This is a genomic window from Streptomyces cyaneochromogenes (assembly GCF_003963535.1).
GTDB classification, from domain to species: Bacteria; Actinomycetota; Actinomycetes; order Streptomycetales; family Streptomycetaceae; genus Streptomyces; species Streptomyces shaanxiensis.
Map to the genome: position 1 here is coordinate 4,903,888 of NZ_CP034539.1, position 55,091 is coordinate 4,958,978.

Here is a 55,091-nt window from a genome sequence, read left to right on the forward strand (position 1 = left end):
GGAGGGCCCTGCACGGGTCGGACGGTTCGCTCTCGTACTGGGCTGTTTCGGGGCGATCTACGGGGGCGTGCGGCTGTTCTTCCCCGACGAGGCGAAGGACGAGGCGAACATGTCGTGAGTACGCGTACTCAGGTCCCGCCCGTGGAACTACCCATCCGGGCGCTCGACCCGGGTGACAGACTCCCGGCATGACCCCCTCAACTTCCGTCCGTCGTAGCCCTGTTGCCGGTGTCGGGCTCCTCCTGGCCGCCGGACTGGCGCTCACCGCCTGCGGTCAGGTGCGGGCGTCGGATCCGGCGGCCGGGGCCACGCCCGGCACATCGGCCAGTGCGTCGGCGAGCGCTTCTGAGAGCGCCGCGCCGGGAGCCTCGCCGTATGTGGAGCCGGGGGCCGGAGACGGTGCTCCGCACTACAACGAGAACAACGCCCACCGGCAGCCCGGCGAGATGTCTCCCGCGCACGCGAAGGACGCCGAGCGGGAGGCCGAGCGCATCAGGCCGGTGCTCGAGCGGCTGTGGAAGCAGCGGAAGTGGGACCCGGCGACGGTGCGCGCGGCGCTGCTTCGGCTCGGGTACGAGGAGGAGCGGATCTCCGCGGACGGCAGGCGGCTCGGTGGGTCGCTCACCGTCCAGGAGATGGAGTCGCGCTACCGCGACGGCGGGTACGTCACCCCCGAAGGGGCGCGGGTCGGCCTGCGCGTCCATGCGGATGCCTGCGTCACGGCGTTCCTGCAGAAGTCCAACTTCGACGTGCGGGCCAACGGGCCGTACCTGGAAACGGGGTGCTTCGCGCCGCCGTTCGCCCACTGACGCGCACCCCGTCTCCCCCACGCCGGTTCCTCAGTCCCCGCGCGGCTCCCGCACCACCGCCACATCCCCCGCAGCGACGGCCACCGAGCCGTCCGCCGGCCTGCCGGTGAGGAGTTCCGTGGCGTGCGCGGAGACGGGGACCTCGGCGTCCCGGTCCGTGTGGTTGATCAGGAAGAGGTAGTCGGCGTCGGGGCCGCGGCGCAGGGCCGCCTCGACGCCCTGCGGCGTGGTCCGCACCGGTTCCACGGCCGCTTCCGTGCGGATACGGTCCAGCAGCGCGGCCAGCGTCGCCGGGTCCGGCTGCGTGGCGAGGTACCACGTGGTGCCCTCGCCGAGGGAGTTGCGCGTGACCGCCGGTGCGCCCGCCAGCGGGCCCGTGGTGTACGACTCCACCGGCTCGGCGCCGGCCAGGCGCACCCGCTCCGACCACAGGGCCCCGGTGCCGCCGCCGCTCAGACCCACCGTCTCCCCGGGCAGCAGCGGGAACAGCTCGTCGGTCCGCACCCCCAGCGCCTCCCGGAACGCGCCCGGGTAACCGCCCAGCCGGACATGGCAGTTCTCGTCCACCGCCCCGCTGTGGAAGCCCACCGCCAGCGTGCCTCCGCCCGCCGCGAAGGACACCAGGTTCGCCGCGCCCTCGTCGTCGACCAGGTACAGCGAGGGGGCCAGCACCACCCGGTAGGCCGACAGGTCCGCGTCCGGGCGTACGAAGTCCACCGCGACGCCAGCGCGCCACAGCGGCTCGTACCAGGCGCGGACCAGGTCCTGGAAGCGCAGCTCGGCGCTCGGCTGGGACGGCAGTTCCATCGCCCAGCGGGCGTCCCAGTCCCAGACGACGGCCACCTCGGCGGTGCCGACGCTGCCGCGTACCTCCGCGAGGGCCCGCAGGTCCGCGCCGAGCCGGACCACGTCCCGCCAGATCTGGCTGTCCGTGCCGGCGTGCGGGAGCATCGCCGAGTGCCACTGCTCTGCGCCCGCCTTCGCCGCCCGCCACTGGAAGTAGGCGATGCCGTCCGCGCCGCGGGCCACATGGGCGAGCGCGTTGCGCCGCAGCTCACCGGGCCCCTTGGCCCTGTTCACCGGCTGCCAGTTGACCGCGCCCGTGGAGTGCTCCATCAGCAGCCACGGGCCGCCGGCGAGGGAGCGGACCAGATCGCCGCTGAGCGCGACGTCGATCTGCGACTCGGGGTCGGCGGACTGGAGGTAGTGGTCGTTGGAGACGAGGTCCAGCTTCGGGGCCCAGCGCCAGTAGTCCAGCGCGTCGAAGTTGTACATCACCATGAAGTTGGTGGTGGCGGGGGTGGCGGGGGCCGCCTCCTGCAGCACCTCGCGCTCCGCCTCGTACAGCGACAGCAGTGCGTCACTGCAGAAGCGGCGCCAGTCCAGCTGGTGGGTGGGGTTCGGGACGGCGCCGGTGGGGCGGGGCGGGATGATCTCGTCCCAGTCGTAGTACCACTGGCTCCAGAAGGTGGTGCCCCAGGCGTCGTTGAGGGCGGCCAGGTCGTCGTCGTACTTCGCCCGCAGCCAGCGCCGGAAGGCCGCCGCGCTCTCGTCGCAATGGCACTCGGCGTTGTGGCAGCCGTACTCGTTGTGGATGTGCCACATCACCACCGCCGGGTGGTCGGCGTAGCGCCGGGCGAGTTCACCCGTGATGCGCAGGGCCGCCTCGCGGTAGGCGGGGCTCGACGGGCAGAACGTCTGGCGGCTGCCGTACGACAGTCCGCGCCCGTCCCGGTCCACCGGCAGCGCCTCGGGGTGGGCCCTGAAGAACCACGCCGGAGGCGCCGCCGTCGGGGTGGCCAGGTCGGCGGCGATATCGTTCTCGTGGAGCAGGGCGAGGATCCGGTCGAGGCGCGAGAAGTCGTACTCGCCCTCGCGCGGCTCCAGCAGCGCCCACGCGAAGATGTTGACGCTGACCATGTTCACGCCCGCCTCGCGCATGAGGCGTACGTCCTCGGCCCAGACCTCCTCGGGCCACTGCTCGGGGTTGTAGTCGCCGCCGTAGGCGATGCCCTCCACCGAAAGCTCGCGCGTCATCGGGCACCCCCCGACAGCAGCCGGCGGGTCGTCTCCACGCCCCACGTGTCCAGCGACAGCAGCCGGTCGCTGGACGCCATCAGGCCACCGGTCGCCTCGACGTGCGCGGCCCACCGCTCGCGGGTCTCCACCGCCGGGCGGGCCATCAGGCAGTCGGGGTCGTTGATCCAGAGGCGGCCGTGCTGCCACTGGCGGCCGACGCCGGTGAACTCCGCCGGGTCCTGGCCGGGCTGGCTGTAGTCGTCGGCCTCGGGGCGGCGGTGCGGTGCCGTGTCGGGGCTGACCCGCATCGCGTCGAACAGGCCGATGGAGGCGAGCAGGGGCGCCCCGCAGCCCAGCAGGTAGGCGTCCTCACCGATCGCCTCGCGGATCAGCCGGACACCGCAGCGGTACGCCGTCAGCGCGTCCGACTCCGAGTCGTGCCGTACGCCGTCCAGCGCGCCCGCGTATAGGAAGTCCACCTTGAAGTAGTCGTAGCCCTCGGCGCGCAGCGTACGGAAGACCTCCGTCAGATACGCCGCCGCCTCGGGGTGCGTGGTGTCCAGGACGCGCAGGTCGTGGCCCCAGTTGCGGCCGGCGTGCGCGAAGCCGCCGTCGGCGGTGCGCACCAGCCACTCGGGGTGCTCGGCGGCCAGGTCGCTCGCCGGGTCGACCAGGAAGGGTGCCGTCCAGATGCCGGCGCGGCGGCCGCGGGAGCGGATGGCGTCGGCGATGCCCGCGCGGGAGCGGAAGCGGCCGGAGAGGGTGAGCCAGTCGCCGAGGGCCTTCTGGTAGCCGTCGTCGATCTGGACGACGTCGATGGGCAGGTCGAGGGTGTCCATCACACGGAGGTTCTCGTGGATGTCGTCCTCTGTGACGGCGGTGAAGTACTCGTACCAGGAGCACCAGACCGTCGGGGCCGGGCGGGGGGCGGCGAGCCGGAGGCTGTCGGCCCAGTCGCCCAGCACCGACTGGACGGTGGCGCCCGTCCACTCCTTCACCGGGCCGTCGGCACTGACCTCCGCCACGCCGTCCGTCACGACCAGCCGGACGGAGGGGACCTCGGTCAGCGGGTCCGGCGCCGCCCACAGGCGGACCGGCGAGCCGTCGCCGGGGTCGAGCGCCAGCAGGCCCTCGCCCTGGAAGGCGCCCTCGGGGACGGTGACGCCGGGGCGGTAACAGACCGTCGCCCAGTTGTCGTTGGTCGGGCGGTACGGCTTCTCGCCGAGGGCGTAGGAGCCGCTGGGGCTCCAGGACTGCCAGCCCTCCTCGTGGACACGGGCACGGGCCGGGTCCACGGGCACGGAGGCGACGGGGGTGAAGGGGTGGTGCACGGGGGTCTCTTTCAAGAAAGGGGCCGATAGCCGTCGTCGTCGGGCGCGGTCAGCCCTTGTTGGCGCCCAGCGTCAGACCGCTCACGAACTGCCGCTGCAGCACGAAGTAGACGATCAGCGTCGGGATCGCGGTCAGCAACGCACCGGCCGCGACCAGGTTCGGGTCCGTGAAGTACGCGCCGGTGAGGTTGTTCAGCGCCGAGGTGATCGGCATGTTCTCGCCGGTCGAGATCAGGACCAGGGCCCAGAAGAAGTCGTTGTAGATCCAGATGGACAGCAACGTCGCCAGGGCCGCCATCGCCGGCTTGCACAGCGGCAGCACGATCTGCCAGTACTGCCGCCACACCGAGGCGCCGTCGACGAGCGCGGCCTCGGTCAGCTCGTGCGGCAGCGTGCGCATGTAGTTGCTGAGCACGAAGGCGCAGAAGCCCGACTGGAACGCGACGTGGATCAGGACCAGGCCGAGCGCGGAGTCGTAGAGCTTGCCGCTCATCGTGATGCCGGGCAGGTCGATCAGCAGGTACAGCCGGTACAGCGGGGTGATGATGACCTGCTGCGGGAGCAGGTTGCCCGCCGTGAAGACCAGCAGCAGCGCCAGGTTGAGGCGGAAGTCGAAGCGGCTGACGTAGAAGGCGACCATCGAGGACAGGAACAGCGTCAACAGCACCGCCGGGACGGCGATGATCATGGTGTTGACGAAGTAGTGGCTCATGTCCGACTGCGTGAACGCGTTCGTGAAGTTGTCGAAGTTCAGCGTGTCCGGCCAGGACACATAGCCCTTCTCACTGGTCTCCGCGTACGGCCGCATCGCCGAGTAGATCGCCCAGAGCAGCGGCGCGAGCCAGGCCAGCGCCGCCCCGGCGAGGAAGAGGTGCAGGAGGATCCGGGCGGGGCGGACGGGCGTACGGGGCTTGGTCATGGCGTTGCTGCTCATGCGCGCCGCTCCTTCCGGAAGGTGGCCACCAGGTAGGGGATGATCACGATCAGGGAGATCAGCAGCAGGACGACCGCGATGGCGGAGCCGTATCCGATGCGGCTGGACTCGCCGATGATGTTGTTGGTGACCAGGATCGAGAGCAGCTCGGTGCCCTCAGCGCCCTTGTTGAAGACGAAGACCAGGTCGAAGGCGCGCAGGGCCTCGATGATGGTGACGACCAGGACGACCGTGTTGGTGGGGCGCAGGGTCGGGAAGATGACGTTCTTGAACGTCTGCCACTCGCCTGCGCCGTCGAGCGCGGAGGCCTCCCGCAGCGAGGGGTCGACGCCCTTCAGACCGGCCAGGTACAGGATCATCATGTAGCCGGTGTGGCGCCAGGACGCGGCGATGAGGATCGCCCAGAGGTTGAGGTCCGGGTCGCCGATCCAGTCGATGTACTTGCCGGGCTCGTTGGCCCCGATGATGCTGTTGATCAGGCCCGTGTCGGGGTTGTAGATCAGCTGCCAGACGAAGCCGATGACGGCCATCGACAGCACGACCGGCAGGAAGAACGCGGTCTGGTACACCCTGCTGAACCGGATCTTCTTGTCCAGCTGCACGGCCAGGAACAGGCCGAGCGGGGTCGGGATCACGATCAGGACGACGAACCAGATGACGTTGTGCTCGACGGCGGGCCAGAACTGCGGGTTGTTGGTGAACAGTTCCTTGAAGTTCTCGAGCCCGACCCACTTGATGGAGTCGAAGCCGATGCCGTCCCAGGTGGTGAAGGCCAGCGCGATGGAGGCGAGGGCGGTCACCCAGACGAGGGCGATGTGCAGGACGGTCGGCAGACCCGCCATCAGACCGAGGGTGATCCGGTCGCGTCGGGTCAGCAGACGGCTGTGCCCGTGGGGCACCTTGTTGGCGGGGGCAGCGCCCGGAGGCGGCACAGTGGCCGCCTCCGGGATCTCCTTGGTGGTGTTCGTGGTCATGAGGAAGCGAAGATCGTCTTCTTCTGGCGCTCGATCGAGGACAGCACGCTGTCGACGCCCTTGGGGTCACGGACGAACTTCTGCAGCGCGGGCTGCATCACCGTGGAGGTGAAGTCGGGCCGGCTGTCGCGGTCCATGAACTGCGTCAGGGACTTGGCGCCGACGATCATGTCGTACGCCTTCTTCTGCAGGGCGGTGTACGACGACGTGTCGGCCTTGGTGGAGGCGTGCACCACGCTCGGGTCGGACTTGAGGTAGATGTCCTCGGCGTCCGAGGTGCCCAGGTACTGCAGGAGCTTGACGGCCTCGGTCTTGTTCTTCGGGCTCTTGCTCATCATGAAGCCGTCGGTGGGCGCCTCGACGGTGTCCTGGCCGTACGCCGGGTCGATCTCCGGGAAGGCGAAGAAGTCGAGGTCCTCCAGAGCGGCCTTGTCGGTGAACTGCTGGGCCACGAAGGTGCCGAGGAGGTACATGCCGGCCTTCTTGGAGGCCAGCGTCTGGGCCGCGTCCTGCCAGGTGCGGCCGGTGGCGCCCTCCTGGTGGTACGGGAGAATCTCGGTCCACAGGTCGAAGACCTTGCGCACCTTGGCGTCGGTCCAGGAGGCCTTGCCCGCCATCAGCTCGACGTGGAAGTCGTAGCCGTTCTGGCGGAAGTTGATCTGGTCGAAGGTGCCGAGCGCGGGCCAGGCGTCCTTGTCGCCGAAGGCGATGGGCACCAGCCCGTCCTTCTTCATCTGCTTGCACAGCGCGACGAAGTCGTCCCACGTGGTGGGGACTTCGTAGCCCTTCTCCTGGAAGACGCTCTTCCGGTAGAAGAGCGCCCACGGGTACGTGTACAGCGGCACGAAGTAGTACTTGCCGTCCTCGCCCTTGCTGAGCTTGTGCATCGCCTCGGGGAAGTTGCCCCCTATGGTCTTCCAGACGTCGTCGATCGGCGTGGCCAGTCCCTTGGCCGCGAAGAACTGCATCCGGTAGCCGGCGAACCAGGTGTACACGTCGTCCGGCGTGCCCTGCAGGTAGGAGTTGATCTGCTCCTGGAAGGTGTTCGAGTCCTTGGTGTTCACGTCGACCGTGATGCCGGACTTCTTCTTGTACGCCGCGTAGATGTCCGCGAACGCCTTCTTCGGCACCGGGTCGGACGCCTTGGAGCCGAGGGTGACGGTCTTCGGGTCGCTCGCCGTGCCACTGCCGCCACAGGCGCTGAGCAGCGGGATGCCCGCACCGAGTACGGCGGCGCCGCCGACGCCGCGCAGCAGGGTGCGGCGGCTGGGCGAGGGGAGGGAGAGACCGGAGGGAGAGAGGTCGTGCATCTACGGCTCCTGAGGGCAGGGTTCGATCATGAGGGTTGGGCTCGCCGAAGTCCGTCTTAACCGATCAGAAATCAACTTGACCGAACACGGTGGCGCAATAACAGCCGTATGTCAGGTCATGCGTCAAGAGGTGACGATCGACGTTTCGGAAACGTGACTGATATCTCGAACCGATCTTGAACCCTCGTACGCGCTCTCCCGTGAGACCGGGGTCAGCGCACGACCACCGTGCGGGTCTCACTCACCTGGTCGACCTCCGAGGTCCGCACGGTCACCTTCATCTCCCACTTCCCGGCGATGGGCAGGTTGAGGAAGCTGTTGCCCCAGTAGCCGCCCTTGTCGGTGAGCTCGGCGTCCAGGGGGCCGATGTCCTTGGCCGGGAGGGTGAAGGAGATCCGCAGCTCGGGGACGACGGAGACGCCGCCGTCGGGGCCGAAGACGAGGGCCTCGATGGAGTTGTCGCCGACCCGGCCCGGGTCGAGGGTGATCTGGACCTTGCCGCGGCCGCCGGCGGTGCCGACGTCGAACGGGACGTCGGTGACGGAGGCGCCGACCACGGCGGGCGACTGCGCCGCCGCCTCGGCCTGGGCCCGGCCGGGCAGCGTGCTGGTGAGGATCGTGGTGACCGCGAGCACGGCGGCGCCGACCGCGACCTCGGCGAGGACGGAGCGGCGCAGGGCACGGCGGTGCGTGAGGTGCCGCGCAGGCTCGTCGTCCACCGGTGCGGAGCCTTCCGGCCGGTCGCCCGACGCCTCCGGCAGGGGCGGCCCCCCGACCGCCTCGGGAACCTTCTCCCGTACGACCGTCTCCGCCTCCTCCTCCGCGTCCGCCGTCGCGAGCCGCGCCGTCCAGCGGCGGGACACGGCCGCCGCCCCGAGCAGCAGACCCACCGCGGCCAGCTTGAGGATCAGGAGCCTGCCGTACGTCGTGCCGGTGAGCGCGCCCCAGGAGCCGAGGCCGCGCCAGGACTGGTAGACGCCGGTGACGACCAGAACGGTCACGGAAGCGAACGCGAGGCGCGAGAAGCGGGTGACGGCGGCCGGCGTCAGGTGGGCCCGGTACAGCGTGACGAGCAGGGCCGTGAGGCCGCCCAGCCAGACCGCCGTGGCGAGCAGGTGCAGCGCCGAGGACGTCATCGCCGCCGGCACCTGGATCCCCGCGGAGGCGTGCTCGCCGGCGGCCCAGGTGACGGCGAGGCCCACGGCGAGGGCGGCGCCGGTCCAGCCGTAGGGCCGGCGGCGCCTGGACTGTCGTACGAGATGGACGGCGGCCACCAGCAGAAGGACGAGGCGGGCCAGCAGGACGACGCCGGGGCGGCTGGTCAGGGTGCGGGTGAGGGAGTCGGCGCTCAGGGCCCCCAGCGGGGCCTCACCCGCCTCGTACGGGCCGCGCAGCACCAGCAGGGCGAGGGTGGCGGCGAGCAGGGTCCACCAGCCCGTCCTCAGCAGTCCGGCGAGCACGGGGGCGTCCGGCGGGCGGCAGACCGCCATGAACGTCGCGGTGCCGATGAGCAGGGCCGCGGCGAGGTAGGCCAGATAGCGGGCGATGTTGTAGAGGCTCTTGGTCGCCGGGTCCTCGGTGGGGCCGGTGTCGACCGGGGCCAGGGCGAGGGACCGTTTGCCGACGGAGAAGGTGAACGCGCCGGAGACCGGGTGGCTGTCCGCCGACACCACCCGCCAGGCGACGGTGTACGTCCCCTGCGCCAGCTTCGCCGGCAGCGTCACCCGGGCGGTGTCACTGCTGTCCGGACTGTGCTCCGGCTCTCCCGTACGCAGCCGGCGCCCGTCCGGGTCCAGGACGCGGAAGGAGTCCTCCAACAGGCCGACGGACTCCGTGAAACTCAGGGTGAGGTGGCGGGGAGCCGACTTGAGGAGGCTTCCGTCTTCGGGGTCGGTGGAGCGGAGGGCAGCGTGGGCCGACGCGGGGCTTGTGCCGCCGAGGAGGAGCAGGACCAGCAGGGGGCCCAGCAGCACCAGCCGTTGAAGTCCCCGCCGCCGCCCGTTGACTCGGCACCGCGGTCGTCGTCGGTCATCGCACCCCACGTGTGTCACATCTCCGTCGTCGGACTTGAGGCCTCAGGGGGAGGTACGGATGGGAAGGCGTTCGGGCTCAGCGCCGGGCGGCGGTTTCGCTCACTGGATCGCGCAAGCCTCAAGTTCCCCTCAGAACCCGCGGAATCGCTTTCCATCGGTCGCACGCCCGGTCATGATCGCAACAGCTGCGAACGATGCGATCACCCGCGGCGCGGCATGCAAGCCCGGCCACTGGTATCACGCCACCTCTGGGGGAAATGAAATGTCTCGCCGAACTCTGGCCGCCCTGATCCTCCTCTCGGCTGTTGTGGTGTTTTCCGGAACTGCTTGCTCCGCGGACAACTCCCCAGCGGAGGAGCCCGCGAAGTCCTCCGCGCCCAGCAGGCCGGCGGAGACGGCGGCCACCCCGTCCGACGACCCCACGCAGCCGTCCGTCGCGCAGCCTCCAGAGTTGGACGCGACCGAGACCGTTGCCCTGCAGCAGGGTGAGACGCACGGCAATCGCAACCTCGAGTTCGGCAAGGGGAAGAAGGGCGACGCGCTCATCGTCGCCATGCGATGCCAGGGCGAAGGGACCCTCAACGTCACTGTGCGACCCACTGACGTCTCCTTTCCACTGGAATGCCGCGACAGCGAAGTGAGAACCATCCACAACCAGGTGGACGTCGCCGGTGCAGAGGACAAGGGGACCGTCTCCGTCGAGGCGCCGACGACCGTGCGCTGGTCCTTGACCATCGGACGCGGCGAGGCGGCAGCCGAGGAAACCCGTTAGCCGACGGACGTAGGCTTGTGCGCCGAACAAAGGAGCGCTGCGCATGAGCTATCACCTGAAGGCGATCACCCGCGATGAACATCTGGCCTTCGTCGCGGTCCGGCCCTCGGTGAGTCACATGCAGGTTCCCTCGTGGGGGGATGTGAAGCCGGACTGGCGGGCGGATAGCCTGGGCTGGTTCGACCAGGACGGCCGCCTCGTCGGTGTCGGACTGGCGTTGTTGCGGCCGTTGCCGAAGCTCAAGCGGTACCTCGCTTACCTGCCGGAAGGACCGGTCATCGACTGGGCGACGGCAGATCTCGAGCAATGGCTGGAGCCGATGCTCGCGTACTTGAAGGAGCAGGGCGCGTTCTCGGTGAAGATGGGACCTCCCGTCGTGGCCCGCCGCTGGAGTTCCGAGGCGGTCAAGGCCGCGATCGCCGACCCGCAGGCCCGGCGACTGCGGGACGTGGCGGCCACCGCGCACGAACCGCGGGCCTTCGACATCACCGACCGGCTGCGCCGGATGGGCTGGCAGCAGACCGAGCCCGGTGGCGAGGACGGCTTCGCCGCGGGTCAGCCGCGCTACGTGTTCCAGGTCCCCTTCGCCGGGCGGTCGTTGGAGGAGATCCAGCGTGACTTCAACCAGCAGTGGCGCCGCAACATCAAGAAGGCCGAGAAGGCCGGCGTCAAGGTCGTCCAGGGCGGCTACGAGGACCTGCCCGCCTTCTACGAGATCTACGTCGAGACCGCCGAGCGGGACCGGTTCATCCCGCGCCCGCTGGGCTACTTCCAGCGGATGTGGACCGCGCTGCAGGCCGAGGACGACGACCGGATGCGCCTCTACCTCGCCTATCACGAGGGCGAGGTACTCGCCGCCGCCACAATGCTGACCGTCGGCGAGCACGTCTGGTACTCCTACGGCGCTTCCACCAGCCGCAAGCGCGAGGTCCAGCCGAACAACGCCATCCAGTGGCGGATGATGTCCGACGCCCACGAACTCGGAGCGGCGGTCTACGACTTCCGCGGCATCACCGACACCCTGGAAGAGGACAACCACCTACTGGGACTGCTCCGGTTCAAGGCCGGGACCGGCGGCCAAGCCGTCGAATACCTCGGCGAGTGGGACTACCCGCTCAACAAGGTCCTGCACAGGGCCCTCGACCTCTACATGTCCCGCCGCTGAGGTTCAGCGGTCGCACCAAGCTTGATCTGAAACAGCTTTTCACTTCCCCGTCTCGAACCAGAGCAACTTCCCGGCACGACGGTCCAGGACGCCGTCCCTCAGGGACACACCGCCCCAGCAGTCGGCGTATTCCTGCACGAGGCGCAGCCCGCGACCGCTGTCGGCGTCGGGCGGGGCGAGCGGGACGTGGTCGTGGGGCGGGTGTCCGAAGGGTGCGGGGATGCGGGGGTGGCTGTCCCAGACTCCGACGCGCAGACGTCCGTCGGCGAGGGCGGTCAGGCGGAGTGATGAGGGGCCGTTGGTGTGCAGGTAGGTGTTCGTCACCATCTCGGAGGTCAACAACTCGACTGCATCGAAGACTTCGGTCCTGCCGTGACTGGCGAGCACCGACCGTACGGTCATGCGTGCGACTCGTGCCGCGCGGGGGTCGTGGGGGAGGCGGAGGGCGTACACCCAGGTGTCGGGCGGGGATACGGTGCGCATGGAGACCTCCGGACATCTCGCGGGAAGGGGTACTTGGGTCGCTCAACTGCCGTGCCCGGCGGTGGCATTGCCTGGATCGGTGCGCTTCCGGCTTATGAGCGCGGGGAGTTGAGCTGCCAGCTCGTGCAACGTAGCGTGGAGACTGGAAGGTATTCCATTGAATCCACGAAGACCTACCAATGACCACCCGTGTGGGTGACGCCGCACGCCCGCGCCGAGAAGAGAAACGGCTCGACATGCCTCCCGCCCCCATCACGACCCTGCGCCAGCAGCGCCTCGGCGCCGAGCTGCGCAAAATCCGCGAGCGCGCAGGCCTGACGTCTACCGCGGCCGCCGGGCTCCTGAGCGCCCCGCAGGCTCGGATCAGCAACATCGAGGCAGGGCGGTACGCCGTTAGCGCCGATCGCGTACGCACGCTGGCGCGCAACTACAGCTGCGCCGACGAGGCTTACGTCGACGCCCTCGCCGGCATGACGGGCGCCCGTACCCGGGGTTGGTGGGAGGAGTACCGCGACAACCTCCCGTCCGGACTCCTCGACCTGGCGGAACTCGAATTCCACGCCACGGCGCTCCGCGTAGCCGTCACCGTGCACATGCCGGGGCTGCTCCAGACCTCGGAGCACGCTCGCGCCACCATGCGGGAAGCCGTTCCGCCGCTGCGTCCGTACGAGATCGAGCACCGCGTCTCCTACCGCGTGAAGCGCCAGGCCGTCCTGTTCGAGGGCACCCCCACCCCCTACACGGCCATCGTCCATGAGGCAGCCCTGCGTATGGGCTTCGGCGGCGCGGACATCGCCCGCGCCCAACTGGGGCACCTACTGGAGATGAGCGAGCAGCCGACAGTCACCGTGCTGGTGCTGCCCTTCGGCCAGACCGGCTTCCCCGCATCGGGGCAACCCATCACGTGCGCGATCGGCCCTGTCCCGCAGCTCGACACTGTCGTCCTGGACACCGACCACGGATGCGAATTCCTGGACGCGGAGGCTCAGCTGAACCGGTACCACTCCGTACTGGACCGCATGGAGTCACGCGCTCTTTCCGAGCCCGAATCCCGAGACCTGATCCACCGCATCGTCACCGAACTCTGAGGAACCCCGCCATGCCCGAACTGACCTGGCAGAAGTCCACGTACAGCGCCGAAGCAGCCAACTGCGTCGAGATAGCCACCACCCCTACCACCATCCACATCCGCGACTCCAAGAACCCCGCGGGCCCCCGCCTCGCCCTCCAGCCCACCGCCTGGGCGGACTTCGTGTCGTACGCGGCGAAGTAAGGGTGCCGAGCACGAAAGCCCCGGTGATCCGCTTCTTGACTCACGCCCACCGCTCTATGCGACTTCGTGACTAAGGGCCCGGTCGGAGTGCCGCTGGTCGGGATCACCGAAACAGCTGGGATTGACGCCGATCGCCCACCCCAGGACGCTGATGGTCCGATGACAGGGCTATCGCGAGCCCCATGAAAGGTGACAGTGCGTGGGAAGTCTGTTGAAAGGCGTCTCTGGCGTCCGCTGGGGGACACTGCGCGACGCCCGACAGCTCCCCGCCGGGGACATCCCGCCGCTGCTCTCCCGGATCGCGTACGGAGGTGAGGACATTGCCCGCCTCGCGGTCGACGAACTAGGAGACCGCGTCTGCGCGTTGGGGTTCGTAGTCGGTGAGGCAACCGCTTCGACGGTCCCATTCCTCCTGGAACTCGCTGGGGCCCCGTACGTGCCCTGCAAGGCCGAGCTGTTGGATCTACTGGAGAGCATCTACCGGACCGATAATTGGCACTCTTCGGCCGCGGCGGCTGGCGGCCCGAAGCGCACGAGCTTCCGGGAGCAGCCTGCCTGGGAAGTAGCCGCCAGGGAAGCCGTGCACGCAGGCCGACTGGTCATCGAGGGCCTCGCCTCATCCATGCGGCCGGAAGAGGCCGAACCAGCACGGAAACTGCTGCTGACGATGGACGAGGCGCCACCGTTCCCGGACCTCTGAGGAAGGTCGCACGCCCCGGAACCGCACAGCCTCGTTGGCGGGAGAGCCCGGGGACGACGCTCAAAGATCATTGCGGGACAAGCCTTAGACAGAGGGCCGCCCTTGCAGCCCGGGTACAACGGTCCGTAACTTGCTCATGACTGGAAGCGGTCTCAGTGGACGGACTGAGGATCACCGCTGGTGGGCCATGCCGGAGCGGCAAAGACGACAAGCGCGGGAATGGGGACTGTCCGACCGTGTACGCCACGCCGTAGCCCGGCGTGTTGGCCGTCCAGGGCTACGACATGGCCCACCCGACGCCGGACGGCGAATCGGTCGTACTGATCTGAAGGAGGCGGCACGTGCCCGAGGTTGGCTCTGAACCCGTGTACTTGGATGGCGACGAATGGAAGGCGTACTTTCGCAATTTCAAGCGCTCCGCGTTCCGGCTCGAAGTGCACCAGACGTACACGATGCCCGGTGAGGCTGAGACCTTCCGCGCCTTCCTGTCCGGAGAGCCGATCCCAGAGGACTTCAATGGGTCCTGGCACCAGACCATCCGGGATCACGCGGCGGCGGGACGGACAATGACCCGCGCCAAGATCGTTCATCGGCCGCTCACGCCGTACAGCCGCTATCTCTTCGCGTGGGCCACCCCGGGAAATGTCGCAGCCGGGGAGGACTACCAAATCGTCGATTTGACCGAAGGACCGAATCCCGGACTGCCGGAACAGGACTTCTGGATGTTCGACGAGACGACCGTCGTGCACCTCAACTACCGCCCCGACGGAACGCAGATCAATCGAGAGCTGATCCAGGACCCGGAAATCGAAAAGTATCTCGCTTGGCGGGATCTCGCTCTGGAAAGAGCCATACCGTTCAGTGCCTATCGAACCTGAATCGCAAGGACTGGACCGGAAGGGCCTGGCGGAGAGCGACCCGGAGCGTCGGCCATGGCTGCGGCTCGTCGCCGACCTCATTGCCCGCGGAGTCGAGGTACGCAGGGCCCGGATCGTGTCGGAGCCCGTGTCGGACTACATCCGTTTCGAGCACCACCTGACCGGCCCCAACATCGAGGCAGGCGAGCAAGTGCGCTGGCTGCCGCGCCGTCACGCCTCCGCGCTGTCCCTGCCCGGCAACGACTTCTGGCTCTTCGACGACAGCTCCGTCGTCTTCAACCACTTCGCCGGTGATGGTGAACTCGCCCCGGACGACGAGGAGTTCACTGAGGATCCAGGCATCGTGAAGCTGTGCGCGGATGCCTTCGAGGCCGTCTGGGCCCTGGCAGTGCCACACGAGGACTACAGGCTCGCCTGATCCACAATCCCCGGCGGCAACCTCCCCGAACGGGCCGCCCGCCACGAGATCTTTTATGCCGGATCGGGAATATTTCAGAGTCGGCATGGACGACGGGCGACGCTCTTCATAGCGTCGTCGGGCAGGGGCCCCAACTGGGGCCGGACGAGAGGGGGCACCATGGCGCGCAGCGAACTGACGCGGCTTACGGGCAGCCTGAACGGGCCCAACTGTGACGATGACGACTGCCCGAACGTCTACCGCACGGCGAACGGCTCCATCGTGGTCCAAGGGGCCCTGTCCAGCGCCTTCCAGCCACCGGAGGGCGAAGCCCTGGTGGAGATCCCGGAAGCAGTACTAAGGGAGGCCGTACGTGCTCTTGGATGGTGACCTATGGCGGAGGACGTTCGACGCGTACGAACGTGAGGCGTGGCGCTTCGAGTCACAACCCGCCTACACCATGCCCAGGGAGGCTGAGAACGTCGCTCGCTTCCTTCGCGGAGAGCCGAAGCCGGCCGACCACAATGCGCGGTGGCATGAGCGCGTGCGCGGCTTTGTGGCGTCCGGGCGCACGATTGGGCGAGTACGGATCGTTCGGCAGCCGTTGACGGAATACCAGCGATACCAATTCGCCTGGGGAATTCCCGGCAACATCGAGGCCGGTGAAGACATTCGCATTCTGGACGTAACCCAGGATGACTACGGCCTCCCACTCTCGGGCACCGACTGGTGGATGTTTGATGCGTCGAGAATCGTCCACTTGAATTACCGGCCCGACGGAACGCAGATCAATCGAGAGTTGCTCACGGGTGACGTCACTCCTTACCTGGAGTGGAAGCGCATTGCCCTGACTCACTCCGTACCGTTCGCCGAGTACGTGAAAGATTCCGAGTGACATTCGAGCCTGAACAGCTCGGCCAGTCCAGGACCGACCTGGCGGAAAAGCTCCGCGAGCTGCGCAAGCGAGCCGGCCTCACCGGGGCCCGGCTCGCTTGGCGTTGCAACATGTCCCAGAGTCAGATCAGTAAGTTCGAGACAGGCAGGAAGACACCGAAGCTTGTGGATGTCGAGCGCATCCTTCAAGCCCTTGATGCCCCACCTGAAATAGTGGCCGAGATCACCGCTCTCGCGCGCATCGCTAATACCGAGTGGCAGGACAAGCGATCTTCCTGGCGTCGCGGCATGGAGAAGCGGCAGACGGAGCTGGCTTCGCTGGAGGCCGAAGCCACGGAACTCAGATACTTCCTACCGTCCATGATGACGGGGCTGCTGGCCACACCCGAATTCATTCGCGCCAGCCTGAGTCACACTCCGGGCGATCCCGCCAAGACGGTGGCCCGAAAACTGGAGCGTCAGGCGGTTCTCTACGACACGTCGAAGTCTTTTACCTTTCTCCTTACCGAACAGGCCGCAAGGTGGGCGATCGTTCCAGCTCCTGCTATGGCAATACAGATCGACCGTCTCATATCACTGTCTCATCTGCCGAACTTGCGCATCGGCGTCATACCAACAGGGGCCGTCACACCTCGCGGGCCTATGAACACCTTCACGATCTATGACCGCCGATTGGCCACAGTTGAGAACTTCACGGGCCGCATGGTCTTTCGGGACGCCCGAGACATCGCTGAGTATCTGGCCGTGTTCTCGCTGTTCGAAGACCGCGCCCACTTCGACGAAGACGCGCGGATTCTGCTTCGGCAATGGGCAGAGGCTTACCGGTGATCTTTAGCCCAGAACGGGAATAACGTTCGCCGGGACCCGTCAACCGGTAGACCATGGATAGGTCATGAAAGCCGGGGAGGATTGATGGCGGGTACGCAGAAGGCCCAAGGGTACGTACTGACGGATTTTCCCGCAGAGCCGAAGGCGGCACCAGGATGTAGCGGATGCCTGGGTATTTGTGTGAGCCGGGAGAACGCGCGATCCAGAGGTGACTACAGCGCGGTTTCTGATGCGAATGTGAAGCTGCGCCAGCACCAGTCAGAGGCGCACGAATCGTGAGTGGCAAAGCTTACGCGCAACTCTTCGTCGAACGGCCTTTGATGACGCTCCGGGTTTCGCGTGACTCCGGGCAGACCTGGCAGTCCGAGCGAGCCGTGTTCGCCACGGCTGATCTCCCGCCTCTGACCACGACCGCATGGCCTCCATGTCAGTGCTGGCGCTGTACCGGGCCCGGCAGGCACTCCAGCGGCTGAAGCGTGGCCCATTCCCTTGAACTCCCGCCCGCCCTGGGCGGCGGCGGTCAGCCATGGCCGCGACCAGATCAGTGAGCAGGAAGGCACAACGATGCAGAACGGAACCGACCTGTACACACTCGACATCACCGGGGCCTCCTTCGTGAAGGCATGCGGCGGCCCCTGCACCGAAGGGTGCGTGACCCTGGCCCGAATCGGCGACGGCACCTGGGCCCTCGGCGACAGCAAGCGGCCGGACGCGCAGCCGCTCCGCTTCACCACCGAGGAGCTGGACGCGGCCGGTATCGATCCGGCCCGCTTCGGCCTGACCTTCTGACCCACTCCCCCCACCGGTCGGGCCGGACCCACCCCCGCCCCTGGTTCCGGCCCGACCGGCACTGTTCGAACGGGAACGACAGGTGCACCACCACGCCTACCTATGGACCGGCCCCAAAGACCGCTTCGACAACGAAGCCCTACGGCGGCCCCCGCATCCTCAGCCCCCACCCCCACCGGCCCCCAACGACCCCACAGGGGAACGCCTGCTCCAGCGCTACCGGGAAGTGGCGGCAGAGTTCCCGACCTCCGATCTACCGCCGCTGGAGACGGCGAACTGGCTCGTCAAGCCGCGCTCGCTCGTTCGAGGCACCTGGGACGAGGCGAAGGAAGCGGCAGCCTGGCTAGGGGAGCGGCTGGCCGAGCACGCGTATCGGTTCGCGGACGGGCATGACCGGGACACCGGTCACCTATGCCGCCTGGTCGACTCCGCCGCTGTACGGCTCGCCACGGGAGCGGACGTGTCGTACGGCTTCTACCTCGAACGCCCCGCATACGTGTCCATGGCCTTGGTGACATGCTCCCCGAACCGCTCGATGCCCGGCCTGCCCTGCCCCCTCAGCTGACCGAGCCCTGCGGCAGCCCGTCTGCCTGCTCGTGCCCCCGCCCAGGTCTGCCGGAACAGCTCGCCCTCCCCCTGTCGGTAACGACGATTCGGTACGGAAGCAGCGCGGCGCCTTCCTCACATGGCCGCTCCCGATCAGCTGTGCGCCCGTGCCGTGAGATACGGGTCCCGGCGCAGGACCTCACGGCTGCCGAGGAGGGTGCCGACGGCCAGGCCGAGGGCGGGCAACAGCAGTGCCGCGGCAACCCAGCCCGGTCCAGGCAGGGCGTCCGTGAGCTTGATCGGCAGTCCGAGCACGTCGCTGAGCGGGCTGACCAGAGCCAAGGAGACACCGGTGCCGACTGCTACGCCGACCACACCCGCCACACCACCGGAGAGGACCGCCTCGCCGAGCAGGATCCGGCGCAGTTCGGGCCGGCCGGAGCCGAGGATCCGCAGAATGGCGAACTGGCCGATCCGCGCCCGCGTGCTGTCCGCTGCCCGGACAACCCCGAGTCCGATGGCGACCAAGGCCAGGATCAGAACGCCGACACGCATCGCGAGATCCGCCGCGCCGAACAGACCGGGCAGGTTGCGCACCCGGTCGGACACCGGGGACGCGGAGAACCCGTCGTCCTGCAGTGTCTTGGTGGCGGCCGCCACCTGCTTCTGGTGGTCGACCACGACGGTGGCGGACTGTGCCCCCTCCTTGTCCCGGAAGACTTCGGGTTCCTGGCCGGCACGTGCCGCAGCCAGGAGCGCGGCGGTGTCCTCCGAGAGATACGCGACGCCCGGTCCGTCTGCCTGCCAGGTCGGGTCGTACAGCGCAACGATCTTCAGTTTGATGACCGCGGTGGTGCCGGACGCGGCACCGGTCGCCTTGGTGTAGCCGAAAGCGACGGTCCGCCCGAGGAGCGGGGCGAAGTCGGTTCCCTGCGCGACGGCAGGGAGAACGACCTCGCTGCGGCCGAGCTCCGCCGGCACCTTGCCCTTGGTGACAGGGAGGTCGTCGCCCGGCGTCAGTGTGTGGCTGGTGAGGTCGTACGTCCCGTCTTCCTCGGCGTAGAGCCCGGAGGAGTAGTCGGCAACAACCTGACGGACACCCGGTGCGTTCTCCGCGTCCTGCAGTGCTGAGGTGGTCAGGGGGCGGACCGACTCTTCGCCCTCGAACGAGGAGAGCTCGATCTGGGTGAGCCCGCCTGAGCCCAGCACGTCACGTTCCACGGCTTCGGCTGCTCCGGCCGCCACGCCGGCGGAGGTGGTCAGCAGTGCGGCCAGGACGGTGAGGGTGGGCAGTGCCCTGCGCAGGGAGCGCCCGTCGCGCTTCCAGGTGTAGAGGCTCCAACGGCTCATGCCAGGTTCTCCTTGCGAGCGGTCTCCTTATGGGCGGTCGACAGCACGCCCTCGTCGAGCACGTAGCGCTGGTCGCATGCTCCGGCGACCGTGGAGTCGTGCGTGACGATCAGCACGGCCGATCCCCGTTCGGCGCAGGAACGCAGGGAGTTCATCACGGAGTTCGCGGTCTTGGGGTCGAGGCCCGAGGTCGGCTCGTCGGCCAGGATGAGCACCGGCTGCTTCACGGCCGCGCGGGCGACGGCGATACGTTGCCGCTGGCCACCGGAGAGTTCGGTGACCCGGGAGTCCGCCAGTTGCGCCATGCCAAGGTCGCCGAGCAGGTCGCGGGCTGCCGTGCGGTGCCGACCGAGACGGGGACCGAACGCGGCGGCGACGTTTTCCCAGGCGCTGAGGAACGGCAGGAGCCCCAGGTCCTGCAGGACAATGCCGATCGAGCGCTGACGCAGAAGGTCCCGTTCGGCCGGGGCCAGGGCGCCGGTGTCCGTGCCGGTGATGTGCAAGGAGCCGGCCGACGGCGAGAGGATCAGTCCGAGGAGGGCGAGCAGGGTGCTCTTGCCCGAGCCCGACGGGCCCTCGACGGCAGCCATCGCTCCTGCCTCAAGGGTGAGGTCCGCGCGGGTCAGACCACCGCCGGACGCGTAGCTGAAGGCCAGACCTTCAGCCGCGACGGCGGGTGGAGAGGCGGTGTTCATGTGAGGGGTTTCCTTCTTGCAGTGGGGGGACGGGGTGGGGCTCAGGCCAGGAGGTAGTAGGCGGCTCTGGTGGCGTCCGCGGATGCGGCAACACCCGGCGAGACGGCGTACAGGTCCGGGTACTTCGCGTCGCGGTAGCGCTCCAGCAGGCCGGGAATCTCGTCCCACAGCGACTGCGGAATGTTCTGGTCGGAGGCGAGGGCGGCCTGAACCGCGTCGGAGGCGGTCAGCACATTCCCCTCCCGCAGAGCCTTGCGGGCCTGAGCGACGAGATCGGTTCCCTCGGTGAGCCGTTGCGCCTGGGCCGCACACCCCGCGTCGGCGAGCACCACCACGATGTGGAGCGAGCGGGAGGACAGCGTGCTGTCCTCCTCCTTGGGCAACTCCACGGAAGTGCGCCGACAGCCCAGACGGAACTCCGCACGAGCTGCCATGGCGCCGTACCAGCTGCGCTGGTTCTCCGTGGTGAGGCGTGCCGGTGGCGTCAACGCGGCAGCCTCCTTGACGCCCTTGTCGGCCTGGGGCCCACAGGCCAGAGTCAGCCGGTGGCACGTCATGGCGAGCAGGACCCGATCGGACGGATCGAGTTCGGGGTCGGACCCCAACTGCTTCAGGCGCTTCGTCAGCCAGTCCGGCGCCTGCTCCTGCTGGGCACTGGCGGTCAGAGCCCGCGCGGCATTGTAGGTAGCGGTGAGTGTGCCCAGCTGGGCTGGGGACTTGGCGACAAGGCCGTCGGCCCGGATGCTGCCCACCGGGGCTGGAAGCGGCCCGGACGACTTGGCGGCGCCGAGAGTGAGAGCACGCCGGGCAACCCAGCGGGTCTGGGTGTCGGAGTCCTTGAGAGCAGGCAGCAGACAAGAGCGCGTGTGCTCCGCCACGCGGCCGCGCAGCAGAGCCAGGGCACCTCGCTGCATGGGGTCGAGCCGGGAACAGTCGGTCTTCAGGAGCTCATCGGCGTCCCTCAGAGCACGCGCGGCATGGGCGCGCACCCCGACCGACCGCAACGCATCGACGGCATAGAGCACTGGTACGGGTTCGGCGGCGCGCTCGGTGTCCGCTGCGAGACGGTCCAGGCCGGCGCGGGACACCTCGTCGTCGCGACCCAGGCAGGTAAGGGTCTGCAGGAAGGCGGCCCGCGTCGCGAGTGAGGTCAGCGCGTCGTCTTCTTTGTCCGGCGCGCGCAGATAGGCAAGCGCCTCGTTCTCGGCCTTCTCCCGGATACCGGCCCGTTGCAGAACCGTTGCCGCATCAGCTTTCCTGGCCCCGGTCAGCGACAGACACACGTAGTGCGCCCGCCAGGCAGGGGTGTCCAGGAGTTCGGTGCGAGCGAGATCCGCCAGCGCGCGCGGGCGGATCTGGGGTATCGGTTCGGCGGATCGGCTACTACTCGTGGGGAGCGCGGCCTCCAAACGCCCGTATGCGGTCGGGTAGAGCGCGGGGTCACGCCCGACGTCTTCAGTGGTGGCACGTACCAAGTCGTTCGCACCACGCAGGGCGTCGAGTTGCTCGGCCAGGTCGCCGCCGGGCCGGTCGGGCCGGTCCACCGTACCGCCACCGAACATCGAGACACCCAGGGCCGCTGCGGCTGCGGTCACCGCCACGGCCGCGAGCACACGGTTGCGACGCCCCGTACCGCCTTGGAGGAGGCTGTTCTTCATGCGGTTCCTCATGGCTGAGCGGGGCCACGCGCACGCGTGACCCCGCAGCCGGGTGGATCGGATCGTTGGTCAGTCGTTGGCGCAGGCCGAGGCGAACGCCTTGACACCGGCCGTGAAGGCACCGCCGTCGGAGCAGGTGGTGACGCTCGTGTTGAGAGAGCCACCCGGATCTGCGATACCGCTGATGTCGGAGATCCAGGTGTTCTTGTTGGTCCAGCTGACCTGGCGGGTGTTCTCACTCACCTGCGTGCCGCTCGGGCTCAGGGACAGCGTCGCCTGCCAGCCGTTGGCCTTCACGGTCGCGGTGTTGGTGATCTTGCTGACCTTGTACTTCGCGCTGCCCTTCAAAGCCTTGGTCGAGGTCTTGAAGGAGCACTTGTCAAAGTATGTGCTGCACTGCCACGCGTTCGCCTCGACCTTCGCGCCCGTGCCGGGCAACGGCGTCGACGCCGTGTCCTCGAAGGCGATGGCAGGTGCGGCCGCACCCACCATCAGGATCCCGACGAGACCTGTGGTCAGCAGTGTCTTCTTCACTTGTTGCTCCCCGAATTCATGACGCGAATGCTTCGATTCGCGCATCCCCGTGTTCCCGCGGTTGGTGAAACCGCAGGTGGTCGGGCATTACCTGATCACGACGCGATGGCCATGTCACCCCCCGATCGGTCGTCGATTTGCTGCCGTTACGACTATCCAGGGGTTAAATGACTGAAAAGTGACGTGCAAATATGGCTGAAGTTGAGAGAGACGGGGACGAGCGTGATAGGTGTGACCATCTGTGGTGACTCCGCGCTCCGCCGCGCTCAGGCGCAGAAGTCCTTGGACGCGGAGGACGGGATCCATGTGGTGATCGAGGGCACCATCAGCCACGTACGCACCCTCGTCGAACAGGCGGAGAACGCGCATGTGCTGCTGCTCGTGGGAGACCTGCGAGCGCCTGAAGCGACGGCCTTCCTGGACTACGCACGCAGAATCCGCCCTGCCGCCCCCTGGGTCGTGGTCGGCGAAATCGGCTCGCCGGAGGAGGTCCGGACGGCACTGCGCGCAGGGGTCTACGGATTCATCCAGGAGCCGATGCGATCGGGGCAGTTGGCCCAGGTCATCCGGGCTGTCGCGGCAGGCTGTGTGGTACTCAGCCGCCAAGTGGCACACATCCTCGGCACGGACAACTGTGCGCACGAGGCACGAAGGAACGTCCCACCTGCCGAGAATCCCGCTCTATCCACTCGGGAACGGGAGGTGCTGCAGCTCTTGGCGCGGGGGTTGAGCAACCGTGATATCGCTTCCCGGCTGCTCCTCAGCCCTCACACGGTGAAGGAGCACGTCAGCATCGTCTGCGAGAAGCTTGGCGTGAACAACCGCGTCAGCGCAGCGGTACGAGCGGTGCAGGCGGGGATCCTGGAGAGTTCGGCCGAGCCGTGACAGTCCCGTGCTTGGCAGGTCGCCACGACCACAGGATCCCGTACGGCTTCCGAATCACCAGCCGCATCCCCGCGTGCGAACAGCCCAGGACCGAATCGGACGGGTAGGGGCGGCCGGGGAGCGAGAACCCCTCACCACGTCGGCCGCGCCGACACCCCGCCATCCACCACCAGATCGTGCCCCGTGATCCAGGACGCCAGCCCCGACGCCAGGAACACACACGCGTCCCCCACGTCCTGCGGCCGCCCGAGCCTCCCCACGGGCGCCGCCTCCCGCCACCTGCGCACCCCGTCCGGCCACGCCCCCTCCAGCCCCTCCCGCTCGATCAGCCCGGGCGAGACCGTGTTGACGCGGATGTCGAAGGGGCCGTACTCCAGGGCGGCCGAGCGGGCGTGCATCACCACCGCCGCCTTGGAGGCGGAGTAGTGGGCGTGCAGGGGTGCCGGACCACTGGCCTCGATGGACGCGATGTGGGTCACCGAACCACCCCCGTCCTGCCCCCGCATGACCTCCGCCGCGGCCTGCGTGCACGCGAAGACACTCGACAGGTTGGTGTCCACGACCGCCCGCCACTGCGCCAGCGTCATGCCCGCCAGCTCCTGCGTCGGTTGCACGCCCGCGTTGTTGACCAGCGCGGTCAGTCGCCCGTCACCCCAGTCCGCGGCTTCCCGCACCAGCCGCCGGCACGCCTCCTCGTCCGTCAGGTCGGCTCGCAGCACGACCGCCCGTCCACCCGACTCCCGGATACGGGACGCCACTTCTCCCGCCGCCTGAACCGCCGTACGGCAGTGCAGCGCGACCGCCGCCCCCTCCTGCGCGAACCGCACCGCGATCCCGCGCCCGATGCCCCCGCCCGCACCCGTGACCAGGGCGACCTGTCCTTCGAGAAGCCCGCGTCCGCTCATGGGCGGCACAGTGCCGCGATCCGCGCGGCCTCGGCGGGATACCGCGCCGTCAGCTCCGCCGACTCGCCGTGCTCGTAGCTCTCGTAGGTGAAGCCCGGTGCCATCGTGCAGCCGAAGAACGCCCAGGACCCGCCGGTCACCACCCGCGCGCCCATCCAGGTACCGGCGGGCACGGTGAGCTGGATGTGCTGGCCGTGCAGCAGGTCGGGGCCGAGCACGGCGGTGCGGGACGTGCCGTCGGGCGCGAGGAGCAGGAGTTCCAGCGGGTCGCCCAGATAGAAGTGCCAGATCTCGTCGGACGGCAGGCGGTGCAGGGCCGAGAAGTCGTCCGCGGTGAGCAGCACCACTATCGCCGAGCCCTGCGGGCGCCCGTCGGCCAGCTCAGGTCCCGCCCAAGTGCGCCGGAACAGGCCGCCCTCCCGCGGGATCGGCTCCAGTGAGTAGTGCGCGACGAGGTCTTCAGGGGTCACGCCGGGAAGGCTACCTCCCGGGTGAGAAAGGCCAGTTGGGCGTCCTTCCGTGGGATGTGCACCTCCGGAAGGTCGATCTCCGGCAGCACGACCGCCGGGCCCGCAGTGAAGCCCTGCTTGAGGAATCGGGCGACGGCCTTCTCGTTGCGCACATCGGGGTCCACCACGACCCGCTGCCGGCCCAGGGTGAGGAAGACGTACGACGTCATGACCGTCAGCAGCGCCGAGGTCCAACCGGACCGCCCGCCCCCGGCACCGGCGGGCGCCAGCAGCAGGTGGACGCCGATGTCGCCGGGTCGGACGTCGTAGCACTCGCTGACGCGGTCGGCCTCCGGCTCGTAGGTCTGGAGGAGCGCGACCGGGTCGGAGTCCCGCAGGACCAGGAAGGCATGGTGGGTGTCCAGGGTGTCCATGTGGGCGTAGATCTCGGCCACCTGGTCCCTGGTCAGGCCGTTCATGCCCCAGAAGGCGGCCCGCTCCTCGCTGACCCAGCCGTGGACGACGTCGGCGTCGGCGTGCGGAGCGAGAGGCCGGATGCTGACCGTGCCGAAGCCGTCGACGGCCTGTTCGTGGACGGCTTCGGGGACTGTCGCGGACCGCTCAGACATCGGACTCCTTCTCGAGGTCGGTGAAATCGGTGAGGACCGGAACCAGTTCTCCCCCAAGCCACAGGGGGAGTTGGTCGCGGTGATGGGGCGAACCCGGAACTCCGCAGGCGCCGAGCGGGACCACCCAGCGGCTGGCCTCGCGGTCGGCCAGGTCCCAGACGTAGCGGGCGGCCGGGCCGCGCACGCTCAGGTCGGTCAGGCCGGGGACGGCCGAGGTGCACAGGACGCAGTCGTGGTCGCCGGAGAGGCCGGGCGCGTCGTACGACGGGTCGGGCAGGGCCCGCCAGGGGGCGAGGCGGTGGGTGTCGCCCCAGGTCCGCCCGGTTGCGGTGGGCTGCTCCGCGGCCACCTCCTCCACCGCCGCGCGGACCGCCTCGGCGCGGTCGATGCCGTACAAGTCCTCGGCGCGCAGCAGGTGTTCGAGGGCGAAACCGACCCTCGGAAGCAGGGCCAGCCAGGGGAGGAGGACCTCCGGGTAGGCGGGCGGGGAGGAGAGTGCGGCGAAGGCCGGGTGCGCGGCGAGTCGTCGTACGACCGCCCCGCGCACCTTCGCGTACAGGGCCGCGGCCTCGCTGCTCGCGTCCATGCGGCGGTCCCAGGCCAGGAGGGTCCGGCGGATGCGGGCGGCCTCGGGGGTGAGGGTGTCGAGGGAGCTCAGGAGGTCCAGCAGGGGTTCCGCGGACGCCAGCCGGGTGTCCATGTGGATCGCCGGCATGTCGGCGGCGGACCAGCGGGCCCGCTCCCCCAGCAGCTCCGTGATGCGGTCGGCGCGATGGGGCGGGGCGAACTCGACGCCCAGGGGAGTGGCGAGGCCTCGCTGGTTGGCCATGGCGGCGATGCCGTCGGCGAGGCCGCCGCGGGGCGTCTCGTGCCAGCCCTGCCAGTCGTGGCCGGGCTCCCAGGCGGGCACCAGCCGGGTGCGGTTGGCCGCGGAGCGCACCGGCACCCTTCCGGCGACCCGGTGCAGCAGGCCGCCCTCGGTGTCGGCGGCCTGGACGACGTTGACGGGCTCCGCCCACAGGTCGACGGCACGGTCGACGTCGGCGACCCGGCGGGCGCGCAGGAGGGGCAGGAGAGCGCTGAAGCCGAGGTCGGCGGTGACGCGGGGCGGGTAGCGGAGGGCTACGGCGAGGGGTATGGGGAAACCTTCCTGCAATCCATCCGCCGGCCCTTCGTGCCCCTCGGGCAACCCCTCGGGCCCTCCGATGATCACCGGCCCCCGCTCCGTCTCGATCACCTCGACCTCGACCGGCTCCTCCCCCGCCACCTCCACGACCTCGGTGTGCCGCGTGGCGCGCCGCCACACCCCGTCCGGCCCCAGGGCCTCCACACCCGCCCCGGTGCGCCGCAGCCGCTCCCGGTACAGGTCCTGGTAGTCGGCCATCGCGTTGGTGATGGCCCAGGCGACCGTGCCGGTGTGGCCGAAGTGGGCGATGCCCGGGACGCCCGGGACGGCGAGGCCGACGACGTCGAACTCGGGGCAGGAGAGGTGGATCTGCTGGTAGACGCCGGGTTCCTCGATGAAGCGGTGCGGGTCGCCGGCGATGATCGCGTGCCCGGTGACGGTCCGCTCGCCGCTCACCAGCCAGCCGTTGCTGCCGGAGGTGCCGGGTCCGTCGGTGGCGAACAGCCCGACCGCGTCCGCGCCGAGATGCCGGACGACCTGCTCGCGCCAGAGCTTGGCCGGGAAGCCGGCGAACAGGATGTGGATGCCGAGCCAGACGCCGAGCGGGGTCCAGGGCTCCCAGCGGCCGGGAGCGAGCCCGGCCCTCGCGAACTCCGGGCTGCGGCGGGCGCCCTCGGCCAGCCCCTCGTTGACCCCGTCGACGTACGCCCGCACCCACCCGGCCGTCGACGGGTCCCGTCTCTCCAGCTCGGCGAAACACCGTCTCGCGGTGTCGTCGAGGCGGACCCGTCTGACGAACCGGTCCCAGGGCAGCGCCTCGGCGCCGAGGAAGGACGCGGAGGTCCCCTGGGCGCGGTGCCGCTCGACCTCCAGCTGCCAGGCCCGGTCGAGGGCGGTCACCCGGCCCTGGGCGCGGGCGAGTTCGGTCACGTCGTCCGCGCGGAGATGCGGAATGCCCCAGGCGTCGCGGTAGATCTCACCCGTCACCCTGTGCCCCTCCAATGCTTTAGGTTAGCCTTCCCTAAGTAATCCGGGCAGGAATCGTACTTGAAGGGTGAAGAAACCATGGCGCAGGGGCACGGCTGGGAGGGCGCGGTCCTGAAGCTGCTGCGCGCGAAGGACTTCGTGTTCACGGTGACGGGCGCCGAGGACGTCACCGAGCACTACCGCCGCGTCCACCTCACGGACGGCGGGATGCTGGCGGCGACCGGCGTCCACCCGACCATGTGGGTCCGCCTGTGGTTCGACAACGCGGGCAAGCCCCACCAGCGGGCGTACACCCTGGTCGACCCGGACCCGGCGGCCGGCACCTTCAGCCTGGAGTTCGCCCTGCACGAGGGCCGCGCCAGCGACTGGGCGCGGGAAGCGAAGCCCGGCGACACGATCGAGGCGACCGTCCACGGCACGGGCTTCACCGACCCCGACCCCGCGCCCTCCCACGTCTTCGCCGTCGCCGACCCCGCCTCGCTGCCCGCCCTCAACTCCCTGCTCACCACCCTGGACTCGGCCCCGGCGACGGTGTGGTTCGAGGGCGAGCAGGGCGACCTCCCCTTCCGTACCGAGCCCGCCCGCCACGACATACGGACCCTGCCGAGGCGTGACGCCGGCGCCCACCTGGTCGCCCAGGTGAAGGAGGCCCTCCCCGACCTCCTCAAGGGCACCCCCGACCCGTACGTCTGGATCGCCTGCGACACGGCGACGACCCGGGCGCTCACGGCGTACGTCCGCAGGGAGCTGGGCGTGCCGAAGCAGCGGGTGAACGCGCTGGGTTACTGGCGGCCCTGACCGCGGCTCATGGCGGGCCCGGCCACGGTTGCCGGCGGGCCAGACCACAGCAATCGGCGGGGCCGGCCGTACAACCTTTCGTGTGGCTGGTGTGTCCAGTGGGACGTCCATCGCTCAAGACTGGGAGTCCCGTTGCGCAGAGCAGTCACGGCGGCCGCCGTGCTCACCGCCTCCGTCGCCGTCACGCTCACCCCGGTGACGTCCTCCGCCGCGGCGCCGTACAAGGGCGCCAACACGGCCGCCGTACAGGACGACTTCAACGGGGACGGCTATCGCGACCTGGCCGTCGGAGCGCCGGGCGCCGCCAACGGCACGGTGGAGGAGGCCGGTTCCGTCGTCGTGCTCTACGGCTCGGCGTCCTCGGTGAGCACCACCCGACGCACGGTCATCACCCAGGCGACCACGGGGATCCCCGGTACCGCCGAGGAGTCCGACCGCTTCGGCAGGACCGTGACCAGCGCCGATCTGGACCGCGACGGCTACGCCGACCTGCTCGTCGGGGCCCCCGGCGAGGATGTCGGCGACGCCGCGTCGCGGGGCTCCGTGACCGTGGTGTGGGGCGGGCCGAACGGGCTGCAAGGCGGCGCCAACCTCACGCCTCCGGCCGGGTACGGCGAGGACAGGACCTACTGCCGTTTCGGCATGTCCATCGCCACCGGCGACATGAACGGCGACGGCGCCCCGGAGGTCGGCGTCGGCTCGGGCTGCGCCGTCGTGTCCTACAGCGGTCCCTTCACCCGCACCGGCCAGGCCGCCTCCCGCTACCTCGAGTGGCGGGAGAACGCCCGGGGCGTGGTGATGGGCGACGTGAACGGCGACGGCAGGGCGGAGCGCTTCTATCTGGCCGGCCCCACCGACGGCGACATCCGCGGTCCGGTGACCCTCGACGCGGGCGCCCCCGGCGCCGACGACCCCTTCGTCAACCAGGGCGTCGAACTTCCGTACGCCGACGGCCACGCCGGACAGATCGGCGACCTCAACGGCGACGGCTACGGCGACCTGGTCACCGGCATCGCGGGCGACGACTCCCACTTCAACGCACCCACACCCGCGGCCCGCCGCGGCGGCGAGATCCAGGTCCTCTACGGCAGTGCCCAGGGCATCACCGCCGAGCAGCAGCCGAAGGTCTTCCACCAGGACACGGCCGGCGTTCCCGGCAGCGCGGAGTGGGGCGACTGGTTCGGCCAGTCCCTGAGCGTCGGTGACGTCAACGCCGACGGGTACGCCGACGTCCTCGTCGGCTCCCCCGAGGAGGCCATCGGGTCGCGCGCCTCAGCGGGCGCCGCCGTCCTTCTGCGCGGCTCCGCCTCCGGCCTGACCACGGCCAAGGCGGCCGGATACACCCAGGACACCGCGGGCGTCCCCGGCACGGCGGAGACCGGCGACGGGTTCGGCGCGGCCGTCCACCTCGCCGACCTCAACAAGGACGGCAAGGCCGAGGCGGTCGTGGGCGCCCCCACCGAGAACTCCGACGGCTGCGTCTGGGTCGCCCGCGGCTCGGCATCCGGCCCTGTCCTGAACGGCTCGGTCAACCTGTGCGGCAAGAGCGCCGGCATCACCGTACGCGGGATCAAGGGTTACTTCGGCGCCGCCCTCACCAGCCCTCACGTGGAGAACTGATCCGGGCAGGGGCATGATCGGGGTCATGGACGTCACCCTTCACCTCGCCCAGGACCCCGAGGCCGACGAGCTCCTCGGCCGCAGCCCGCTCGCCGCGCTGGTCGGCATGCTGCTGGACCAGCAGGTTCCGATGGAGTGGGCGTTCAAGGGGCCCCGTACGATCGCGGACCGGGTCGGCGCGGACGACCTGGACGCGCACGACATCGCTGCCCAGGACCCCGAGGCGTTCTCGGCCCTGCTGTCGGAGAAGCCGGCCGTGCACCGCTACCCGGGGTCCATGGCCAAGCGGATCCAGCAGCTGTGCCAGTACCTCGTCGAGCACTACGACGGTGACGCCGAGCTCGTCTGGAAGGGCGTCGACGACGGCCGGGAGCTGCTGCGCCGCCTGGAGGAACTGCCCGGCTTCGGCAAGCAGAAGGCCCAGATCTTCCTCGCGCTGCTGGGCAAGCAGCTGGGCGTGCGGCCGACGGGGTGGCAGGAGGCGGCCGGTGCCTACGGCGAGGCGGAGTCCTTCCGGTCCGTCGCCGACATCACCGGGCCGGAGTCGCTGGCCAAGGTGCGGGCGCACAAGCAGGAGATGAAGGCGGCGGCGAAGGCCGCGAAGGCGGCCCGCAAGTAGCGCTTCCCCCGGACGCGGCCGCGTCCGGCGTCAGTCGAGTGGCCCGTCCCGGATGGCGGGGCGGGCGGCCTCGTTCCCAGCATGGAGCATGAGCGAGGCACCGACCGGCTCCCCGGGGGGCCGCGACTACGACGACCGCCGGGTCCATGCCGGCCGTCCGCCCGGACCGGGCATATCCCGCGAGCCGGGGACGCCCCACGAGCCCGAGCCGCCCTTCGAGGGCCCCCTGCACGCCCTCTCCCGCGCCGCCTGGCAGGTCGTCCTGCTCACCGGCGTCGCCTCCCTGATCCTGGGCATCCTGATCCTGGCCTGGCCGGACGCCTCGCTCTTCGTCTCCGGCGTCCTCTTCGGCCTCTACCTCCTGATCAGCGGCGTGTTCCAGCTGATCGCCGCCTTCGGCACGCACAAGACGACCTCGCTGCGGGTGCTGGCGTTCATCAGCGGCGCCCTGTCGGTCCTGCTCGGCCTGTTCTGCTTCCGCCGCCCGATGCAGTCGATCCTGCTGCTCGGGCTGTGGATCGGCATCGGCTGGCTCTTCCGCGGCATCACCCAGACCCTGGCCGCCGCCTCCGACCGGTCCATGCCGGCCCGCGGCTGGCAGATCCTCCTCGGCGTCGTCACCGTCATCGGCGGCATCGTGCTGATCGACTCCCCCATCGAGTCGGTCACCGTGCTCACGCTGCTCGCCGGATGGTGGCTGGTGGCGGTCGGCGTCGTCGAGATCGTCACCGGGGTCCGGATGCGGGGACGGGCCCGCCAGGTCCCGCACGAACTGTGACGGGCTCGGCGCACCGGTACGCCGAGCGGGCGGATCTCACGCCCGAGGCGATGAACGCCGTACGGCCACCGGGGAGATGACCTCCCGTGAGCACCGCGCGCATCCTCCCGCGCAGCCGCACCTGGCTGCGGGTCCTCGTGCTGCTGCTCGCCCTGCTGGTGCCGGGCGCGCACACCCAGGCGCACGCCGTGCCCGCCGTGGCCGGGATCTCGGGCGAGGCCACCGAACACGACGCCCTCGACACGGTCCTGCGGCCACCGGCCCGCGCCGACCGGCGCAGCACCGTACGACGGTGCCCCGCGCCCCTGCCGCAACCGACACCGCGCGTCCCGGCCCGCCTCTCCCTCTCTATCCCCCGGCCACCCCAGCCGCCGTACGTCCCGCACATCCTGCGCACCGTGGTCCTGCGCTGCTGACAGACCCCCGCGACGAGGCCAGTCAGTACGACACAAGGAGCACAGTCATGCCCACCGACCACTACGCGGTCCTGCGCGCCCTACTGCGCGCCGAGGCCGTACGCAACGCCCCGAAACCACAGGTGAAGCAGGAGAAGCCGCAGCAGCCCCCGCAGAAACGGCAGCGCGGCTGACGCGGGCGCGGCGGAGGAGCCGCGTTCCCCCGAACCCGCCCCCTCCGCCGCACCGCAACCGACCCGCCCGGTCCGCCCACACCGCCTCGAAGCGCTGCCACCTCGGCCGTTCCGTCCCTACGACCCGCCCCGTCCGCCCGTACCACCCCGACGACCGGCCACCCCAGCCGTTCCATCCCTACGACCCGCCCCGTCCGCCCGTACCACCCCGACGACCGGCCACCCCAGCCGGTGCCACCTCGAAGACCTGTCCCCTCCGCCGACACCACCCCGGCAACCCGCCACTTCCGCCGACACCACCCCGACGGGCCACCGCCCCACCCGACAGGCTCCGCCTCCGCCCCGCCGTCGCCCCAACGACCTGCCACCTCAGCCGGAACCGCCCCGAAGACCTGGCCCTTTGCGCCGATGCCGCCCCGAGAACCGCCACCTCTCCCGACACCACCCCGACAATCCGTCACCTCCGTCAATAGACGACCCGACGGGCTTACGGCCTCCGCCGCGCCGCCCCGAAGACCTGCCACCTCGGCCGGTGCCCTCCGTACGACCTGCTACCCCAGCCCGTGCCGCCCGGACGACCTGTCCCTTCAGCCGACGGACCCAGACGACCTGCCACTTCATCCCGAGCCACCCCGACGACCTATCCCTCCAGCCGACGGACCCAGACGACCTGCCACGTCAGCCCGTACCGCCCCGACGACCGGCCACCTCAGCCGATGCCGGCCAGAGAGCCGCCCCCTCAGCCCGCGCCCCCCCGACGGGCTACCGCCTCCGCCGCGCCGCCCCGAAGATCGACCGGGTGATCTCGCGCCCGATCTGCGTACCGATCGACCGAGCCAGGGACTTGAACATGCCGCTCCCGACGACCTGCTCGACGACCGAGGTCTGCTCCTTCTGTTCGGCCTTCTGCCCGGCCCTGCGCGCGCCGGGCTCCCTCTCCCCTGCCCCGCGCTCCCCGGCGGCCACCGCCTCGCGCATCTCGTCCGGCTCCTGCGCCCCTCGGGACGCCCGCAGCCTCTCGTACGCCGACTCCCTGTCCACAGCCTGTGCATATCGCCCGTACAGCCCGGACGCCGTCACCGCCTGCTCCAGCGCGCCCTTCTCGCTCGGCACGGTCACCACTGCCTCGCCGGTGCCGAGGCCGGTGCGGAGTTCCTCCAGGTCGTACACCGAGTTGCGGAAGGTCCTCACCGTCGCCCCGAGTGCCTTCTGATCGCGCGTGCTGGACACGGTTGCCGAGCGGGCCCAGCACCTCGGCGGGTACGCCCGTCGGAGTCTGCGTCACGAAGAAGACGCCGACCCCTTTCGAGCGAATGAGACGCACGGTCTGGGTGATCGAGTCCAGGAACGCCTCGGACGCGTCGTCGCTCCCACACGCGCGCACCAAGCCGACCACCCACCGACAACCTCTTCGACCACCGACCGACCGCCATCCGGACCGCCGCCCGAGCGCCCGACACCGACCGCCCGACGGACAGCCACCCGAATCACCGCACCGCCCCACTCCGCCGTCCGAGCGACCCCGCTCTGCCTGCCGACGGACCGCCGATCCATCACCCGTTCCGACGTACGTTCGGTTCGGCTCCGGCCGCCACGCCCGGTTCCGTTCAGGTCCGTTCCGGCTTCCGATCCGGCCACGGTTCCCTCACACCTCGCCGCTTCGCCCCGGTTTGCCCGAGCTTTTCCAGCGTCGCACTCCGTCGCCATGGCTGCGCCCGGAACGTCTTGACCGGTAGGCTTTCCGTGTGATCTTCAAGCGCATCGGAAACGGCCGGCCGTACCCCGACCACGGCCGGGAAAGCACCCGGCAGTGGGCGGACGTCGCGCCGCGCCCGGTCCGCCTCGATCAGCTCGTGACGACCAAGGGTCAGCTCGATCTGGAAACGCTGCTCGCCGAGGACTCGACGTTCTACGGCGACCTCTTCGCGCATGTCGTGAAGTGGCAGGGCGACCTGTATCTGGAGGACGGCCTCCACCGCGCCGTGCGCGCGGCGCTGCAGCAGCGTCAGGTGCTGCATGCGAGAGTCCTGGAACTGGACTGACGAACCGCCCCCGTCCCGGCCGAGCCCGCACGAGCCCGGCCGGCGCTTCGGTGCGTCAACCCTTGGCCCTTTCGGGTTGGACTGAGCGGTATCGAATGATCATCTGGTAGGCAGGGCCGCTCCGGCGCACTACGCTGCGCCCATGAGCATGCTGACTCCCCCGGGCATGGGCGGCCGGTACCGGATCAGGGGGAACAAGTACCCGCGGATGCGCCGTCCCCGGCGGCGCGGCAGGCTCGTGGTCCTGGCCGTCGCCTCCGTCGCCGTGCTCGGCATGCTCGGCTGGGGAACCCTGCAGCTCATCGACGTCTTCACCGGCAACGGCAGAAAGGCTTCGGCAGTCGGCGCGAAGGCCGACTGCGAGAGCAAGGTGACCCCCTCGGCCCCCGCCACGGCACCGCTGCCCGAGCCGGGCGGGATCACCGTCAACGTCTTCAACGCCACCACCCGTAGCGGGCTCGCCAAGCAGACGGCGGACGAGCTGAAGAAGCGCGGCTTCAAGATCGGCGACGTGGGCAACGCGGCCAAGGAGTTCGACAAGAAGGTCAAGGGCACCGGCATACTGCTCGGCCCGGGCGCGTCGGAGACCACCTCGCTGCCCGTCCTCGCCACCCAGCTCACCGCGGCCGAGCGCCGCACCGACGCCGCCCGCAAGGGCAAGGACGTCGACCTGATCATCGGCACGGCCTTCAAGGGCCTGACGAAGAAGGCGGACGCCGACAAGGCACTGGCCGCGCTGGCCAAGCCCGAGCCGACGTCCACCGACAAGCAGACCTGCTGAGCAACGCCGAACAAACGTTGAACAAGGGGCGCGAGGCCGCCTTACTCGGCTACTCGGCCGCGCCGTAAAGCCGGTCCCCCGCGTCCCCCAGCCCCGGCACGATGTACCCGTGCTCGTTGAGGTGGTCGTCGACCGCCGCCGTCACCACCGTCACCGGCGTCCCCGCCAGCTCCCGCTCCATCAGCTCGACGCCCTCGGGCGCGGCCAGCAGCACCACGGCCGTCACATCGTCCGCCCCGCGCTTGATCAGCTCACGGATCGCCGCGACCAGCGTGCCGCCCGTCGCGAGCATCGGGTCCAGGACGTACACCTGACGCCCGGAGAGGTCCTCCGGCATGCGCGTGGCGTACGTGGACGCCTCGAGCGTCTCCTCGTTGCGGATCATGCCCAGGAAGCCCACCTCGGCGGTCGGCAGCAGCCGGACCATGCCGTCCAGCATGCCGAGGCCGGCCCGCAGGATCGGCACCACCAGCGGGCGCGGGTGGGAGAGCCTGACGCCGGTGGTGTCGGTGACCGGGGTCGTGATGTCGACCGCTTCGGTGCGCACGTCCCGCGTGGCCTCGTAGGCGAGCAGGGTGACCAGTTCGTCGGCGAGCCGACGGAAGGTCGGGGAGTCGGTGCGCTGGTCGCGCAGCGTGGTGAGCTTGTGAGCGACCAGGGGGTGGTCGACGACGTGGAGACGCATGTCCACAACATTAACCGGGCCGGATGGGCCCAGCGCCCTCACACGCAGCAAGCCGTAGGCCATCAATTGACCCTTGCCCTGGCATCAAACGGCCCATCGGAGGGAAAGTGGGAGGGACGTACCGGGGGTGGTGACCCTATGCCCGATCCTGAGTCCCCAGCGGATCCCGCACAGGACACGCGGGACACGCGGGACACGCAGTCCGAGACCGACGCCGCGCGCCGCAGGCGCCGCGCCCAGTTCCTGCGGGAGCTCGCCGAGGCCCGCGAACTGCGGGACCGCGTGCAGCCGCGCCGCGCCAAGGCGGCCCGCCTGCGGCACGCGATGCGCATGCGAACGTTCCGCTGGTAGGGCGAGCCGCCGGGGGAAGATCCGCGGCTCTCGGGGGCGTCGCAGCGGCGGTCGTGCGTGGACACCCGGAAAAGCCGCGTACGATCCGCAGGTGGCGGCAACGAGTGCGCTGGTGAGTCCTTTACGGACGTGCTTGCGGACCCCCTCGGGCCAACGCGATCAAAACTGCCGGACACAGGGTGCCGAAGACGTCCCCTGAACGCCTTGTTTCTGCCACGATTCCGAGTGGGTGGGGCTCGGACCCCGAGCCTCCCCGCCCGCAACCTCCGCCGGGGGGAAGCCCAACCGGCACGCCTATGACCAGTGGGAGAGTCACGGTGTACTTCGCCGCACTGCTCGCGCGCACCGAAGACGGGTGGGAAGCGAGCGACACAGAGCTCGACGATGTGGAGACCCTGTCGGATCTGGCCGAACTGGCCCGTGAAGCCTCTCCCGAGGACGACACGGTGCTGGTGCTCATCGAGCAGGAGGACGCCTGGTTCGGCGTCGTCCGGATCGACGGCGAGGACGACCCTCGTATCTACGTCTCGGACGCCGCCGCCGCTGCCCGCAGCAGTTACGGCGAGATCCTGCTCACCGACGAACTGCTCGGCAGGGAGCCCGGCGACGACAGCGCCGACCTGGACTCCCTGGACCTCGACGGCACCGAGGAGCCCGACGGCGACTCGGACGACGACGAGGACGGCGGCGGGGCCGAGGCGGTCCCGCACAGCCCCGTCGGCGACAGCGAGATCCTCGACGACCTCGGCGTCAGCGAGAAGGAGCTGAAGGCTCTGGACGCAGAGGACGCGCTCGGGTCGATCGCCGAGGCGCTGGGCGCCTCGGAGGTGCTGGAGACCGTCCGCTGACCTCGTTCGACCAGGGGCCGGTGCCCGGGGTGCCCTCGGTGCCCGACCCCGTACGCGACCGCTGGCGGGCCGCGATGCGGCTCGCCCTGGACGAGGCCGGACTGGCCGTCCGGGGCGGGGACGTCCCCGTCGGCGCCGTCGTGCTGGCCGCCGACGGGACGACCGTGCTCGGCGTCGGCCACAACGAGCGCGAGGCGAACGGCGATCCGACCGCTCACGCCGAGGTCCTCGCGATCCGGCGGGCGGCGGCCGAGGTCGGCGAGTGGCGGCTGTCCGGCTGCACGCTCGTCGTCACGCTGGAGCCCTGCACGATGTGCGCCGGCGCGATCGTGCAGTCCCGGGTGGACCGGGTCGTCTACGGCGCCCGGGACGAGAAGGCCGGCGCCGCGGGCTCCCTCTGGGACGTCGTACGGGACCGGCGGCTCAACCATCGCCCCGAGGTCGTCGAGGGCGTCCTGGCCGAGGAGTGCGCCCGCCTCCTCACGGACTTCTTCCGGGACAGGTGACCGGCCCCGAATACCGATTTCGGAGCAGGGCCCACCGTGCTGTAAGGTCTCCCTCGGTAGCGTGTCCGAGCGGCCGAAGGAGCTCGCCTCGAAAGCGAGTGTGGCGCAAGTCACCGAGGGTTCAAATCCCTCCGCTACCGCTGAAGAAGGGCCCCGTCGACAGACGGGGCCCTTCGTGCTGTTGATCTCCGGAGAGGTGCGGAGGTTACACTCACCGCCGGTAACTGCGGGCCCTTTCGGCTCTTTCGACTCATTCGGCACACCAGACACAGCAGGCACAGGGGAGGCCGCGATGGCGGTGAATTCGAAGAAGGTCGCCGTCTATGTGCTCGTGGTCTTCTTGCTCTACGTGATCATCACGGACCCGGCCAAGGCCGCCGACTACGTGCAGGTAGGGTTCGAGGGCATATCGGACGCCGCCAAGGCCATCGGCGACTTCATGACGTGGATCGCCAACGGGGGCGACAGCTAGGGCCTGCCATAGGCCTGACCCAGGGAGTACCCATGATCCGCCACCTGGTCCTCTTCAAGCTCAACGAGGGCGTCGAGCGCGACGACCCGCGGGTCGTGGAGGGTGTCGAGGCCTTCCGTTCGCTCGAGGGAAAGATCGCCGAGATCCGGCACTGGGAACTCGGCTGGAACATCAGCGACCGCCCCATCGCCTACGACTTCGCCATCAACTCCGCCTTCGAGGACCCGGCCGCCCTGCGGACGTACGCGGAGCACCCCGAGCACCAGGCGGGCGTCACCCTGTGGCGGGAGTTCGCCACCTGGGTGATCGCGGACTACGAATACTGAGCCGCTGCCCGCCAGAGCCCTCCGCCGGAACGGCGGGGGGCTTTCGCGTGTCTTACGCACCGATCCATCCCCAACACGGGATTATGCGGTACTTGAACACAATGAACTGTCTTGTGATGCTATGACCGCTTTTGACCGATGAGTTGATGGATCACGAGGTGGAGTTGACCGTGCCGGCCAGTACTGCGCCTCAAGCCCCGAGCCCCCAGGCTCCCGGCCCCCAAGCACCCAGCCAGGAGGACACCCCCACGGCCGCGCCGCCCCGGAGTCGCGGAGCCGACACCCGGGCGCTCACCCAGGTGCTCTTCGGCGAGCTCAAGGAGTTGCAGCCGGGCACGCCGGAGCACAACCGCGTGCGCGGGGCGCTCATCGAGGCGAACCTCCCGCTCGTGCGCTATGCGGCCGCCCGCTTTCGCTCCCGCAACGAGCCCATGGAGGACGTGATCCAGGTCGGCACCATCGGGCTCATCAACGCCATCGACCGCTTCGACCCCGACCGGGGCGTGCAGTTCCCGACGTTCGCGATGCCGACCGTCGTCGGCGAGATCAAGCGGTACTTCCGCGACAACGTCCGCACGGTCCACGTACCGCGCCGGCTGCACGAGCTGTGGGTCCAGGTCAACAGCGCGACCGAGGACCTGACGACCACCTTCGGGCGCACCCCCACCACCGCCGAGATCGCCGAGCGGCTGCGCATCACCGAGGACGAGGTGCTGTCCTGCATCGAGGCCGGGCGGTCGTACCACGCCACCTCGCTGGAGGCCGCGCAGGAGGGCGACGGGCTGCCCGGGCTGCTGGACCGGCTGGGCTACGAGGACCCGGCCCTGGACGGCGTGGAGCACCGGGACCTGGTCCGGCACCTGCTGGTGCAACTCCCCGAACGCGAGCAGAGAATCCTTCTGCTGCGCTACTACAGCAACCTCACCCAGTCGCAAATCAGTGCGGAACTCGGGGTCTCCCAGATGCACGTTTCGAGGCTACTCGCGCGTAGCTTCCAGCGGCTGCGTTCGGCGAACCGGATCGACGCGTAACCGCAAACAGGATCGACGGGTAACCGGTGCGAGCGAATCGCTCACCAGGGCGGATCCCGACAGTTCTGCGATGAAAAACCGTCAGACCCCGTTTATCCAGGGCGGATTCAAGTCTCACATGTCGACATGTCACTACAGCGTGTTGCCGACATGTGACATTCTTCGGGAAGCGCGTTTGCCGTGGCCTCGGCTCCGGTATTCAGGTGAAGGTTGGCGTTCCTCGATCGGAGCGTTCGCCTCGACCGTCCCGCGACCCAAAGGGGGTGGCATGTCCGCAGACCAGGGCAGCTCGAAGGTGCTCACGCTCACGAAGAGCGAGTCCGCGCCCGACGCCGCGCTCGGCCCCATCGATGATGTGACGGCCCTGGCGGCCGCCGAGGCCCCGGCCCTCCCGGCAACTGATGTCCCGGCCGTGCCGGCCTCGGGGGACATCGACACCCGCACCCTGTCCCGCTCCCTGTTCCTGCGGCTCGCCGCCCTGGACGAGAACAGCCCCGAGCGTGCATACGTCCGGGACACCCTGATCGAGCTCAACCTCCCCCTCGTGCGCTACGCGGCGGCCCGCTTCCGCTCGCGCAACGAGCCGATGGAGGACATCGTCCAGGTCGGCACCATCGGCCTGATCAAGGCGATCGACCGCTTCGACTGCGAACGGGGCGTGGAGTTCCCGACGTTCGCGATGCCGACGGTGGTCGGCGAGATCAAGCGGTTCTTCCGCGACACGTCCTGGTCGGTGCGCGTCCCGCGCCGTCTGCAGGAGCTGCGCCTGGCCCTCACCAAGGCCAGCGACGAGCTCTCGCAGAAGCTGGACCGCTCCCCGACGGTGACCGAACTCGCCGCCGTGCTGGGCGTGTCCGAGGAGGACGTCGTCGACGGCCTCGCGGTCGGCAACGCCTACACGGCCTCCTCGCTGGACTCCCCGGCCCCGGAGGACGACGGCGGCGAGGGCTCCCTGGCCGACCGCCTCGGCTACGAGGACACCGCCCTTGAGGGCGTCGAGTACCGCGAGTCCCTCAAGCCGCTGCTGGCCAAACTCCCGCCCCGCGAGCGGCGGATCATCATGCTGCGCTTCTTCGCCAACATGACCCAGTCGCAGATCGGCGAGGAGGTCGGCATCTCCCAGATGCACGTCTCCCGGCTGCTGACCCGGACGCTGGCGCAGCTGCGCGAGGGCCTCATCTCCGACTGACCCCTTCCGCCCCCTTCATATTTGACGGAGTGTCAGCCACCATGGCCCGATGCTTCGCTCACCATGGACGACATGGACACATGGCCGTCGGTGCGCCCTGATCGGCGCGTCGGCGGCCGTCGTCTGTCTGGGCGGGGTACTGGCCGCGTGCGGGGGCGGTGGGGGCGGCGAGGGGTACGTCGCGACGGGTGCGGCAGGCGGCCCGCCGAGGGTGTCCGGTCCGGCGGCCCGGCCGACGGGCGAGGTGACGCTGGTGCCGCTCGACGGGCCGGCGGGCAGTGATGACGGCGACGCCGGTGGAACCGCGGCCGCTTCGGGCAACTCCGCCGAGCGGGACGGGAGTCAGGCGCCGCCCGCCTCCGACGTGGCGGAGAGCCCGGCACAACTCCCGAGCGGCACCCCCGAACCCGCGGGCAAGGCGGCCGATTCCGCCGCCCCGCCCAGCAGTTCACCCGCACCTCCGGCGGCCGCGACGCCGCCGACGCCCGCGAGGCTGACCGTGAGCGACCCCGTACGGGAGCCCACGGACAAGCGCTGGTGCGAGAAGGTGACCCTCGACTTCCACAACTCCGGCGGCACCGCCGTGCGCGCGGGCACCGTCGCCTTCGGCACCCACATCATCGGCGCCCTCGGCATCGACTGGGCGACGGTGGAGTCGACGCATGAGCTCCCGGCGCCGATCGAGGCCGGCGCGCGCAAGGAGAAGACCTGGACGGTGTGCGTCGACGCCTGGCGCGTGCCGCTGGGCATGCACGTCGAGACGCGGGACGTCACCGTCCAGTGGGAGTAGGGGCCCGTACGGCCGCTACGCCCGATGGGAGCAGGAGCCGTAAGCCCTACTTGCCGAACGCCAGATAGGCCACCGCCGCCAGGACCGCCACCGCGGCGACGATGCCGAGGATCAGGCCGATGCGGGGGCCGCCGGAGGACGCGGCCTGCTGCCGACCGGCCTGCGGGCCCTCGTCGACGAACGCGCGGAACATCTGGGTGCTGCCTGCGGGGTCGTGGTTGCCCTGGGGGCCCTGGGTGTTAGCCATGACCTGAGACCCTAGCGAATCCGCCCGTTCGGCCCAAGTGCGGACCCCGCCCCTGCACAGGGGGTCACAGGACCCACCCCACCTGCACATTTACGGTCGCAATACTTGCCTTTGCCAAGTTTTTGCGGCTCTCACCCTCCATTTGTTTGCCTGTAGCAACCAATCGCTTCTATGGTTGCCCAAAGCAACAAACACGGGAGGTGTGATGGCCGAGCAGGCGCAGTACGAGGAGCTGGTGCGCCAGTTCAGCGCCTTCGGCGCCGTGAAGCGGGAGATGGGACGGACGCTGCCGTCCGACTGCCCCGCGGCTTCCGCCGCCGTACTGACGTTGCTGGCCCGCCACGGAGAGATGCGCATGAGCAAGCTCGCCGAGCTGCTCGCCGTGGACATGTCGGTCACCAGTCGCCATGTCGCCCACGTCGCCGAGCGCGGCTGGATCAGGCGCTCCCCCGACCCGGCGGACAAGCGCAGCCGCATCCTGCGCCTCACCCCGGCCGGTGAGGAGCGCGTCCGGGAGATGTCCCGGCGGACGACGCAACTGCTCGCCGAGCGGCTGAGCGACTGGACCGACGACGAGGTCGCCCAGCTCACCCGGCTCATGGCCCGGCTGAGAGCCAGCTTCGACGACTGCCGTACCCCCGCGATCACCCAGTAACAGCCTCCGAGCCACTGAAGCCAGAGAGCCAGTAAGAGAAGGAAGCCCATGGCAACGACCACACCAGCCGGTGTGCGGGCCCACGCCAAGCATTCAGGAGGCCCGTCCGCCCACGGCGCTCCGATGTCGCACCGGCAGATCATGGAAGCGCTGACCGGGCTGCTGCTCGGCATGTTCGTGGCGATCCTGTCGTCGACGATCGTCTCCAACGCCCTGCCCGACATCATCAAGGACCTCGGCGGCGGCCAGAGCGCCTACACCTGGGTGGTGACCGCGTCGCTGCTGGCGATGACCGCCTCCACACCGCTGTGGGGCAAGCTCGCCGACCTCTTCTCCAAGAAGCTGCTGATACAGCTGGCCCTCGTCATCTTCGTCGCCGGGTCCGCGGCGGCCGGTCTGTCCCAGAACCCGGCCATGCTCATCACGTTCCGCGCCGTGCAGGGCATCGGCATGGGCGGGCTCTCCTCGCTGGCCCAGATCATCCTGGCCGCGATGATCTCCCCGCGGGAGCGCGGCCGCTACAACGGCTACCTCGGCGCCACGTTCGCCACCGCGATGGTCGGCGGCCCGCTGATCGGCGGTGTCATCACCGACACCGACTGGCTGGGCTGGCGCTGGTGCTTCTACGTGGGCGTGCCCTTCGCCGTGATCGCGCTGATCGTGCTGCAGCGCACCCTGCACCTCCCGGTCGTCAGGCGGAAGGTCAAGGTCGACTGGGCGGGCGCCTTCTTCATCACCGCCGCGGTCTGCCTGCTGCTGATCTGGGTGACCTTCGCCGGTGACAAGTACGACTGGCTGTCCTGGCAGACGGGCGCGATGACCGGTGGCGCGCTGGCGCTGCTGCTGATCTTCGTCTTCGTCGAGACCAAGGCGAGTGAGCCGATCGTCCCGCTGCGGCTGTTCCGCAACCGCACGATCACGCTGGCCTCGCTGGCCTCGCTCTTCGTCGGCATCGCGATGTTCGCGGGCACGATCTTCTTCAGCCAGTACTTCCAGCTGGCCCGGGGCGAGTCGCCGACGATGTCCGGCGTCCTGACCATCCCGATGATCGTCGGCCTGTTCATCTCCTCGACCGTCTCCGGCCAGGTCATCACCCGCACCGGCCGCTGGAAGGCGTGGCTGCTGGCCGGCGGTGTGCTGGTGACGGCGGGCCTCGGGCTGCTGGGCACGATCCGCTACGACACCGAGTACTGGCACGTGGCGATCTTCATGGCCCTCCTCGGCCTCGGCGTCGGCATGATGATGCAGAACCTGGTCCTCGCCACCCAGAACCAGGTGGACCCGAGCGACCTGGGCGCCGCCAGCTCGGTGGTGAACTTCTTCCGCTCCCTCGGCGGCGCCATGGGCGTCTCGGCCCTGGGCGCGGTCCTCAGCCACCGCATCACGCACTATGCCGAGGAGGGCCTGACCAAGCTCGGCGTGCAGGGCTCGTCGGGCCACGGCGAGATCCCGGACCTCGACGCGCTGCCCGGCCCGGTGCGCACGGTCATCGAGAGCGCGTACGGCCACGGCGTGGCGGACGTCTTCCTCTACGCCGCTCCGATCGCCTTCCTCGCCCTCCTGTTCGCCCTGTTCATCAAGGAGGTCCCGTTGAAGACGAAGGGTGCCCTGGCGCAGGCCGCCGAGTCGGAGAGCCCGGAGGCCGCCGAGGTCCCCGCGCCGGCCGCCGCGCAGGAGAGGGTCCCGAGCTGGGCCGTCACCTCCTCCGACACGCAGGCCGCTCCCGACGGCACCCAGAAGCTCGCCGCCGTCGCCACGGTGGCACGGCCCGAGGAGTCGGCCGGTTCGTCCGGCGGTGTCCCGGTGCGCGGCTTCGTGCGGGGCGCCGAGAGCGCGCCGGTGCCGCAGGCCGCGGTCACGCTGATCTCGCTGGCCGGACGGCAGCTGGGCCGGTCGGTGGCGCAGGCCGACGGTGCGTACGCCGTGGACGCGCCGGGAGCGGGCTCGTACGTCCTGATCGCCTCCGCCGACGGCTTCCAGCCGCAGGCGTCCACGATCGTGGTGGGCGGTGACGAGCCGCTGGCGTACGACATCCTGCTCAGCGGCACGAGCGGCCTGACCGGTGTGGTCCGGGCCGCGGGGAGCGCGCTGCCGGTCAAGGACGCCATGGTGATCGTCACCGACGTCCGCGGCGACCTGCTGGCCACCGCCGCCACCGGTGAGCAGGGCGAGTTCGGCTTCGCCGAGCTGGTGCCGGGTGCCGTGACCGTCGCGGTGAACGCCGCCGGGTTCCGGCCGCGTGCCCTGCCCGTCGAGATCGGCGGCACGGGGGTGACCCGGATCGAGGTGGACCTCGACGCCGGCGCCCAGGTCCAGGGCGTCGTACGGGCGCCGCACGGTCCGCTGGCCGACGCGCGGGTGACGCTGGTCGACGCGGCGGGCAATGTGGTCGGCACCGCCACCACCGGGGCGGACGGGGCGTACGCCTTCACCGACCTGGACGGCGGCGAGTACACGGTCATCGCGACGGGCTACCCGCCCGTGGCCACCGCCCTGACGGTCACCGGCCGCGGCGCCGACGACCACGACATCGAACTCGCCCACCCCGGCGAGTAGTCGGGCCCCGGCCCGTGGTGAGGCGGCGCCCGCTCTGAGCGGAGGCGGTGCCGCCCGCCACGGGCCGGTTTCTTTGAGCTTGTGAGGAGTACGTGAGATGGGACTGACCGCGAGGATCCGTACCCGGGACGGATGGGCCGTGTCGCACGCGGTCGTCACGGTGACCGACATGACCGGAACACAGGTGCTGCGCGCCGAGGCGGACGCGGAGGGAGCCGTACGGGACGCGATGCCGCTGGCGGCAGGGGCGTACACCGTCATCGTGACCGCCGTCGGATACGCCCCCGCCGCCGCGAGCGCGATCGTGACGGCGAGCGGCCGGGCCGAGGTCGGCACGGTGACGCTGGCCCGCCGGGGCGGCACGGAACTGCCGCCGCCGGGACCGTGGACCATCGACCCGGCGCACTCGTCCGTGGCCGCCGTCGCCCAGCACCTGGGCATCTCCAGCGTGCGGGGGCGCTTCACGCAGTTCGCGGGCGCCATCGAGATCGCTCCGGACGACGTCACCAAGTCCCGCGTGGAGGCGGTGGTCCGGGCCGGCTCAATCGACACGGGCAACGACATGCGGGACGGGCACCTGAGGTCGGCGGACTTCCTGGATGTGGAGAAGTACCCCGAGATCACCTTCCGCTCGACGGGCGTCACGGCCGCCGCCGGCTCCGACCGCTGGACGGTGCATGGCGAACTCGGCATGCACGGTGTCGTACGGCCCGTGGACCTGGACCTGGCCTACCTCGGCACGGGGGCCGATCCGTGGGGCGGGACGCGGGCGGCGTTCCGGGCGACCGCGGAGCTGCACCGGGACGACTTCGCCATGAACTACAACCAGGTGGTGCAGGCGGGGATCGCGGCCATCGGGACGACGCTGAAGGTGGAGCTGGACGTTCAGGCGGTGCAGGGGGAGGGGCTCCCGCAGGCGTGACGCCGCCGGGCAAGGACTGCTTGTGCTGCGGGATCGTGCTGCGAGCGGGGGCCGCCGCAAGGGTAGGCACGGCAGGGTCACGCTGAGACGGACACCCAGCGCCTACGCTGAGCCCATGGCACCGAACATCGCGACCAACACCCGCGTCTCGCTCGAAGAGTTGCTCGACTTCGTACGGCCCCGTCATCGCGCCATCCTGCTGACCCGGCGGGCCGACGGCAGCCCGCAGGCCTCGCCGTTGACCTGCGGGGTCGATGATTCGGGGCGGATCGTGGTCTCCACGTATCCCGAGCGGGCCAAGACACGGAACGCGAAGCGGGATCCGCGGGTCAGCCTCCTCGTGCTGAGTGACGACTGGAACGGGCCGTGGGTGCAGGTCGACGGTTCCGCCGAGGTGATCGACTCGCCGGAGTCCGTGGAGCCGCTGGTGGAGTACTACCGGAACATCGCCGGGGAGCATCCGGACTGGGACGAGTACCGGGCGGCGATGGTGAAGCAGGGGAAGTCGATCATTCGGGTGACGCCGGAGAAGTGGGGGCCGGTGGCTACCGGTGGGTTCCCTGCGCGGCTGGTCGAGGGGGACTGACGGAAGGGCACTACGCGTGCCCGGTTTTCTCGACCATCGCCTCGATGCCCGCCACCAAGAGGTCCAGAGCGAACTCGAAGTCCCTCGCCCACATCTCCTCCACCGTGTCGCCGCCGCGAGCCTCCATGAGCTCCGCTGACTCCTGAACGATGTCGGCGGCTTCCGGAGCCTGCGTCACCGTGCTCATGGCGTGCTGGAAGTAGTCGTCGGGGGTCATGCCGAAGGCCCTGCTGCGGGCGATGAAATGGCCCTCGATCGTGCCGAAGCCGTACACGAACTGGAAGACGGCGGAGATCGCCGCCACCAGGCCGTGTGCGGGAAGGCCGGTCTTGCGGATGATCCGCTGGACGACGCGGGAGAAGGCGAGGCTGTTCGGGCCGATGTTGACGTAGGTGCCGATCAGCGGCGACAGCCACGGGTGGCGGACCAGCAGGTCGCGGTACATGCGGGCCAGCGCGCGCAGCTGGTCCCGCCAGTCCTCGTCGGCCTCCGGGTCGGGCAGCGTCAGTTCGCCGAAGGCGGTGTCCAGGGCGAGTTCGAGGAGGTCGTCCTTGGTGTCGACGTACCAGTAGACGGACATCGCGGTCACGTTCAGCTCGGCCGCCAGCCGCCGCATGGAGAACTTGGCCAGCCCCTCGGCGTCCAGCAGCCGGACGGTGGTGGCGGTGATGCGGTCCCGGTCCAGACCGGAGGGCTGTCCCCCGCCACGCCCGCTACGGCGTTCCTTGCCCTCCAGCCAGACGCTGGTCCGCGCCGCCTTCCCGGCTGCCCTCACCATGGCGCACCTTCCTCGACGTTCTGATTCTGGTCATGCTAAGCGCCCCCAAAGGGGCGCGGGGAACTGCGCGACCAGCCACAACGAGGCTCGCAGTCGCACAAATACCCAGCGCCCCGAGCCCTTAGGCGCCGGCCCGCTCAGCCCTGCGCAGCAGACCCGCAGCCACCACCCCTCCGGCCAGCACAGCGACCGCCCCCACCAACTGACTCGTCTCCAGGCCGGAGGCGAACGCATCGGTGATACGTCCCTTCTCCTCCGCCGACCCCGCCGCCGCCAACGCCCCCGGCAGGGAACTCGCCGCCACCGGAATCAACGCCGCGAACCGCGAGTTCAGCACAGCGCCCAGCACCGCGACGCCCAGGCCCTGCCCGAACTCAGCCACCGTGCCGTTGATGCCCGCGCCGACACCGGCCTTCTCCGGCGGAATCGCGCTCATGATCGCGTGGGCCATCGCCGGGCTGGCGACCGCCGCGCCCGCGCCGATGAGCACCAGACCCAGCAGCGTGCCCGGATACCCGTGCTCGGTGAGCGTGGCGATCGAGACGAGGCCGGCGGCCATGGCCGTCATGCCCAGCCCGATGGAGACGGGTGTCCCGAGCTTGCCCGACCACTTCGCCGCCACGCCGGTGAAGTTCAGGGCGACGATCATCAACGCCAGCGGCGCCGTGCGCAGCCCCGCCTCCAGAGGGCCGTACCCGAGCACGAACTGCATGTGCTGGGTGAGCAGGAAGAGGGATCCGCCCATGCCGAAGGTGATCAGCACCGCGCCCGCGACCGCTCCCGTGAACCGGCGGTTCCTGAAGAAGTGCATGTCGAGCATGGGATACGGGATCCGGCTCTCCCAGTACGCGAAGCCGGCCAGCACCACGACCGCGACGGACGCCGACGCCAGCACCCTGCCGGACGTCCAGCCGTGCTCGGGTCCGGAGATGATGGCGAAGACCAGTGAGGACATGCCGATCGTGGACAGCAGAGCGCCGAGCAGGTCGGGGCGGTCGCCCTGCGGGTTCGCAGACTCCGGGACCAGGATGACGACCGCCACCAGGGCGAGGGCCGCGACCGGCAGGTTGATCAGGAAGATCGCACCCCACCAGAAGTGGTCCAGCATGAAGCCGCCGAGGAGCGGCCCGGTCGCGAAGCCCAGCGAGTTCACGGCCGCCCAGATGCCGATCGCCTTCGGCTGCTCCTCGGGCGTGAAGATCTGCATCGCGACGGCGAGCGTGGTGGTCATCAGCAGCGCACCGCCGATGCCCATGCCCGCCCGGGCGGCGATCAGCTGCCCGGAGCTGTCCGCCAGTCCGGCCACCAGCGAGCCGACGCCGAACAGGACGAGGCCCACGGCCAGCATCTTCTTGCGGCCGTAGCGGTCGGCGGCGCTGCCCGCGGTCAGCAACAGACCGGACTGCACCAGCGAGTACGCGTTGATCATCCACTGGATGTCCGAGGTGGCGGCGCCCAGTTCGCTGGTGAGCGAGGGGATCGCCACGTTCAGGATCGTGTTGTCGAGCAGCACCGTCAGCTGGGCGAGACAGATGACACCGAGGATCAGCCAGCGTTGTGGGTGGCCACCCGGTGACTGGGGCTGCGGCTGGGGCTCCGGCTGGGCCGGGGCCTGCTCCTGGGGGGACGTCGTCATGCTGTACACCGTAGAACACTTCCTATACGGCGTACAACGGAGTTAGGAGGCGGGAGACAGGAGATACGAAGAGGGGGGCGGTGGCGCGAGCCACCGCCCCCCTCTCACCGGAGACCGTCAAGTGCCGTCAGCTGTCGCTCTTCGGCTGCGTCAGGTCGTAGAACGTGGTGCCGTCGACCGTCACCGACTCGAAGTTCTCCTGGACCCAGGAGCTGATCTGCGAGGAGGTGCCGTTACTGCTGCCACCCATGCCGCCGCCGCTGCCACTGGCGATGAAGTAGTGGATCTTTCCGTCCTCCACGTACTCCTTGAACTCGGCCGGCGTCGGCGACGGGTCGGTGCCGTTGAAGCCGCCGATCGCCATCACCGGGTCGCCGGTGGAGAGCTGGTAGCTCGCGGCGTTCTGGGCGCCGATGGCCGCGGCCGCCCAGGTGTAATGACCGGCGTTCTTCTCCAGCAGCGCCTTGGCCTCGTCGCTGACGCTGGCACCGTTGAGCAGACCGCCCATGCCGCCACCGCCGCCCATGCCGCCGCCGTCACCGGTCTGGCCACCGGGGCCGCCCTGCCCGCCCTGCTGGTTCTGACCCTGACCCTGGTTCTGGCCCTGGGTGTTGCCGTTGCCGTTCTGCCGGCCCGGCATACCGCCGCCGGGGAAACCGTTGCCGTTCTGCTGGTTCTGGCCGGGCATGCCGCCCCCGCCGGGACCGCCGCCCATGCCACCGCCGCCCGGGCCGCCCCGGCCGCCCGCGACCGCGGGACCGGCGGTGACGATCGAGCCGGTGTGGCCCTCGTTCACCGTGGTGAGGGTGTACGCGGCCGGGCCGGCCAGCGCGGCGGCGAGGCCCAACCCGACGACAGCCATGGCCAGTTGACGTCCCAGCCTGCTCGCGAAGATCAGGCCCAGCGCGGACGCCAGACCGCCGACCAGGACGACCCACTTCAGCCAGGGCAGGTAGTCGGTGGAGCGGTTGAGCAGGACGTAGCCCCAGACCGCGGTGGCCGTCATCGCGCCCGCCAGGCTCAGCGAGGCCCACATCTTGTCGCGCTTCTCCCAGAGCAGCGCCGCGCCCATGCCGATCAGCGGGGCGATGTACGGGGCGAGGGCCACCGTGTAGTACTCGTGGAAGATGCCCTGCATGTAGCTGAAGACCAGCATGGTCGTGATCAGTGCGCCGCCCCAGACGAGGAACGACCCGCGCGTCACCGAGGTACGGCGTGCCTTGCGCGTGGCCACCAGAGCCGCGACCAGCAGGATCAGTGCGGCCGGGATCAGCCAGGAGATCTGGCCGCCGATGCTGGAGCTGAACAGGCGGTCCCAGCCGGTCTCGCCCCAGTTGCCGCCGCCGTTGCCGCCGCCACCGCCGCCGACGCTGCCGGTCTCCTCGCCGTTGAGCCGGCCGAGGCCGTTGTAGCCGAAGGTCAGCTCCAGGAAGGAGTTGTTCTGCGAGCCGCCGATGTACGGGCGGGAGGAGGCGGGCCACAGCTCGACGATCGCGACCCACCAGCCGCCGGAGACGACGATCGCGACCAGGCCCGCGGCCAGCTGGCCGATGCGCTTCTTCACCGACACCGGCGCGCAGACCGCGTACACGATCGCGAGCGGCGGCAGGATCAGGAAGGCCTGCAGGGTCTTGGCGAGGAACGCGAAGCCGATCGCGACACCGGCCCACACGAGCCACTTGGTACGGCCGTCCTCCAGGCCCCGGATGACGAAGTAGCAGGCCACGGCCATCAGCAGGGCCAGCATCGCGTCCGGGTTGTTGAACCGGAACATCAGCGCCGCGACGGGGGTGAGCGCGAGCACGGCGCCCGCGATCAGGCCGGCCGCGGGGCTGAACCGGCGGCGTACGGCCGCGTGGACCACGGCGACCGTGCCGACGCCCATGAGGACCTCGGGGAGCAGGATCGCGAACGAGCTGAGCCCGAACAGCCGCAGCGACAGGGCCATCGGCCACAGGGAGGCCGGGGGCTTGTCGACGGTGATGGCGTTGGCCGCGTCCAGGGAGCCGAAGAAGAAGGCCTTCCAGGACTGGCTGCCGGCCTGGACGGCCGCCGAGTAGAAGGAGTTGGCGTAGCCGGAGGCGCTGAGGTTGTACAGGTAGAGGAGGAGGGTGGCGAGGAGAAGGCCTAGGAAGGCCGGGCGCGCCCAGCGCGGGTCCTCGGGGCGGCCGCGCCACAGCCGCCGTACGAAGGGCTGCTTGGGTTCACCGGAGTCGGGGGCCGGTGTGGCGGCGGACGGAGGTGCCGGGGGGCGCTCCCAGGTGCCGGGGTTCGTGCCTCTGCCCTGTGTCGTCGTCCGGTCGTAGTGGATGGTCATCGGGAGTCCCTCGAGTCGGTGTCGTGCGGGCGTACCGGCTGCAGTTGCACGGTGGTGTCCCGCCAGGTGCCGTCCGCGGCTTCACCGGCGCGGAACTGTGCGGTTTCGTACGTGTGGTGCGGCGCGCCCTGCGCCACCGGGCGCTGCGGGAGCGGGCCGTAGTGGGCAGCGGGCTGCCCGGCCATGGCGTAGGTCGGCGAGGACGGGTTGGGGACCGGCAGGTCCGAGGCGACGACCGTCGAGTCGGCGTCGCGTCGGTCCGGGAACACCCACGCCCGGAAGAGCAGGAAGCGCAGCACCGTCGCCGCGAGGTTGGCGGCGATCAGCACCGCCAGTTCGGTCGAGTGCGCGGGGTCGCTGCTGGCGGCGTTCAGGGCGGCGAGCGAACCGCTGGTCAGGGCGAGGCCGATACCGAAGACGACCAGGCCCTGCGCCTGGTGCCGTACGGCGCCGCCGCGGCCGCGCACCCCGAAGGTCAGGCGCCGGTTGGCCGCCGTGTTGGCGATCGCGGAGACCAAGAGGGCGAGCGCGTTGGCGATCTGCGAACCGGTGAAGACCCGGAAGCCGCTGTAGAGGAGCAGGTAGAACAGGGTGGACAGGCCGCCGACGACGCAGAAGCCGACGAGCTGGCGGGCCAGGCCGCGGGGGACGTCCTGGACGTCGCGGTCGCGGGGGTCGTCACCGAAGGGGCGGGTGAGCCGGTCCAGCGGCAGAGCGCCGGAGGCGAGGGCCTTGCCGACCCGCCACACGCCCTTGAGGTCGTCGGTCGCCGTCTTCACGATGTGCACCGTGGAGTTGGGGTCGTCGACCCAGTCGACGGGGACTTCGTGGATTCGGAGTCCGGCACGCTCGGCGAGCACCAGCATCTCGGTGTCGAAGAACCAGCCGGTGTCCTCGACCAGCGGCAGCAGCACCTGCGCGACATCGCGCCGGATGGCCTTGAAGCCGCACTGGGCGTCCGAGAAGCGGGCCTGGAGGGAGCCGCGCAGGATGAGGTTGTACGAGCGGCTGATGAACTCCCGCTTCGCCCCGCGCACCACGCGCGAGGAGCGGGAGAGACGGGAGCCGATCGCGAGGTCCGAGTGACCCGAGATCAGCGGCGCCACCAGGGGGAGGAGCGCGTTGAGGTCGGTGGACAGGTCCACGTCCATGTAGGCGAGGATCGGGGCGTCCGAGGCGGACCAGACGGTCCGCAGCGCCCGGCCGCGCCCCTTCTGCTCCAGCCGGAAGGCCTTGACCTCCGGGAGCTCCGCCTCCAGCCGCCGGGACACCTGGGGGGTGGTGTCCGTCGACGCGTTGTCCGCGATGGTGATGCGGAATGCGTACGGGAACGTGCGCTTGAGGTGATCACGCAGTCTCAGCACACACGGCTGGAGGTCCTTCTCCTCGTTGTAGACGGGGATCACTACGTCCAGGACAGGCGTACCGGCGTCGCCGGCCGGGAGGTGCTCCCGCGCCGGCAGAGTGCCGGGAGAAGAGTCGGTTCGCATGACACCGACTTTCGTCAGGCGCCCTGTTCCGCCCATGTGGTGACGCTGTGCTGTGCCTGTGAGTGCTGTTGCCAGCTCATTTCGGGGCTGGGCGGCGTCGGGAGCGCCGGCAGATGCACCGTGAACACGGTGCGTCCGGGCACGCTGTCGACGGTCACGGCACCCCCGTGCGCGGTCGCCACGGCCTGCACGATGGCCAGGCCGAGGCCGGTCGAGCCGGTGGCACGGGAGCGCGCGGAGTCGCCGCGCGCGAACCGTTCGAAGACGTGCGGGAGCAGATCCGAGGGGATGCCCTGGCCGTTGTCCTCGACGTCCACGCACAGCCACGGGCCCCGCCTCTGGACACGGGCAGTGACCGTCGTCCCGGGTGGGGTGTGGTTGCGGGCGTTGCCCAGGAGGTTGACGAGGACCTGTTGCAGGCGTGCCGCGTCCGCCGACACGAGCGCGGGCTCGTCGGGCAGCTCGAGGCGCCAATTGTGGTCCATGCCGGCCGCGCGGGCGTCGCTGATGGTGTCCACGACGAGCGGGATGAGGTCGGTCTGCTCGAACTGGAGGGGTCGTCCGGCGTCGAGGCGCGCGAGCAGCAGCAGGTCCTCGACCAGCAGCGTCATCCGGCCCGCCTCGGACTCGATACGGCCGAGCGCGTGCCGGGTGTCGGGGCCGACCTCTTCTCTGCCGCGTCTGGTCAGCTCCGCGTACCCGCGGATGGAGGCGAGGGGTGTCCTGAGCTCATGACTGGCGTCGGCCACGAACTGGCGTACCCGCGTCTCGCTCTGCTGGCGGGAGTGCAGGGCGCCGTGGACGTGGTCGAGCATACGGTTGAGCGCGGCGCCGACCTGGCCGACCTCGGTGTGCGGGTCGGTCTCGGACTCGGGGACGCGTTCGCTGAGGTTGACCTCGCCGGTGTGGAGGGGGAGTTCGGATACGCGGGTCGCCGTGGCGGCGACCCTGCGGAGGGGTCGGGTGGCCACACCGACGATCACCGTGCCGGCGATACCGGCGGCCACGAGGGCGGCGGCGGTGACGCTGGCCTCGATGAGGACGAGGGTGCTGAGGGTCTTGTCGGCATCCGTCGTCGGAATCGCGACGTAGTAGCTGCCGTTGGTGCCGCTTCGGTACGTGACGCGGTAGTCGCCGAGGCCCGGGATCTCGACCGTGTGCTCCTCGCCGTCCTGGGAGACGGCGTTGAGCGCGGTGGTCTGGGCCTCGTCGAGGTCGACGGGATCCATGCCGCTGAAGTCGGTGCTGTCGGACGACTCCTTGCTGACCTTGGCCTCGGTGATGGTGCCGTTCTGGACCTTGGCGGCAACCATGTTCTTCGACTCGGGTCCACGCGTGACGAACTCACCGAGGGTGAAGGTCTGGGCGGGTTTGCCGACCGCGTCCTTCTTGTCAGGCTCGCTGCCGGGAGGCGCGCCGAAGCCTGCGGCACGTCCGCTGACCTCGCGCAGGCGGTCGTCCAGCTGTTCATACAGATGTGATCGCAGGGCGAGTGTGGTCACCGTACCGATCACCGCACACACCACGGCGATCAGCACCACCGACGCGACGACGAGCCGCGTCCGCAGCGTACGCGGCTGACCCGCCCGTCTCTTCTGCGTACGCGGTCGTCGTCGCCCGCTCATGACGCCGCGGGCTTGATCAGGTAGCCGGCGCCGCGCCGAGTGTGGATCATCGGCTCGCGACCGGCGTCGATCTTCCGGCGGAGGTAGGAGATGTAGAGCTCGACGACGTTGGCCTGCCCGCCGAAGTCGTAGGACCAGACCCGGTCGAGTATCTGGGCCTTGCTGAGCACGCGCCGCGGGTTGCGCATGAGGAAGCGCAGCAGCTCGAACTCGGTGGCGGTGAGGTGGATGCCCTCGCCCGCCCGCGACACCTCGTGGCTGTCCTCGTCGAGGGTGAGGTCCCCGACGACGAGGACGGAGTCGGAGCGCCGGTCGGCCGCGCCGGAGCGCCGGATGAGCCCGCGCAGCCGGGCCACGACCTCCTCCAGGCTGAACGGCTTGGTGACGTAGTCGTCGCCACCGGCCGTGAGCCCGGCAATACGGTCCTCGACGGCGTCCTTGGCGGTCAGGAACAGCACCGGCACGTCCGGCAGCTCCCGACGCAGCCGCCCGAGGACCGTCAGCCCGTCCATGTCCGGCAGCATCATGTCCAGGACGACGGCGTCGGGCCGGAACTCACGCGCGGTCTGGACGGCACCCTGGCCGTCCCCCGCACTGCGGATCTGCCAGCCTTCATAGCGAAGGGCCATGGACAGCAGTTCGGTGATCGACATCTCGTCGTCCACCACAAGCACTCGGACGGGGCTCCCGTCCGGCCTCAGCAGTTCGGTGCGCCCCTGGGGCGAGGTCGTGGTCATGCTGGAAACAATGTCGGGGCCCTCTTAGAACACGCTTTCCACAAGCTGTGAATCTCCTAAGAAACGCACAGGAGACTCTCAGGGGGCGCTTGGGTGATCGATACGGGAGAACCATCGGCCCGCTAGGGCGGTGCACCGCAACGGCGACGATGAGCCCGGAGTCGTTTGAGTCCTTCGGAGGCCGCCCGTTCCCAGATGATCGTGTAGCTCAACAGGACTCGGCTCCGGTGACGATGGCGTCGATCTCGGACGGTGGACGTCGGACCGCCGACGGCTCAGCACGTTACGCATCGAGGCTCCTGAGGATGTCGAGTTCCGCCCAGACGGTCTTGCCCACGGTGAGTTTCTCGACCGCCCACCGATCGGCGTACGCATGGACGAGGAGGAGCCCGCGGCCGAACTGGTCGTCGGGGTCGGCGTTGCGGGTGGCCGGGAGCCGTTCGCCTCTCGGGTCACTGACGGCGACCCGGAGCGCCTTGCCGGTGAGCGACGTCTCGACACGGAAGAGGCGGTCCCTGAGGCAGCCGTGCAGTAAGGCGTTGGTGCACAACTCGCTTGTCAGTAGGGCCGCGTCATGGGCGAGGCCGGGATGGCCCCAGTCGAGGGCGAGTTGGGCGACGTGCCTGCGGGCGAGGGGGATGTTGCGGGGGTACTGGGTGTAGCTGGCGGTGTCGTAGCGGTCGTAGGCCTTGGGGAGTGGAGGAGGGCAGGAGTCGGTCACGGGGTCCTCCGGCGATAGGGGAGTTGGGGTGGCTCCGCCGCGC

59 protein-coding genes, 1 tRNA gene and 1 pseudogene (1 of these 61 running past the window's edge) are annotated in these 55,091 nt (G+C 69.9%); 36 read left to right on the plus strand and 25 right to left on the minus strand.

The window, feature by feature from the left end; all coding sequences use genetic code 11:
- A protein-coding gene (locus EJ357_RS22135; RefSeq protein WP_228473128.1) for a hypothetical protein crosses the window boundary here: on the plus strand, window positions 1-118 show its 3' portion. It extends 95 nt beyond the left edge of the window; the window shows 118 of its 213 coding nt (coding positions 96-213); its start codon lies beyond the left edge, outside the window; the stop codon is at window positions 116-118.
- A 70-nt stretch (window positions 119-188) separates the two neighbouring features.
- Window positions 189-809 carry a hypothetical protein gene (locus EJ357_RS22140; RefSeq protein ID WP_126393321.1) on the plus strand — a complete coding sequence of 207 codons (621 nt, stop codon included), beginning with the start codon at window positions 189-191 and terminating at the stop codon, window positions 807-809.
- 30 nt (window positions 810-839) lie between these two features.
- Here the strand turns inward: EJ357_RS22140 and EJ357_RS22145 are convergent, their stop codons facing one another.
- The 6 genes from EJ357_RS22145 to EJ357_RS22170 form a co-directional block, all read right to left on the minus strand.
- A complete protein-coding gene (locus EJ357_RS22145; RefSeq protein WP_126393322.1) occupies window positions 840-2,846 on the minus strand; it encodes a beta-galactosidase in 2,007 nt (668 codons plus the stop codon).
- Window positions 2,843-4,159: a glycoside hydrolase family 36 protein gene (locus EJ357_RS22150; protein WP_126393323.1), complete on the minus strand. Its 1,317-nt coding sequence runs from the start codon at window positions 4,157-4,159 to the stop codon at window positions 2,843-2,845. The genes EJ357_RS22145 and EJ357_RS22150 overlap by 4 nt, the downstream gene beginning before the upstream one ends.
- 49 nt (window positions 4,160-4,208) lie before the next feature.
- Window positions 4,209-5,093: a carbohydrate ABC transporter permease gene (locus EJ357_RS22155; protein WP_126393324.1), complete on the minus strand. Its 885-nt coding sequence runs from the start codon at window positions 5,091-5,093 to the stop codon at window positions 4,209-4,211.
- Window positions 5,090-6,067 (minus strand): carbohydrate ABC transporter permease, encoded by a 978-nt coding sequence (locus EJ357_RS22160; protein WP_126393325.1) that lies wholly within the window; start codon window positions 6,065-6,067, stop codon window positions 5,090-5,092. Before EJ357_RS22160 ends, EJ357_RS22155 begins: the two co-directional genes overlap by 4 nt.
- Window positions 6,064-7,377: an ABC transporter substrate-binding protein gene (locus EJ357_RS22165; RefSeq protein ID WP_126393326.1), complete on the minus strand. Its 1,314-nt coding sequence runs from the start codon at window positions 7,375-7,377 to the stop codon at window positions 6,064-6,066. Before EJ357_RS22165 ends, EJ357_RS22160 begins: the two co-directional genes overlap by 4 nt.
- Before the next feature lie 212 nt (window positions 7,378-7,589).
- Window positions 7,590-9,350: a copper resistance CopC/CopD family protein gene (locus EJ357_RS22170; protein WP_126393327.1), complete on the minus strand. Its 1,761-nt coding sequence runs from the start codon at window positions 9,348-9,350 to the stop codon at window positions 7,590-7,592.
- A gap of 511 nt (window positions 9,351-9,861) precedes the next feature.
- On the opposite strand from EJ357_RS22170, the gene EJ357_RS22175 reads away from it, so the two are divergent.
- Window positions 9,862-10,182, plus strand: a complete 321-nt coding sequence (locus EJ357_RS22175; protein ID WP_228473129.1) for a hypothetical protein — start codon at window positions 9,862-9,864, stop codon at window positions 10,180-10,182.
- A gap of 43 nt (window positions 10,183-10,225) precedes the next feature.
- Complete coding sequence (locus EJ357_RS22180; RefSeq protein WP_126393328.1) at window positions 10,226-11,347, plus strand: lipid II:glycine glycyltransferase FemX; 1,122 nt, start codon at window positions 10,226-10,228, stop codon at window positions 11,345-11,347.
- 39 nt (window positions 11,348-11,386) lie between these two features.
- Here the strand turns inward: EJ357_RS22180 and EJ357_RS22185 are convergent, their stop codons facing one another.
- Window positions 11,387-11,830 carry an ATP-binding protein gene (locus EJ357_RS22185; protein WP_126393329.1) on the minus strand — a complete coding sequence of 148 codons (444 nt, stop codon included), beginning with the start codon at window positions 11,828-11,830 and terminating at the stop codon, window positions 11,387-11,389.
- Between the two features lie 236 nt (window positions 11,831-12,066).
- Here EJ357_RS22185 and EJ357_RS22190 point away from each other — a divergent pair, with 236 nt between their 5' ends.
- The 10 genes from EJ357_RS22190 to EJ357_RS22250 all read left to right on the plus strand — a co-directional run bounded on the left by EJ357_RS22190 (window position 12,067) and on the right by EJ357_RS22250 (window position 18,154).
- Window positions 12,067-12,918 carry a helix-turn-helix domain-containing protein gene (locus tag EJ357_RS22190; protein WP_126399805.1) on the plus strand — a complete coding sequence of 284 codons (852 nt, stop codon included), beginning with the start codon at window positions 12,067-12,069 and terminating at the stop codon, window positions 12,916-12,918.
- A gap of 11 nt (window positions 12,919-12,929) precedes the next feature.
- Window positions 12,930-13,103 carry a DUF397 domain-containing protein gene (locus tag EJ357_RS22195; protein WP_126393330.1) on the plus strand — a complete coding sequence of 58 codons (174 nt, stop codon included), beginning with the start codon at window positions 12,930-12,932 and terminating at the stop codon, window positions 13,101-13,103.
- 199 nt (window positions 13,104-13,302) lie between these two features.
- Window positions 13,303-13,803 (plus strand): hypothetical protein, encoded by a 501-nt coding sequence (locus EJ357_RS22200; protein ID WP_126393331.1) that lies wholly within the window; start codon window positions 13,303-13,305, stop codon window positions 13,801-13,803.
- 341 nt (window positions 13,804-14,144) lie between these two features.
- Window positions 14,145-14,681, plus strand: a complete 537-nt coding sequence (locus tag EJ357_RS22210; protein ID WP_228473130.1) for a DUF6879 family protein — start codon at window positions 14,145-14,147, stop codon at window positions 14,679-14,681.
- A complete protein-coding gene (locus tag EJ357_RS22215; protein ID WP_228473192.1) occupies window positions 14,671-15,099 on the plus strand; it encodes a DUF6879 family protein in 429 nt (142 codons plus the stop codon). The genes EJ357_RS22210 and EJ357_RS22215 overlap by 11 nt, the downstream gene beginning before the upstream one ends.
- A gap of 159 nt (window positions 15,100-15,258) precedes the next feature.
- Window positions 15,259-15,468, plus strand: coding sequence for a hypothetical protein (locus EJ357_RS22220; protein WP_126393332.1), 210 nt, complete (start codon window positions 15,259-15,261; stop codon window positions 15,466-15,468).
- Window positions 15,452-15,973 (plus strand): DUF6879 family protein, encoded by a 522-nt coding sequence (locus EJ357_RS22225; RefSeq protein ID WP_126393333.1) that lies wholly within the window; start codon window positions 15,452-15,454, stop codon window positions 15,971-15,973. Before EJ357_RS22220 ends, EJ357_RS22225 begins: the two co-directional genes overlap by 17 nt.
- Window positions 15,970-16,800 (plus strand): helix-turn-helix domain-containing protein, encoded by an 831-nt coding sequence (locus EJ357_RS22230; protein WP_126393334.1) that lies wholly within the window; start codon window positions 15,970-15,972, stop codon window positions 16,798-16,800. Before EJ357_RS22225 ends, EJ357_RS22230 begins: the two co-directional genes overlap by 4 nt.
- Before the next feature lie 564 nt (window positions 16,801-17,364).
- A complete protein-coding gene (locus EJ357_RS22245) occupies window positions 17,365-17,589 on the plus strand; it encodes a DUF397 domain-containing protein (protein WP_126393337.1) in 225 nt (74 codons plus the stop codon).
- 82 nt (window positions 17,590-17,671) lie between these two features.
- On the plus strand, window positions 17,672-18,154 hold the full coding sequence (locus EJ357_RS22250; RefSeq protein ID WP_126393338.1) for a hypothetical protein: 483 nt from the start codon (window positions 17,672-17,674) through the stop codon (window positions 18,152-18,154).
- 134 nt (window positions 18,155-18,288) lie between these two features.
- Here the strand turns inward: EJ357_RS22250 and EJ357_RS22255 are convergent, their stop codons facing one another.
- From EJ357_RS22255 to EJ357_RS22270, 4 genes are all read right to left on the minus strand, one after another.
- The gene (locus tag EJ357_RS22255; protein WP_126393339.1) at window positions 18,289-19,485 is read right to left on the minus strand and encodes an FtsX-like permease family protein; all 1,197 of its coding nucleotides are present in this window, start codon (window positions 19,483-19,485) and stop codon (window positions 18,289-18,291) included.
- Window positions 19,482-20,180, minus strand: coding sequence for an ABC transporter ATP-binding protein (locus EJ357_RS22260; protein ID WP_126393340.1), 699 nt, complete (start codon window positions 20,178-20,180; stop codon window positions 19,482-19,484). The genes EJ357_RS22255 and EJ357_RS22260 overlap by 4 nt, the downstream gene beginning before the upstream one ends.
- A 41-nt stretch (window positions 20,181-20,221) precedes the next feature.
- Window positions 20,222-21,838: a hypothetical protein gene (locus tag EJ357_RS22265; protein ID WP_126393341.1), complete on the minus strand. Its 1,617-nt coding sequence runs from the start codon at window positions 21,836-21,838 to the stop codon at window positions 20,222-20,224.
- A 69-nt stretch (window positions 21,839-21,907) separates the two neighbouring features.
- A complete protein-coding gene (locus EJ357_RS22270) occupies window positions 21,908-22,372 on the minus strand; it encodes a hypothetical protein (protein WP_126393342.1) in 465 nt (154 codons plus the stop codon).
- A gap of 231 nt (window positions 22,373-22,603) precedes the next feature.
- Here EJ357_RS22270 and EJ357_RS49455 point away from each other — a divergent pair, with 231 nt between their 5' ends.
- Entirely contained in the window at window positions 22,604-23,257 is a 654-nt protein-coding gene (locus EJ357_RS49455) for a LuxR C-terminal-related transcriptional regulator (protein ID WP_228473131.1), read from the plus strand.
- 131 nt (window positions 23,258-23,388) lie between these two features.
- Here the strand turns inward: EJ357_RS49455 and EJ357_RS22280 are convergent, their stop codons facing one another.
- From EJ357_RS22280 to EJ357_RS22295, 4 genes are read right to left on the minus strand one after another with little or no spacing between them, the layout of a single operon-like run.
- Complete coding sequence (locus EJ357_RS22280; RefSeq protein WP_126393343.1) at window positions 23,389-24,162, minus strand: SDR family NAD(P)-dependent oxidoreductase; 774 nt, start codon at window positions 24,160-24,162, stop codon at window positions 23,389-23,391.
- Window positions 24,159-24,632 (minus strand): cupin domain-containing protein, encoded by a 474-nt coding sequence (locus EJ357_RS22285; RefSeq protein ID WP_126393344.1) that lies wholly within the window; start codon window positions 24,630-24,632, stop codon window positions 24,159-24,161. The genes EJ357_RS22280 and EJ357_RS22285 overlap by 4 nt, the downstream gene beginning before the upstream one ends.
- On the minus strand, window positions 24,629-25,240 hold the full coding sequence (locus EJ357_RS22290) for a GNAT family N-acetyltransferase (RefSeq protein ID WP_126393345.1): 612 nt from the start codon (window positions 25,238-25,240) through the stop codon (window positions 24,629-24,631). The genes EJ357_RS22285 and EJ357_RS22290 overlap by 4 nt, the downstream gene beginning before the upstream one ends.
- On the minus strand, window positions 25,233-27,353 hold the full coding sequence (locus tag EJ357_RS22295) for a penicillin acylase family protein (protein ID WP_126393346.1): 2,121 nt from the start codon (window positions 27,351-27,353) through the stop codon (window positions 25,233-25,235). The genes EJ357_RS22290 and EJ357_RS22295 overlap by 8 nt, the downstream gene beginning before the upstream one ends.
- A 78-nt stretch (window positions 27,354-27,431) precedes the next feature.
- Here EJ357_RS22295 and EJ357_RS22300 point away from each other — a divergent pair, with 78 nt between their 5' ends.
- The 6 genes from EJ357_RS22300 to EJ357_RS50250 all read left to right on the plus strand — a co-directional run bounded on the left by EJ357_RS22300 (window position 27,432) and on the right by EJ357_RS50250 (window position 31,757).
- On the plus strand, window positions 27,432-28,151 hold the full coding sequence (locus EJ357_RS22300) for a siderophore-interacting protein (RefSeq protein ID WP_126399815.1): 720 nt from the start codon (window positions 27,432-27,434) through the stop codon (window positions 28,149-28,151).
- A 132-nt stretch (window positions 28,152-28,283) separates the two neighbouring features.
- Window positions 28,284-29,771 carry an FG-GAP-like repeat-containing protein gene (locus EJ357_RS22305; RefSeq protein ID WP_228473132.1) on the plus strand — a complete coding sequence of 496 codons (1,488 nt, stop codon included), beginning with the start codon at window positions 28,284-28,286 and terminating at the stop codon, window positions 29,769-29,771.
- A gap of 25 nt (window positions 29,772-29,796) precedes the next feature.
- Complete coding sequence (locus tag EJ357_RS22310) at window positions 29,797-30,390, plus strand: HhH-GPD-type base excision DNA repair protein (RefSeq protein ID WP_126393348.1); 594 nt, start codon at window positions 29,797-29,799, stop codon at window positions 30,388-30,390.
- An 88-nt stretch (window positions 30,391-30,478) separates the two neighbouring features.
- Entirely contained in the window at window positions 30,479-31,168 is a 690-nt protein-coding gene (locus EJ357_RS22315) for an HdeD family acid-resistance protein (protein WP_126393349.1), read from the plus strand.
- A gap of 86 nt (window positions 31,169-31,254) precedes the next feature.
- On the plus strand, window positions 31,255-31,584 hold the full coding sequence (locus tag EJ357_RS48385) for a hypothetical protein (protein WP_175647476.1): 330 nt from the start codon (window positions 31,255-31,257) through the stop codon (window positions 31,582-31,584).
- A gap of 47 nt (window positions 31,585-31,631) precedes the next feature.
- A complete protein-coding gene (locus EJ357_RS50250) occupies window positions 31,632-31,757 on the plus strand; it encodes a hypothetical protein (RefSeq protein WP_267132853.1) in 126 nt (41 codons plus the stop codon).
- 762 nt (window positions 31,758-32,519) lie between these two features.
- On the opposite strand, the pseudogene EJ357_RS22325 reads toward EJ357_RS50250, so the two are convergent.
- Window positions 32,520-33,123, minus strand: a pseudogene (locus tag EJ357_RS22325) (helicase HerA-like domain-containing protein); the annotation flags it as partial.
- 379 nt (window positions 33,124-33,502) lie between these two features.
- Here EJ357_RS22325 and EJ357_RS22330 point away from each other — a divergent pair.
- Both EJ357_RS22330 and EJ357_RS22335 read left to right on the plus strand, forming a co-directional pair.
- Complete coding sequence (locus EJ357_RS22330) at window positions 33,503-33,799, plus strand: type II toxin-antitoxin system VapB family antitoxin (protein WP_003999914.1); 297 nt, start codon at window positions 33,503-33,505, stop codon at window positions 33,797-33,799.
- 166 nt (window positions 33,800-33,965) lie between these two features.
- Window positions 33,966-34,580 (plus strand): LytR C-terminal domain-containing protein, encoded by a 615-nt coding sequence (locus EJ357_RS22335; RefSeq protein WP_126399818.1) that lies wholly within the window; start codon window positions 33,966-33,968, stop codon window positions 34,578-34,580.
- Window positions 34,581-34,629: 49 nt separating this feature from the next.
- On the opposite strand, the gene upp is transcribed toward EJ357_RS22335, so the two are convergent.
- Window positions 34,630-35,265, minus strand: coding sequence for a uracil phosphoribosyltransferase (gene upp, locus EJ357_RS22340; RefSeq protein ID WP_126393350.1), 636 nt, complete (start codon window positions 35,263-35,265; stop codon window positions 34,630-34,632).
- Between the two features lie 138 nt (window positions 35,266-35,403).
- Here upp and EJ357_RS22345 point away from each other — a divergent pair, with 138 nt between their 5' ends.
- The 9 genes from EJ357_RS22345 to EJ357_RS22385 all read left to right on the plus strand — a co-directional run bounded on the left by EJ357_RS22345 (window position 35,404) and on the right by EJ357_RS22385 (window position 40,778).
- Window positions 35,404-35,616, plus strand: a complete 213-nt coding sequence (locus EJ357_RS22345; RefSeq protein WP_126393351.1) for a hypothetical protein — start codon at window positions 35,404-35,406, stop codon at window positions 35,614-35,616.
- 317 nt (window positions 35,617-35,933) lie between these two features.
- Entirely contained in the window at window positions 35,934-36,464 is a 531-nt protein-coding gene (locus EJ357_RS22350; protein ID WP_126399822.1) for a tRNA adenosine deaminase-associated protein, read from the plus strand.
- A 74-nt stretch (window positions 36,465-36,538) separates the two neighbouring features.
- The gene (tadA, locus tag EJ357_RS22355) at window positions 36,539-36,970 is read left to right on the plus strand and encodes a tRNA adenosine(34) deaminase TadA (protein ID WP_228473193.1); all 432 of its coding nucleotides are present in this window, start codon (window positions 36,539-36,541) and stop codon (window positions 36,968-36,970) included.
- 55 nt (window positions 36,971-37,025) lie between these two features.
- Window positions 37,026-37,110: transfer RNA gene (locus EJ357_RS22360), tRNA-Ser, on the plus strand.
- A 152-nt stretch (window positions 37,111-37,262) separates the two neighbouring features.
- Window positions 37,263-37,442, plus strand: coding sequence for a hypothetical protein (locus EJ357_RS22365; RefSeq protein WP_126393353.1), 180 nt, complete (start codon window positions 37,263-37,265; stop codon window positions 37,440-37,442).
- 32 nt (window positions 37,443-37,474) lie between these two features.
- Complete coding sequence (locus tag EJ357_RS22370; RefSeq protein ID WP_126393354.1) at window positions 37,475-37,768, plus strand: Dabb family protein; 294 nt, start codon at window positions 37,475-37,477, stop codon at window positions 37,766-37,768.
- A 146-nt stretch (window positions 37,769-37,914) separates the two neighbouring features.
- Window positions 37,915-38,799, plus strand: coding sequence for an RNA polymerase sigma factor SigF (locus tag EJ357_RS22375; protein ID WP_175647477.1), 885 nt, complete (start codon window positions 37,915-37,917; stop codon window positions 38,797-38,799).
- 268 nt (window positions 38,800-39,067) lie between these two features.
- Window positions 39,068-39,988 (plus strand): RNA polymerase sigma factor SigF, encoded by a 921-nt coding sequence (locus tag EJ357_RS22380; protein ID WP_126393356.1) that lies wholly within the window; start codon window positions 39,068-39,070, stop codon window positions 39,986-39,988.
- A gap of 49 nt (window positions 39,989-40,037) precedes the next feature.
- Entirely contained in the window at window positions 40,038-40,778 is a 741-nt protein-coding gene (locus EJ357_RS22385; RefSeq protein ID WP_126393357.1) for a hypothetical protein, read from the plus strand.
- A 46-nt stretch (window positions 40,779-40,824) separates the two neighbouring features.
- On the opposite strand, the gene EJ357_RS22390 is transcribed toward EJ357_RS22385, so the two are convergent.
- Window positions 40,825-41,025, minus strand: a complete 201-nt coding sequence (locus EJ357_RS22390; protein WP_126393358.1) for a hypothetical protein — start codon at window positions 41,023-41,025, stop codon at window positions 40,825-40,827.
- A 205-nt stretch (window positions 41,026-41,230) separates the two neighbouring features.
- Between EJ357_RS22390 and EJ357_RS22395 the strand changes: the two genes are divergently transcribed.
- From EJ357_RS22395 to EJ357_RS22410, 4 genes are all read left to right on the plus strand, one after another.
- A complete protein-coding gene (locus EJ357_RS22395) occupies window positions 41,231-41,680 on the plus strand; it encodes a MarR family winged helix-turn-helix transcriptional regulator (protein WP_126393359.1) in 450 nt (149 codons plus the stop codon).
- A 48-nt stretch (window positions 41,681-41,728) separates the two neighbouring features.
- Entirely contained in the window at window positions 41,729-44,236 is a 2,508-nt protein-coding gene (locus tag EJ357_RS22400; protein WP_126393360.1) for an MFS transporter, read from the plus strand.
- A gap of 97 nt (window positions 44,237-44,333) precedes the next feature.
- Window positions 44,334-45,158: a YceI family protein gene (locus EJ357_RS22405; protein ID WP_126393361.1), complete on the plus strand. Its 825-nt coding sequence runs from the start codon at window positions 44,334-44,336 to the stop codon at window positions 45,156-45,158.
- Between the two features lie 115 nt (window positions 45,159-45,273).
- Window positions 45,274-45,744 carry a PPOX class F420-dependent oxidoreductase gene (locus EJ357_RS22410; RefSeq protein WP_126393362.1) on the plus strand — a complete coding sequence of 157 codons (471 nt, stop codon included), beginning with the start codon at window positions 45,274-45,276 and terminating at the stop codon, window positions 45,742-45,744.
- Window positions 45,745-45,754: 10 nt separating this feature from the next.
- On the opposite strand, the gene EJ357_RS22415 is transcribed toward EJ357_RS22410, so the two are convergent.
- The 7 genes from EJ357_RS22415 to EJ357_RS22445 form a co-directional block, all read right to left on the minus strand.
- Entirely contained in the window at window positions 45,755-46,522 is a 768-nt protein-coding gene (locus EJ357_RS22415) for a TetR/AcrR family transcriptional regulator (protein WP_126393363.1), read from the minus strand.
- A 121-nt stretch (window positions 46,523-46,643) separates the two neighbouring features.
- Window positions 46,644-48,158, minus strand: coding sequence for an MFS transporter (locus tag EJ357_RS22420; RefSeq protein ID WP_126393364.1), 1,515 nt, complete (start codon window positions 48,156-48,158; stop codon window positions 46,644-46,646).
- A gap of 127 nt (window positions 48,159-48,285) precedes the next feature.
- Window positions 48,286-50,475, minus strand: a complete 2,190-nt coding sequence (locus tag EJ357_RS22425) for an ArnT family glycosyltransferase (RefSeq protein WP_126393365.1) — start codon at window positions 50,473-50,475, stop codon at window positions 48,286-48,288.
- Window positions 50,472-51,965 carry a bifunctional glycosyltransferase family 2/GtrA family protein gene (locus tag EJ357_RS22430; protein ID WP_126393366.1) on the minus strand — a complete coding sequence of 498 codons (1,494 nt, stop codon included), beginning with the start codon at window positions 51,963-51,965 and terminating at the stop codon, window positions 50,472-50,474. Before EJ357_RS22430 ends, EJ357_RS22425 begins: the two co-directional genes overlap by 4 nt.
- A gap of 14 nt (window positions 51,966-51,979) precedes the next feature.
- Window positions 51,980-53,590, minus strand: coding sequence for a sensor histidine kinase (locus EJ357_RS22435; protein WP_126393367.1), 1,611 nt, complete (start codon window positions 53,588-53,590; stop codon window positions 51,980-51,982).
- On the minus strand, window positions 53,587-54,327 hold the full coding sequence (locus tag EJ357_RS22440) for a response regulator transcription factor (protein WP_126393368.1): 741 nt from the start codon (window positions 54,325-54,327) through the stop codon (window positions 53,587-53,589). The genes EJ357_RS22435 and EJ357_RS22440 overlap by 4 nt, the downstream gene beginning before the upstream one ends.
- 283 nt (window positions 54,328-54,610) lie before the next feature.
- Complete coding sequence (locus tag EJ357_RS22445) at window positions 54,611-55,048, minus strand: ATP-binding protein (RefSeq protein ID WP_126393369.1); 438 nt, start codon at window positions 55,046-55,048, stop codon at window positions 54,611-54,613.
- Window positions 55,049-55,091: the final 43 nt, after the last annotated feature.

Coding starts and splice junctions, on each gene's coding strand:
- EJ357_RS22420 (WP_126393364.1), bottom strand. CDS start 48,158: ATGACGACGTCCCCCCAGGAGCAGGCCCCGGCCCAGCCGGAGCCCCAG.
- EJ357_RS22165 (WP_126393326.1), bottom strand. CDS start 7,377: ATGCACGACCTCTCTCCCTCCGGTCTCTCCCTCCCCTCGCCCAGCCGC.
- EJ357_RS22185 (WP_126393329.1), bottom strand. CDS start 11,830: ATGCGCACCGTATCCCCGCCCGACACCTGGGTGTACGCCCTCCGCCTC.
- EJ357_RS22145 (WP_126393322.1), bottom strand. CDS start 2,846: ATGACGCGCGAGCTTTCGGTGGAGGGCATCGCCTACGGCGGCGACTAC.
- EJ357_RS22405 (WP_126393361.1), top strand. CDS start 44,334: ATGGGACTGACCGCGAGGATCCGTACCCGGGACGGATGGGCCGTGTCG.
- EJ357_RS22255 (WP_126393339.1), bottom strand. CDS start 19,485: ATGAGCCGTTGGAGCCTCTACACCTGGAAGCGCGACGGGCGCTCCCTG.
- EJ357_RS22430 (WP_126393366.1), bottom strand. CDS start 51,965: ATGCGAACCGACTCTTCTCCCGGCACTCTGCCGGCGCGGGAGCACCTC.
- EJ357_RS22380 (WP_126393356.1), top strand. CDS start 39,068: ATGTCCGCAGACCAGGGCAGCTCGAAGGTGCTCACGCTCACGAAGAGC.
- EJ357_RS22385 (WP_126393357.1), top strand. CDS start 40,038: ATGCTTCGCTCACCATGGACGACATGGACACATGGCCGTCGGTGCGCC.
- EJ357_RS22300 (WP_126399815.1), top strand. CDS start 27,432: ATGGCGCAGGGGCACGGCTGGGAGGGCGCGGTCCTGAAGCTGCTGCGC.
- EJ357_RS22195 (WP_126393330.1), top strand. CDS start 12,930: ATGCCCGAACTGACCTGGCAGAAGTCCACGTACAGCGCCGAAGCAGCC.
- EJ357_RS22160 (WP_126393325.1), bottom strand. CDS start 6,067: ATGACCACGAACACCACCAAGGAGATCCCGGAGGCGGCCACTGTGCCG.
- EJ357_RS22180 (WP_126393328.1), top strand. CDS start 10,226: ATGAGCTATCACCTGAAGGCGATCACCCGCGATGAACATCTGGCCTTC.
- EJ357_RS22435 (WP_126393367.1), bottom strand. CDS start 53,590: ATGAGCGGGCGACGACGACCGCGTACGCAGAAGAGACGGGCGGGTCAG.
- EJ357_RS22390 (WP_126393358.1), bottom strand. CDS start 41,025: ATGGCTAACACCCAGGGCCCCCAGGGCAACCACGACCCCGCAGGCAGC.
- EJ357_RS22415 (WP_126393363.1), bottom strand. CDS start 46,522: ATGGTGAGGGCAGCCGGGAAGGCGGCGCGGACCAGCGTCTGGCTGGAG.
- EJ357_RS22375 (WP_175647477.1), top strand. CDS start 37,915: ATGGATCACGAGGTGGAGTTGACCGTGCCGGCCAGTACTGCGCCTCAA.
- EJ357_RS22140 (WP_126393321.1), top strand. CDS start 189: ATGACCCCCTCAACTTCCGTCCGTCGTAGCCCTGTTGCCGGTGTCGGG.
- EJ357_RS22310 (WP_126393348.1), top strand. CDS start 29,797: ATGGACGTCACCCTTCACCTCGCCCAGGACCCCGAGGCCGACGAGCTC.
- EJ357_RS22260 (WP_126393340.1), bottom strand. CDS start 20,180: ATGAACACCGCCTCTCCACCCGCCGTCGCGGCTGAAGGTCTGGCCTTC.
- EJ357_RS22365 (WP_126393353.1), top strand. CDS start 37,263: ATGGCGGTGAATTCGAAGAAGGTCGCCGTCTATGTGCTCGTGGTCTTC.
- EJ357_RS22220 (WP_126393332.1), top strand. CDS start 15,259: ATGGCGCGCAGCGAACTGACGCGGCTTACGGGCAGCCTGAACGGGCCC.
- EJ357_RS22345 (WP_126393351.1), top strand. CDS start 35,404: ATGCCCGATCCTGAGTCCCCAGCGGATCCCGCACAGGACACGCGGGAC.
- EJ357_RS22440 (WP_126393368.1), bottom strand. CDS start 54,327: ATGACCACGACCTCGCCCCAGGGGCGCACCGAACTGCTGAGGCCGGAC.
- EJ357_RS22155 (WP_126393324.1), bottom strand. CDS start 5,093: ATGAGCAGCAACGCCATGACCAAGCCCCGTACGCCCGTCCGCCCCGCC.
- EJ357_RS22290 (WP_126393345.1), bottom strand. CDS start 25,240: ATGTCTGAGCGGTCCGCGACAGTCCCCGAAGCCGTCCACGAACAGGCC.
- EJ357_RS22410 (WP_126393362.1), top strand. CDS start 45,274: ATGGCACCGAACATCGCGACCAACACCCGCGTCTCGCTCGAAGAGTTG.
- tadA (WP_228473193.1), top strand. CDS start 36,539: ATGCGGCTCGCCCTGGACGAGGCCGGACTGGCCGTCCGGGGCGGGGAC.
- EJ357_RS22280 (WP_126393343.1), bottom strand. CDS start 24,162: ATGAGCGGACGCGGGCTTCTCGAAGGACAGGTCGCCCTGGTCACGGGT.
- EJ357_RS22335 (WP_126399818.1), top strand. CDS start 33,966: ATGGGCGGCCGGTACCGGATCAGGGGGAACAAGTACCCGCGGATGCGC.
- EJ357_RS22425 (WP_126393365.1), bottom strand. CDS start 50,475: ATGACCATCCACTACGACCGGACGACGACACAGGGCAGAGGCACGAAC.
- EJ357_RS22245 (WP_126393337.1), top strand. CDS start 17,365: ATGCAGAACGGAACCGACCTGTACACACTCGACATCACCGGGGCCTCC.
- EJ357_RS22395 (WP_126393359.1), top strand. CDS start 41,231: ATGGCCGAGCAGGCGCAGTACGAGGAGCTGGTGCGCCAGTTCAGCGCC.
- EJ357_RS22370 (WP_126393354.1), top strand. CDS start 37,475: ATGATCCGCCACCTGGTCCTCTTCAAGCTCAACGAGGGCGTCGAGCGC.
- EJ357_RS22265 (WP_126393341.1), bottom strand. CDS start 21,838: ATGAAGAACAGCCTCCTCCAAGGCGGTACGGGGCGTCGCAACCGTGTG.
- EJ357_RS22315 (WP_126393349.1), top strand. CDS start 30,479: ATGAGCGAGGCACCGACCGGCTCCCCGGGGGGCCGCGACTACGACGAC.
- upp (WP_126393350.1), bottom strand. CDS start 35,265: ATGCGTCTCCACGTCGTCGACCACCCCCTGGTCGCTCACAAGCTCACC.
- EJ357_RS22190 (WP_126399805.1), top strand. CDS start 12,067: ATGCCTCCCGCCCCCATCACGACCCTGCGCCAGCAGCGCCTCGGCGCC.
- EJ357_RS22400 (WP_126393360.1), top strand. CDS start 41,729: ATGGCAACGACCACACCAGCCGGTGTGCGGGCCCACGCCAAGCATTCA.
- EJ357_RS50250 (WP_267132853.1), top strand. CDS start 31,632: ATGCCCACCGACCACTACGCGGTCCTGCGCGCCCTACTGCGCGCCGAG.